The organism is Pseudomonas sp. S2_A02 (genome assembly GCF_054668495.1).
In genome coordinates this window covers 3,394,960-3,451,324 of the sequence record NZ_CP162776.1, presented here as the reverse complement: position 1 = coordinate 3,451,324, position 56,365 = coordinate 3,394,960, and the positions used below count along the sequence as shown (strand labels likewise).

Annotated in this window: 53 protein-coding genes, 1 tRNA gene and 1 pseudogene (2 of these 55 running past the window's edge); 30 read left to right on the top strand and 25 right to left on the bottom strand. The window is 59.4% G+C overall.

The features are described 5' to 3' along the window. Window positions 1–256, bottom strand: partial view of an FAD-dependent oxidoreductase gene (locus AB4O41_RS15800; protein WP_460143835.1) — the 5' portion only. The gene continues 1,274 nt to the left of window position 1, outside the view; the window shows 256 of its 1,530 coding nt (coding positions 1–256); the start codon lies at window positions 254–256; the stop codon falls past the left edge of the window. A 139-nt stretch (window positions 257–395) separates the two neighbouring features. On the opposite strand from AB4O41_RS15800, the gene AB4O41_RS15795 reads away from it, so the two are divergent. The 5 genes from AB4O41_RS15795 to AB4O41_RS15775 all read left to right on the top strand — a co-directional run bounded on the left by AB4O41_RS15795 (window position 396) and on the right by AB4O41_RS15775 (window position 4,314). Further along, window positions 396–956 (top strand): YbhB/YbcL family Raf kinase inhibitor-like protein, encoded by a 561-nt coding sequence (locus AB4O41_RS15795; protein WP_460143834.1) that lies wholly within the window; start codon window positions 396–398, stop codon window positions 954–956. Window positions 957–1,043: 87 nt separating this feature from the next. Beyond that, window positions 1,044–2,792 (top strand): vWA domain-containing protein, encoded by a 1,749-nt coding sequence (locus AB4O41_RS15790; RefSeq protein WP_460143833.1) that lies wholly within the window; start codon window positions 1,044–1,046, stop codon window positions 2,790–2,792. A 17-nt stretch (window positions 2,793–2,809) separates the two neighbouring features. Further along, on the top strand, window positions 2,810–3,391 hold the full coding sequence (locus tag AB4O41_RS15785) for an RNA polymerase sigma factor (RefSeq protein WP_460143831.1): 582 nt from the start codon (window positions 2,810–2,812) through the stop codon (window positions 3,389–3,391). Next, window positions 3,388–4,026, top strand: coding sequence for a hypothetical protein (locus AB4O41_RS15780; RefSeq protein WP_460143830.1), 639 nt, complete (start codon window positions 3,388–3,390; stop codon window positions 4,024–4,026). The genes AB4O41_RS15785 and AB4O41_RS15780 overlap by 4 nt, the downstream gene beginning before the upstream one ends. Before the next feature lie 21 nt (window positions 4,027–4,047). Further along, window positions 4,048–4,314 carry a hypothetical protein gene (locus AB4O41_RS15775; protein ID WP_460143829.1) on the top strand — a complete coding sequence of 89 codons (267 nt, stop codon included), beginning with the start codon at window positions 4,048–4,050 and terminating at the stop codon, window positions 4,312–4,314. 145 nt (window positions 4,315–4,459) lie between these two features. On the opposite strand, the gene AB4O41_RS15770 is transcribed toward AB4O41_RS15775, so the two are convergent. Beyond that, a tRNA-Arg gene (locus AB4O41_RS15770) sits at window positions 4,460–4,536 on the bottom strand. A 349-nt stretch (window positions 4,537–4,885) separates the two neighbouring features. On the opposite strand from AB4O41_RS15770, the gene gabD reads away from it, so the two are divergent. From gabD to AB4O41_RS15755, 3 genes are all read left to right on the top strand, one after another. Then, the gene (gene gabD, locus AB4O41_RS15765; protein WP_223486364.1) at window positions 4,886–6,328 is read left to right on the top strand and encodes an NADP-dependent succinate-semialdehyde dehydrogenase; all 1,443 of its coding nucleotides are present in this window, start codon (window positions 4,886–4,888) and stop codon (window positions 6,326–6,328) included. A gap of 189 nt (window positions 6,329–6,517) precedes the next feature. Then, window positions 6,518–7,795: a 4-aminobutyrate--2-oxoglutarate transaminase gene (gene gabT, locus AB4O41_RS15760; RefSeq protein ID WP_008068635.1), complete on the top strand. Its 1,278-nt coding sequence runs from the start codon at window positions 6,518–6,520 to the stop codon at window positions 7,793–7,795. 134 nt (window positions 7,796–7,929) lie between these two features. After that, window positions 7,930–9,144, top strand: coding sequence for an HDOD domain-containing protein (locus AB4O41_RS15755; protein ID WP_460143828.1), 1,215 nt, complete (start codon window positions 7,930–7,932; stop codon window positions 9,142–9,144). A 132-nt stretch (window positions 9,145–9,276) separates the two neighbouring features. Here the strand turns inward: AB4O41_RS15755 and AB4O41_RS15750 are convergent, their stop codons facing one another. Both AB4O41_RS15750 and desA read right to left on the bottom strand, forming a co-directional pair. After that, the gene (locus AB4O41_RS15750; RefSeq protein WP_460143827.1) at window positions 9,277–10,266 is read right to left on the bottom strand and encodes a GGDEF domain-containing protein; all 990 of its coding nucleotides are present in this window, start codon (window positions 10,264–10,266) and stop codon (window positions 9,277–9,279) included. 303 nt (window positions 10,267–10,569) lie between these two features. After that, window positions 10,570–11,754, bottom strand: coding sequence for a delta-9 fatty acid desaturase DesA (gene desA, locus AB4O41_RS15745; protein WP_007899628.1), 1,185 nt, complete (start codon window positions 11,752–11,754; stop codon window positions 10,570–10,572). A gap of 600 nt (window positions 11,755–12,354) precedes the next feature. Here desA and oscA point away from each other — a divergent pair. The 5 genes from oscA (at window position 12,355) to AB4O41_RS15720 (ending at window position 16,617) form a co-directional block, all read left to right on the top strand. After that, window positions 12,355–12,537: a sulfur starvation response protein OscA gene (gene oscA, locus AB4O41_RS15740; protein WP_007941032.1), complete on the top strand. Its 183-nt coding sequence runs from the start codon at window positions 12,355–12,357 to the stop codon at window positions 12,535–12,537. 133 nt (window positions 12,538–12,670) lie between these two features. Next, on the top strand, window positions 12,671–13,684 hold the full coding sequence (locus AB4O41_RS15735) for a sulfate ABC transporter substrate-binding protein (RefSeq protein WP_460143826.1): 1,014 nt from the start codon (window positions 12,671–12,673) through the stop codon (window positions 13,682–13,684). 238 nt (window positions 13,685–13,922) lie between these two features. Continuing rightward, on the top strand, window positions 13,923–14,741 hold the full coding sequence (cysT, locus tag AB4O41_RS15730; protein ID WP_033058556.1) for a sulfate ABC transporter permease subunit CysT: 819 nt from the start codon (window positions 13,923–13,925) through the stop codon (window positions 14,739–14,741). Window positions 14,742–14,754: 13 nt separating this feature from the next. After that, window positions 14,755–15,624: a sulfate ABC transporter permease subunit CysW gene (cysW, locus tag AB4O41_RS15725; RefSeq protein WP_367373712.1), complete on the top strand. Its 870-nt coding sequence runs from the start codon at window positions 14,755–14,757 to the stop codon at window positions 15,622–15,624. A gap of 3 nt (window positions 15,625–15,627) precedes the next feature. Then, window positions 15,628–16,617 (top strand): sulfate/molybdate ABC transporter ATP-binding protein, encoded by a 990-nt coding sequence (locus AB4O41_RS15720; RefSeq protein WP_007899637.1) that lies wholly within the window; start codon window positions 15,628–15,630, stop codon window positions 16,615–16,617. Window positions 16,618–16,706: 89 nt separating this feature from the next. On the opposite strand, the gene AB4O41_RS15715 is transcribed toward AB4O41_RS15720, so the two are convergent. Further along, entirely contained in the window at window positions 16,707–17,225 is a 519-nt protein-coding gene (locus AB4O41_RS15715) for an Mpo1 family 2-hydroxy fatty acid dioxygenase (protein WP_460143825.1), read from the bottom strand. An 85-nt stretch (window positions 17,226–17,310) separates the two neighbouring features. On the opposite strand from AB4O41_RS15715, the gene AB4O41_RS15710 reads away from it, so the two are divergent. Together AB4O41_RS15710 and AB4O41_RS15705 are read left to right on the top strand one after the other, a co-directional pair. Continuing rightward, on the top strand, window positions 17,311–17,997 hold the full coding sequence (locus AB4O41_RS15710) for a Crp/Fnr family transcriptional regulator (RefSeq protein ID WP_460143824.1): 687 nt from the start codon (window positions 17,311–17,313) through the stop codon (window positions 17,995–17,997). A 119-nt stretch (window positions 17,998–18,116) separates the two neighbouring features. Beyond that, entirely contained in the window at window positions 18,117–18,482 is a 366-nt protein-coding gene (locus tag AB4O41_RS15705; protein ID WP_460143823.1) for a response regulator, read from the top strand. A 153-nt stretch (window positions 18,483–18,635) separates the two neighbouring features. On the opposite strand, the gene AB4O41_RS15700 is transcribed toward AB4O41_RS15705, so the two are convergent. Further along, on the bottom strand, window positions 18,636–19,640 hold the full coding sequence (locus AB4O41_RS15700) for an AraC family transcriptional regulator (protein ID WP_460148352.1): 1,005 nt from the start codon (window positions 19,638–19,640) through the stop codon (window positions 18,636–18,638). A gap of 96 nt (window positions 19,641–19,736) precedes the next feature. On the opposite strand from AB4O41_RS15700, the gene AB4O41_RS15695 reads away from it, so the two are divergent. The 8 genes from AB4O41_RS15695 (at window position 19,737) to AB4O41_RS15660 (ending at window position 27,548) form a co-directional block, all read left to right on the top strand. Next, complete coding sequence (locus tag AB4O41_RS15695; protein ID WP_460143822.1) at window positions 19,737–20,810, top strand: fatty acid desaturase; 1,074 nt, start codon at window positions 19,737–19,739, stop codon at window positions 20,808–20,810. Window positions 20,811–21,285: 475 nt separating this feature from the next. Continuing rightward, window positions 21,286–21,867 (top strand): alpha/beta hydrolase, encoded by a 582-nt coding sequence (locus AB4O41_RS15690; protein ID WP_460143821.1) that lies wholly within the window; start codon window positions 21,286–21,288, stop codon window positions 21,865–21,867. Between the two features lie 56 nt (window positions 21,868–21,923). Continuing rightward, entirely contained in the window at window positions 21,924–22,856 is a 933-nt protein-coding gene (locus AB4O41_RS15685; protein WP_460143820.1) for a sigma 54-interacting transcriptional regulator, read from the top strand. A gap of 262 nt (window positions 22,857–23,118) precedes the next feature. Beyond that, window positions 23,119–23,901, top strand: a complete 783-nt coding sequence (locus AB4O41_RS15680; RefSeq protein ID WP_460143819.1) for a MetQ/NlpA family ABC transporter substrate-binding protein — start codon at window positions 23,119–23,121, stop codon at window positions 23,899–23,901. A gap of 684 nt (window positions 23,902–24,585) precedes the next feature. Then, on the top strand, window positions 24,586–25,251 hold the full coding sequence (locus AB4O41_RS15675; protein WP_460143818.1) for an amino acid ABC transporter permease: 666 nt from the start codon (window positions 24,586–24,588) through the stop codon (window positions 25,249–25,251). Beyond that, on the top strand, window positions 25,232–25,891 hold the full coding sequence (locus tag AB4O41_RS15670; protein ID WP_123719075.1) for an amino acid ABC transporter permease: 660 nt from the start codon (window positions 25,232–25,234) through the stop codon (window positions 25,889–25,891). Before AB4O41_RS15675 ends, AB4O41_RS15670 begins: the two co-directional genes overlap by 20 nt. Then, complete coding sequence (locus tag AB4O41_RS15665; RefSeq protein ID WP_460143817.1) at window positions 25,888–26,670, top strand: amino acid ABC transporter ATP-binding protein; 783 nt, start codon at window positions 25,888–25,890, stop codon at window positions 26,668–26,670. Before AB4O41_RS15670 ends, AB4O41_RS15665 begins: the two co-directional genes overlap by 4 nt. Then, on the top strand, window positions 26,667–27,548 hold the full coding sequence (locus tag AB4O41_RS15660) for a transporter substrate-binding domain-containing protein (RefSeq protein WP_460143816.1): 882 nt from the start codon (window positions 26,667–26,669) through the stop codon (window positions 27,546–27,548). The genes AB4O41_RS15665 and AB4O41_RS15660 overlap by 4 nt, the downstream gene beginning before the upstream one ends. Before the next feature lie 267 nt (window positions 27,549–27,815). On the opposite strand, the gene AB4O41_RS15655 is transcribed toward AB4O41_RS15660, so the two are convergent. After that, complete coding sequence (locus AB4O41_RS15655; RefSeq protein ID WP_460143815.1) at window positions 27,816–28,976, bottom strand: AAA family ATPase; 1,161 nt, start codon at window positions 28,974–28,976, stop codon at window positions 27,816–27,818. Window positions 28,977–29,189: 213 nt separating this feature from the next. Here AB4O41_RS15655 and AB4O41_RS15650 point away from each other — a divergent pair, with 213 nt between their 5' ends. From AB4O41_RS15650 to AB4O41_RS15640, 3 genes are read left to right on the top strand one after another with little or no spacing between them, the layout of a single operon-like run. Beyond that, window positions 29,190–30,293 carry an efflux RND transporter periplasmic adaptor subunit gene (locus AB4O41_RS15650; protein ID WP_460143814.1) on the top strand — a complete coding sequence of 368 codons (1,104 nt, stop codon included), beginning with the start codon at window positions 29,190–29,192 and terminating at the stop codon, window positions 30,291–30,293. Beyond that, window positions 30,290–31,357, top strand: coding sequence for an efflux RND transporter periplasmic adaptor subunit (locus tag AB4O41_RS15645; RefSeq protein ID WP_460143813.1), 1,068 nt, complete (start codon window positions 30,290–30,292; stop codon window positions 31,355–31,357). The genes AB4O41_RS15650 and AB4O41_RS15645 overlap by 4 nt, the downstream gene beginning before the upstream one ends. After that, window positions 31,354–34,404, top strand: a complete 3,051-nt coding sequence (locus AB4O41_RS15640) for an efflux RND transporter permease subunit (protein WP_460143812.1) — start codon at window positions 31,354–31,356, stop codon at window positions 34,402–34,404. The genes AB4O41_RS15645 and AB4O41_RS15640 overlap by 4 nt, the downstream gene beginning before the upstream one ends. Before the next feature lie 112 nt (window positions 34,405–34,516). Here AB4O41_RS15640 and AB4O41_RS15635 read toward each other — a convergent pair whose 3' ends face one another. From AB4O41_RS15635 to AB4O41_RS15575, 13 genes are all read right to left on the bottom strand, one after another. Continuing rightward, window positions 34,517–35,146 carry a class I SAM-dependent methyltransferase gene (locus AB4O41_RS15635; protein WP_460143811.1) on the bottom strand — a complete coding sequence of 210 codons (630 nt, stop codon included), beginning with the start codon at window positions 35,144–35,146 and terminating at the stop codon, window positions 34,517–34,519. Window positions 35,147–35,248: 102 nt separating this feature from the next. After that, the gene (locus AB4O41_RS15630) at window positions 35,249–35,605 is read right to left on the bottom strand and encodes a DUF6124 family protein (protein WP_460143810.1); all 357 of its coding nucleotides are present in this window, start codon (window positions 35,603–35,605) and stop codon (window positions 35,249–35,251) included. Between the two features lie 543 nt (window positions 35,606–36,148). After that, entirely contained in the window at window positions 36,149–36,793 is a 645-nt protein-coding gene (locus AB4O41_RS15625; protein WP_095054448.1) for a methionine ABC transporter permease, read from the bottom strand. Beyond that, window positions 36,783–37,904: a methionine ABC transporter ATP-binding protein gene (locus tag AB4O41_RS15620; protein WP_460143809.1), complete on the bottom strand. Its 1,122-nt coding sequence runs from the start codon at window positions 37,902–37,904 to the stop codon at window positions 36,783–36,785. Before AB4O41_RS15620 ends, AB4O41_RS15625 begins: the two co-directional genes overlap by 11 nt. Window positions 37,905–37,906: 2 nt before the next feature. Continuing rightward, on the bottom strand, window positions 37,907–38,716 hold the full coding sequence (locus AB4O41_RS15615) for a MetQ/NlpA family ABC transporter substrate-binding protein (RefSeq protein WP_258618888.1): 810 nt from the start codon (window positions 38,714–38,716) through the stop codon (window positions 37,907–37,909). Window positions 38,717–38,863: 147 nt separating this feature from the next. Then, window positions 38,864–40,222 (bottom strand): LLM class flavin-dependent oxidoreductase, encoded by a 1,359-nt coding sequence (locus AB4O41_RS15610; protein ID WP_460143808.1) that lies wholly within the window; start codon window positions 40,220–40,222, stop codon window positions 38,864–38,866. Further along, the gene (locus AB4O41_RS15605) at window positions 40,222–41,415 is read right to left on the bottom strand and encodes an SfnB family sulfur acquisition oxidoreductase (protein WP_460143807.1); all 1,194 of its coding nucleotides are present in this window, start codon (window positions 41,413–41,415) and stop codon (window positions 40,222–40,224) included. The genes AB4O41_RS15610 and AB4O41_RS15605 overlap by 1 nt, the downstream gene beginning before the upstream one ends. A 5-nt stretch (window positions 41,416–41,420) precedes the next feature. Next, the gene (locus AB4O41_RS15600) at window positions 41,421–42,662 is read right to left on the bottom strand and encodes an SfnB family sulfur acquisition oxidoreductase (protein WP_460143806.1); all 1,242 of its coding nucleotides are present in this window, start codon (window positions 42,660–42,662) and stop codon (window positions 41,421–41,423) included. A 251-nt stretch (window positions 42,663–42,913) separates the two neighbouring features. After that, complete coding sequence (locus AB4O41_RS15595) at window positions 42,914–43,672, bottom strand: hypothetical protein (protein ID WP_460143805.1); 759 nt, start codon at window positions 43,670–43,672, stop codon at window positions 42,914–42,916. A 507-nt stretch (window positions 43,673–44,179) separates the two neighbouring features. Continuing rightward, window positions 44,180–44,929, bottom strand: coding sequence for an L-cystine ABC transporter ATP-binding protein TcyN (gene tcyN / locus AB4O41_RS15590; RefSeq protein WP_052962897.1), 750 nt, complete (start codon window positions 44,927–44,929; stop codon window positions 44,180–44,182). Window positions 44,930–44,933: 4 nt separating this feature from the next. After that, window positions 44,934–45,599, bottom strand: a complete 666-nt coding sequence (tcyL, locus tag AB4O41_RS15585) for a cystine ABC transporter permease (RefSeq protein ID WP_460143803.1) — start codon at window positions 45,597–45,599, stop codon at window positions 44,934–44,936. Continuing rightward, a complete protein-coding gene (tcyJ, locus tag AB4O41_RS15580; protein ID WP_007903114.1) occupies window positions 45,599–46,393 on the bottom strand; it encodes a cystine ABC transporter substrate-binding protein in 795 nt (264 codons plus the stop codon). The genes tcyL and tcyJ overlap by 1 nt, the downstream gene beginning before the upstream one ends. A 368-nt stretch (window positions 46,394–46,761) precedes the next feature. Beyond that, complete coding sequence (locus AB4O41_RS15575) at window positions 46,762–47,754, bottom strand: D-cysteine desulfhydrase (RefSeq protein ID WP_460143802.1); 993 nt, start codon at window positions 47,752–47,754, stop codon at window positions 46,762–46,764. Window positions 47,755–47,944: 190 nt separating this feature from the next. On the opposite strand from AB4O41_RS15575, the gene epsC reads away from it, so the two are divergent. Both epsC and betT read left to right on the top strand, forming a co-directional pair. Continuing rightward, window positions 47,945–48,871, top strand: coding sequence for a serine O-acetyltransferase EpsC (gene epsC / locus AB4O41_RS15570; protein ID WP_008005160.1), 927 nt, complete (start codon window positions 47,945–47,947; stop codon window positions 48,869–48,871). 428 nt (window positions 48,872–49,299) lie between these two features. Then, on the top strand, window positions 49,300–51,255 hold the full coding sequence (gene betT, locus AB4O41_RS15565) for a choline transporter BetT (protein ID WP_460148351.1): 1,956 nt from the start codon (window positions 49,300–49,302) through the stop codon (window positions 51,253–51,255). 26 nt (window positions 51,256–51,281) lie between these two features. Here betT and AB4O41_RS15560 read toward each other — a convergent pair whose 3' ends face one another. Further along, the gene (locus AB4O41_RS15560; protein WP_460143800.1) at window positions 51,282–51,542 is read right to left on the bottom strand and encodes a hypothetical protein; all 261 of its coding nucleotides are present in this window, start codon (window positions 51,540–51,542) and stop codon (window positions 51,282–51,284) included. A gap of 231 nt (window positions 51,543–51,773) precedes the next feature. On the opposite strand from AB4O41_RS15560, the pseudogene AB4O41_RS15555 reads away from it, so the two are divergent. Continuing rightward, window positions 51,774–51,986: pseudogene (locus AB4O41_RS15555) on the top strand (type II toxin-antitoxin system HicB family antitoxin); the annotation flags it as partial. 165 nt (window positions 51,987–52,151) lie between these two features. Beyond that, window positions 52,152–53,189, top strand: a complete 1,038-nt coding sequence (gene mgrA, locus AB4O41_RS15550) for an L-glyceraldehyde 3-phosphate reductase (RefSeq protein WP_460143799.1) — start codon at window positions 52,152–52,154, stop codon at window positions 53,187–53,189. A gap of 162 nt (window positions 53,190–53,351) precedes the next feature. Here the strand turns inward: mgrA and tauD are convergent, their stop codons facing one another. The 4 genes from tauD to tauA form a co-directional block, all read right to left on the bottom strand. After that, the gene (gene tauD, locus AB4O41_RS15545) at window positions 53,352–54,194 is read right to left on the bottom strand and encodes a taurine dioxygenase (protein WP_460143798.1); all 843 of its coding nucleotides are present in this window, start codon (window positions 54,192–54,194) and stop codon (window positions 53,352–53,354) included. A gap of 142 nt (window positions 54,195–54,336) precedes the next feature. Beyond that, a complete protein-coding gene (tauC, locus tag AB4O41_RS15540) occupies window positions 54,337–55,170 on the bottom strand; it encodes a taurine ABC transporter permease TauC (protein WP_460143796.1) in 834 nt (277 codons plus the stop codon). Beyond that, entirely contained in the window at window positions 55,167–55,961 is a 795-nt protein-coding gene (tauB, locus tag AB4O41_RS15535) for a taurine ABC transporter ATP-binding subunit (protein ID WP_460143795.1), read from the bottom strand. Before tauB ends, tauC begins: the two co-directional genes overlap by 4 nt. A gap of 16 nt (window positions 55,962–55,977) precedes the next feature. Beyond that, window positions 55,978–56,365: the 3' end of a taurine ABC transporter substrate-binding protein gene (gene tauA, locus AB4O41_RS15530; RefSeq protein WP_460143794.1), read on the bottom strand. Its footprint extends 590 nt past the window's final position; 388 of the gene's 978 nt are visible here — the last part of the coding sequence; its start codon lies off the right edge, out of view; its stop codon occupies window positions 55,978–55,980.

Below are 56,365 nucleotides of genomic sequence, written 5' to 3'. Positions count from 1 at the left end.
GCAGACTGTCCAGGGACGGTGGCTCACACAACGCGCCATCTTCGAGCCGGTAAGCCGCTTTGTGCCACGGACAAATCAACCGTCCTTCGCACAGCGCACCTTTGGCCAAGGGTGCCCCGGCGTGAGGACATTTGCCCTGATAGGCGCGCAATTGATCGCCGACCCGCAGCAAGACGATTTTCGTCTTATCGATCCGGACTTCAAGGCCGCGGTCTTGGGGCACATCGGCGAAACGGGCGACGCGATGCAGTGCCATGATCGATCTCCAGACAGGTGTTTCACTTAGGAGTTTGGCGCGTATTGCGAGGTTCAGCCAATTCCTGCTGCCACCGCACGAACGGTCCGGCTATAGTTTGCCAGCCGACCACGGCCCCACCCGCACAAGGTGCTCCGGTATGACCCGATTGACCTCTTTGAACCCTTGGCTGGCGGCCGTTGCAGTCGCCCTTTGCGTGCAGTTTCCGGCACAGGCCCAGGAGCGTTTCACCCTCAGTATTCCCGGTGTTTCGGACAATCGTCTGTTCACGTCGGTGGCGGCCAGCGATGCCAACGGTTGCGGCGGCAAAAACCAGTCTCCAGCCCTGAGCTGGAACGCCGGCCCCCCGGGCACCCTCAGCTACGCCATCGTCATGCACGACCCGGATGGCCAGAAGGGCCTGGGCGTCGATCACTGGATTCATTACGGCATCAAGGCCGCGACCCGTCAGATTCCGGCCGGTGTCGGCGCCAAATCCGCCCTCGAAGGCGTGGGCGGCACCAACATCAAAGGCACTACCGGCTACATCGGCCCTTGCCCGCCCATTGGCGACAGCTCCCATCACTACATCATCCAGCTTTACGCCCTGGACCTGGCGCCAGACGCCTTGCCTGCTGGGCTGACCCGCGCGCAGCTGATGGAACAGATCAAAGGCCATGTGCTGAAAAACAGCAGCGTGGTGCGGCGTTATCACCGCTGAAGATTTTTTCCGGTGCTTTAACCCGAACCTGCCGGGCTGTCCGTCTCAGAGGATGAATGAGTCAATTTCCTCCTGAGGTCAGCCCCCATGTCCCTCCCTCTGCATTTTCTCCGCCCGGCCGCCCAGGGTTTCGCCGCCGGGTTGTTGCTGGCTATCGCCGGTTGCGGCGTTTCATCCACGCCAGATTCTGCGACGGACGCCTCTGAGACAGATAGCCCGGCAGCGGTTGCGCCTCCGGTTCAAGGTGCGCTGAAAACTGAAGCGTTGGTGCGTAGCGAGGTCATGAAGGACACCGCGCAGGCCAAGCGCAGCGCGCGACCGGCACCATTGGTCGCGTTCGCGCCCATGCCGGCCGGTGAGGCTTATCCACAGGGCTATCGGGACGAGCAGCGGGAGCAATATCAGGCGCTGGCCGATAACCCGATTCACAGCGTGGCCGAGGCACCGGTCTCGACCTTCAGTGCCGATGTCGATACTGGCGCTTACGCCAACGTCCGGCGCTTGCTCAATCAGGGGCGCTTGCCTCCCGAAGGGGCGGTGCGGCTGGAAGAAATGGTCAATTACTTCCCCTACGATTACGCCTTGCCCACCGACGGTTCGCCCTTCGGCGTGACCACCGAGCTGGCGCCGTCGCCCTGGAACCCGCATACCCGCTTGCTGCGCATCGGCATCAAGGCATCTGATCGCGCAGTGGCGGAGTTGGCCCCGGCGAACCTGGTGTTTCTGGTGGACGTGTCCGGCTCGATGGACAGGCGCGAAGGTTTGCCCATGGTCAAAAGCACGCTGAAATTGCTGGTCGATCAATTGCGCGAGCAGGACCGGGTTTCGCTGGTGGTGTATGCCGGAGAATCTCGTGTCGTGCTGGAGCCGACTTCCGGACGGGAAAAAGCGAAAATTCGTACCGCCATCGATCAATTGACCGCAGGCGGTTCGACCGCCGGCGCGTCGGGTATCGAACTGGCCTATCAAATGGCCCAACAGGCGTTTATCCCCAAAGGCATCAACCGCATCCTGCTGGCCACCGACGGTGACTTCAACGTCGGCATCAGCGACTTCGACAGCCTCAAGCAAATGGCTGTGGATAAACGCAAAACCGGCGTCTCTCTGACTACCCTGGGTTTTGGTGTGGATAACTACAATGAACACCTGATGGAACAACTGGCCGATGCTGGCGATGGCAACTACGCCTACATCGACAATCTGCGCGAGGCGCGCAAGGTGCTGGTGGATCAGCTCGGCTCGACTCTGGCGGTAGTGGCGAAAAACGTGAAGCTGCAGGTGGAATTCAATCCCGCCCAAGTCAGCGAATATCGGCTGTTGGGTTATGAGAATCGCGCCTTGAAGCGTGAGGATTTCAGCAACGACAAAGTCGACGCCGGAGAAATCGGCGCAGGGCATACGGTGACGGCGTTGTATGAAATTGTGCCCAAGGGCGAGAAGGGCTGGCTGGAACCGCTGCGCTATGGCAATCCTGCGGCCGATGTTTCCGCAAAAACCGGAGAATTGGCGATGCTGCGAGTGCGTTATCAGTTGCCGGAAGGTGGGAATAGTCGCTTGATCGAGCGGCCAATCTTGAGTGATGAGGCCGGCAAGCTTTTGACCGCCAGCGATGATCTAAGATTTGCCGCCGCCGTCGCTGCCTTTTCCCAGCAGCTCAAGGACGGGCGCTATACCGGTGAGTTCAGCCTGAAGGACACCGAAGCCCTGGCCCGTGGCGCACGGGGCGATGATCAATTCGGCCTGCGCAGTGAATTCGTGCAATTGGTGGAGTTGGCACAGAGCCTGCGAACCCCGACCGCCTCGAATCAACAGCCCAACGACAACCGGATAGAGTGAAAGAGGCCAGCGCTGACATGTCCGACTCTGAAATCAGCTCAGCCGCCAGCAGCGACGAATCGCTGCTGGCGCGTTACCGCTCGGGCGACGGGCCGGCGTTCGAAGTTTTGTACGCCCGCCACCGTCAGGGCCTTTATCGATTCCTCCTTGGTCTCAGCGGTAAACCCGAACTGGCCGAAGAGGTGTATCAAGAAACCTGGCTTAGCCTGATCCGCAGCACCAGTCAGCCACAAGGCCGGGCGAACTTTCGTACCTGGCTCTATCAGATTGCCCGCAACCGACTGATTGATCACTGGCGCAAACACGGAATCCACAATCCCTTGCATGACAGCTATGACGAACCAACCCATGCCCCGATCGATAACGCAGCCGACCCCGAGCAACTGCTGAGCCTGAGCCGCGACGGTCAACGCCTCGAAGCCGCCCTGCAAACCCTGCCCGCCGACCAGCGCGAAGTGTTCTTGCTGCGAGCCCACGGCGACCTCGACCTGCCACAAATCGCCAACCTCACCGAAACACCGCTGGAAACCGTTAAAAGCCGCTTGCGCTACGCCCAGCAAAAACTGCGTCGGCTGCTGGCCGAGGAGGTACTGACATGACTGACGCCCGACAAACACCGCCATCGCCTGACGATGAAATGCTCAAGCATTTCCGCGACCATGCAACCGGCGAACCACCGGCGCATCTCGACGCCTTCATCCTGGCCACTGCGCATCGCGAAGCCCCCGCGCCGAAGCTTAGCTTTTGGCAGCGCTGGGTTCAGGCCTGCCAGAAACCCCGTTGGCAGGTCGCGTTCGCCAGTCTCGTCGGCGTGGCCCTGATGCTTGCACTGGTGCAACGCACGCCCGAGCAACTACCAAGTTACGACTTCGCGCCTGCGCCCAAGGCGTCCGCGCCGCTGGCCAAAAAAGAGTTAGCCGAAGCGCCTCCATCGGTTGCCGGCTCACTGGCGGAACCGGCCGGCGTTATGTCCGCTCCCGCACCGGCTGCGCCCATGGCGGAGTTTTCGGCACCGTTGCAGCGCGAGTCGATCAATAGCGAAATGGCGGATGAAGCAAAAATCAGCAAACGCTTAGCCGCGCCGGCCAAGTCACTGGATGATCAATTACGTGAAGTGATACGCCTGCAAGAGACCGGTCAAACCCAAGCCGCCGAGGCGCTGCTGACGACATTGCACAAGCGCTTTCCCAAGGAAAATCTCACGGCCCGACTCAAGGATTTGCAGAAGAAATGAGGTGAACAACGGTCGGCAAATTTGGCATCGACACCCGAAAGCGCGCACTATCGGCCTATAGCCGATGCGTTGGAGGATGCCGTGGCACAAAAAATCGACCGCATCGCCCAAATGCTCAACTGCCCGGTGAAGGGTGAGGAATTACGGCGAGCAGTGACTGAGAGTCGCAAGGAGTTTCTTCTGGCGAAGCAGGCAGAAGAAGCGCTTGAGGAAGATGTTCTTGATGATGAAGTGGTCGAGGACGAAGAGGATGATGAATACGACGAGTTCGACTGGACGACAGAATGAAAAAACCGCTTTGGCGGTTTTTTGATCAATGGCAGTTGTTCGGTTAAACCGAACAACTGCATCTCAGCAGGTCGCCTTGGGGCATGAAGAAAGCCCACAAAAAAGCCCCAGATCCTAAAATCTGAGGCTTTCTCGTTTCTACGTATGGTGCACCAGGCGGGATTCGAACCCACGACCACTGCCTTCGGAGGGCAGTACTCTATCCAGCTGAGCTACTGGTGCAATGCGGGCGCCATGATACTCATATGCACTGCAGGCGTCCATGCTGCTGAATCGCCTGTGCTTTTCGAAAGCGTAACCTACGATTGCTACGCTGATCTGAAAAAATAGGCAAATGCGGCGTTTTCGTTCTTTTTTTCGAACAGCCTATTGTCCTTTACCCCCTTTGATCCTAGGATTCGTTTGAGATTTCAAACGCTCTTGTCTGGGTGCTGAACCGCACGAGTTCGATTTGTGCGCTATTTATGTGCTTCAGCCCAGTGAATGATTTCCCTGACGGCAGCCTATAAGGCGCCTTTCTACAATCATAATTCGCTCCGCGCTTGCCGCGGTGCTGTTAAGGAAAGCCGACATGCAGCTTAAAGACACCCAGTTGTTCCGCCAGCAAGCCTTCATCGATGGCGCTTGGGTCGATGCGGACAACGGTCAGACGATCAAGGTCAACAACCCGGCAACGGGCGAAATTCTGGGCACTGTGCCGAAAATGGGCGCTGCCGAAACCCGCCGTGCCATTGAAGCCGCTAACAAAGCGCTGCCGGCCTGGCGTGCACTGACCGCCAAGGATCGTGCGAACAAGCTGCGTCGCTGGTTCGAGCTGATCATCGAGAACCAGGACGACCTGGCTCGCCTGATGACCCTCGAGCAGGGCAAGCCATTGGCTGAAGCCAAGGGCGAGATCGTTTACGCCGCTTCCTTTATCGAGTGGTTCGCTGAAGAAGCCAAGCGAGTTTACGGTGACGTGATTCCGGGCCACCAGCCAGACAAGCGCCTGATCGTGATCAAGCAGCCGATCGGCGTGACCGCAGCGATTACCCCGTGGAACTTCCCTGCCGCGATGATCACCCGTAAAGCCGGCCCAGCCCTGGCCGCCGGTTGCACCATGGTGCTCAAGCCTGCTTCGCAAACTCCGTTCTCTGCATTCGCCCTGGCTGAACTGGCCCAGCGTGCCGGTATTCCGAACGGTGTGTTCAGTGTTGTGTCCGGCAGCGCCGGCGACATCGGCAGCGAGCTGACCAGCAACCCGATCGTGCGCAAACTGTCCTTCACCGGTTCGACTGAAATCGGTCGTCAGCTGATGGCCGAATGTGCCAAGGACATCAAGAAAGTTTCGCTGGAACTGGGCGGTAACGCGCCGTTCATCGTGTTCGACGACGCGGACCTGGATAAGGCCGTCGAAGGCGCGATCATTTCCAAGTACCGCAACAACGGCCAGACCTGCGTCTGCGCCAACCGTCTGTACATTCAGGATTCGGTCTACGACGCGTTTGCCGAAAAGCTGAAAGTGGCCGTGGCCAAGCTCAAGATCGGTAACGGTCTGGAAGACGGCACCACCACTGGCCCGCTGATCGACGAAAAAGCCGTGGCCAAGGTTCAAGAGCACATCGCTGATGCCGTGAGCAAAGGCGCAACCGTGCTGTCCGGTGGCAAGGTGATGGAAGGCAACTTCTTCGAGCCGACCATCCTGACCAACGTGCCGAATAACGCTGCTGTGGCCAAGGAAGAAACCTTCGGTCCATTGGCGCCACTGTTCCGCTTCAAAGATGAAGCCGATGTGATCGCGATGTCCAACGACACCGAGTTCGGTCTGGCCTCGTACTTCTATGCTCGTGACTTGGGCCGTGTGTTCCGTGTGGCTGAAGCCCTGGAATACGGCATGGTCGGCGTCAACACCGGGTTGATCTCCAACGAAGTCGCGCCGTTCGGCGGCATCAAGGCGTCAGGCCTGGGCCGTGAGGGTTCCAAGTACGGCATCGAAGATTACCTGGAAATCAAATACCTCTGCCTGGGCATCTAAGCTCGGCCCGGCAAGGCATTGCTTCAAGCGCAAAGGGCACGAGAGCGCTGTCCCTTTGCGACGCTTCAAACGGAATTTTCTCTGTGGCCGGGAAAGCTGTGGCAGTCGATCATCGCATGCTGCCGTAGTTGCCTCCCCGCCGCATTTTCCTTGAACCACGCCGCCCGATGAGCGGTGAATGAGGACACTATGAGCAAGACTAACGCATCCCTGATGAAACGCCGCGAAGCCGCTGTACCGCGCGGTGTTGGCCAGATTCACCCGATCTTCGCCGAGTCCGCGAAGAACGCCACCGTGACCGACGTTGAAGGGCGCGAGTTCATCGACTTCGCCGGCGGTATCGCCGTGCTGAACACCGGCCACGTGCACCCGAAAATCATCGCTGCCGTGACCGAACAGCTGAACAAGCTGACCCACACTTGCTTCCAGGTACTGGCTTACGAGCCGTACGTAGAAGTGTGCGAAAAAATCAACGCCAAGGTGCCGGGTGATTTCGCCAAGAAAACCCTGCTGGTGACCACCGGCTCCGAAGCCGTGGAAAACTCCATCAAGATCGCCCGTGCTGCCACTGGCCGCGCTGGCGTGATCGCGTTCACCGGTGCTTACCACGGTCGCACCATGATGACCCTGGGCCTGACCGGTAAAGTTGTGCCTTACTCGGCCGGCATGGGCCTGATGCCAGGCGGCATCTTCCGCGCGCTGTACCCGAACGAACTGCACGGTGTGAGCATCGACGATTCGATCGCCAGCATCGAACGCATCTTCAAGAACGACGCCGAGCCGCGTGACATCGCTGCCATCATCATCGAGCCGGTTCAGGGCGAAGGTGGTTTCTACGTCGCGCCTAAAGAGTTCATGAAGCGTCTGCGCGCCCTGTGCGACCAGCACGGCATTCTGTTGATCGCGGACGAAGTGCAGACTGGCGCTGGCCGTACCGGCACTTTCTTCGCCATGGAACAAATGGGCGTTGCTGCCGACCTGACTACCTTCGCCAAATCCATCGCTGGCGGCTTCCCGCTGGCCGGTGTGTGCGGCAAGGCCGAATACATGGACGCCATCGCTCCGGGCGGTCTGGGCGGCACCTACGCGGGTAGCCCGATCGCTTGCGCCGCGGCCCTGGCAGTGATGGAAGTGTTCGAAGAAGAGCACCTGCTGGATCGCTGCAAAGCGGTCGGCGAGCGTCTGGTGACGGGTCTGAAAGCCATCCAGGCCAAGTACCCGGTCATTGGCGAAGTGCGTGCCTTGGGCGCGATGATCGCGGTCGAGCTGTTCGTCGACGGCGACAGCCACAAACCGAATGCTGCTGCGGTGGCATCGGTGGTGGCCAAGGCACGCGACAAGGGTCTGATCCTGCTGTCGTGCGGCACCTACGGCAACGTTCTGCGCGTACTGGTACCGCTGACCTCGCCGGACGAGCAACTGGATAAAGGCCTGGCGATCATCGAAGAGTGCTTCGCCGAGCTCTGATCGATTTGTGACCTGATCGACAAAAAACCCGCTTCGGCGGGTTTTTTTATGCCGCTTGAAACCATCAGGGACAATTGAGCTGTATCGAATGGCCATCATTGACTAAGGTGCAAGCATTGCCGATGGAGTGTGCGATGACTGCTGTGCTGTTACCCGTTGTACCGCGTGTGCTGATTGCCGAGGCCGACCCCTGGTCCCGCGACCTGCTCAAGCAAGTATTGTTGAATGTGCGCTGCGACGCGCGGCTGGACCTGTGTGCCGATGGCCAGGAGGCGCTGCACCTGTTGGCGGAAAATCCTTACGATCTGCTGATTGTCGATTGGGAGTTGCCTGGCGTCGATGGCCTGAACGTCTTGCGCAATGTTCGTCAACGCAAGCGTAATCCACCGTTGCCCTTCATCCTGATGAGCAGCCGCAACGACAGCGCCAGCGTGCGCGAAGCCTTGCCTCTGGCGCCCACGGCGTACCTGAGCAAACCGTTGAACATCGAAAACCTGACTCAGCGTCTGCAGGATGTGTTGTTGAACCCTGGTGAAGAGGTGTCGTGCGAGGTACCGTCATTGGCGCCTGGCATGACCTTGTCGGTATACCTGGAACGGCGTCGTGAGCTGGCGGACGGTGCGCCGCTGATGACCGACGTGCAGGTGGCGATCAAACGCAGCCTCAATCCCGATGGCCTCGATCTGGCAGTGCTGGAAGACGAAATCCGCACCGACCCGCACATTACCGCTGTCCTGATCGCCGCCGCCAACAGCGCGGCGCAGCATTATGGCGTCGCCGTGCAAACTCTGGCTCAGGCGCTGCACCGCCTGGGTGCCGGGCAAAGCATGAACCTGATTCTGGGCCTAGCCCTCAAGCGCAGTGCCCGGCTCAGCGATCCGCAGCTGGCGGACTATGCCGAACGTTATTGGGAGTTGTCGCTGCACACCGCCGAATATGCGCGGACGCTGGCGCGTTTGCTGGATCTGGATCAGGCGCGCTGTTATTGCGCGGGCATGCTGCATCGTCTCGGCGACCTGGCCTTGCTGCGCTGTTTGCAGGAGTGGAAGCAAGCTGGCGGAGAGCTGGATGAGTGGGAAGAGGTCGGCGATGCCCTGGCTGAATTCGGCGCGGGCTACGGTTCGGCGCTACGGACCCGCTGGCGCCTGCCCCTGGAGCTGCGAGAGCTGATTGCGGCGGTGTATCAGCTCGGTGGCGGAGTTTACTCCCGCGAGGCACTGGTGATGAACATGGCCGCACAACTGGCGCGCCTGACCGAGCATGAAGGGATCGAGGCGTTGTCCAAGAGCCGTACGGCGCGATTGCTCAAGATCGGATTGCCGGAATTGATGCGTTTGCGCAAAAAATAAGCTTTATGCAATACCTGTGGGAGCGGGCTTGCCCGCGATGAGGGACTGACATTCAGCATTGATGTAGGCTGATAGTCCGCTATCGCGGGCAAGCCCGCTCCCACAAGTTTTGCGTTGAGTTTCGATTCGAGTTCAGCCAGAAATGATGCGGTTCTTGCCCTGCCGCTTGGCCCGGTACATCGCCGCATCGGCGCGGGCGAACAGGCTGTCGACACTTTCGTCCTCGGGAGTAAGGCTGGTCAGGCCCTGGCTGACGGTGATGCCGAAGGTCTGGTCGTTACAGCTGAAGCTCAACCGCTGGATTTCCCGTTGCAGGCGCTCGGCCACTTGCATGGCCATGTCCGGTGCACAGCCGGGAAACACCGCTGCGAATTCCTCACCGCCGATCCGTCCGAACAGATCACCACGCCGCAGGGCCGCGCGACCGCTCTCGGCGATGCGTTGCAGCACCTTATCGCCTTCCTGATGACCGTAGGTGTCGTTGACCACTTTGAAGTCATCGATGTCCAGCAGCAGGAATGCCATCGGCGCACCGTTCAATCGCGCCTGCTCGAATTCGTGATGGGCGCATTCGAAGAAGTGTCGGCGATTGCTGCTTTGGGTCAAAACATCGGTGCTGGCCAGGCGTTGCAGCTCGGCTTCCAGCTGCTTTTTTTCGGTGATGTCTTCGGCAATGCCGACGATGATCACCGGTTGGCCCGGCTCGGCCTGACGGTTGATGAAGCACTTGTCGCTGAGCCAGCGCACCTGGCCGTCGGCGGCGATGATGCGGTATTCGCGATCTTCGACGGCGCCTTTGACCAGCACTTGCGCGAGGCTGCGCTCGGCGTAGTCCAGATCGTCGGGATGGACGCTGTCGCGCCAGTGGTTGAAGTCGGACAGCAACAGGCCGGCGGGGCGGCCGAAAATCCGGTCATAGGCAGGGCTGACGTAGAGCACCTGACGGGTTTCCCAGTTGAAGGCCCAAAGCACGGCGTTGACGCTGACCAGCAGCGAGCTGAACAGCTGTTCGCGTTCGCTCAGGCGTGCCACTTCACCCTGGGCATGCATCAGCGCCATCAGGGTTTGCGCGGCCTCGGGCCACTGCGGAAGGGATGTGTCTTGTAGGCTTTTATTGACCATCGGCACAAATCTCAAAGGGCGTGCCGCTAAGTCGACAGCGGCCGAGAACAAAGCCCGCCTGGATGGCGAAGTGTCTTTGAGATAGGGGATTTGGAGCGAAGTTCCCGCCTTGGGGGCAGAGTCCCGCTGGGCGGTATGGCTGCTTGAATTGGCGACGCGTTTTTACGGGTGAAACGCGTCGTCAGAGTTTGCGTCTGCTGCGCAGCCGAGGGGGAGCAAGCTCCCTCGCCACAGGCAAGCCCTTACCCACAAGCTAGCCCTTGTTACAGGCTAGCCGCTCAGCAGGGGCAAGCCTCGCTAGGATCAGGCGTTGGCAGGGCGCAGGGAATAGGTTTTCAACTGGTCGGCGAAATCACGCAGGGATTGAATCCCGCTGGCCTCGGCCTCGTGTACCCAATCCTTGATAGCAGCCAGCATGTCGTGACCATTTGAGCTGGTCTTGACCCAGATCTGTTGCAAGGCCAGGCGTTTTTCGTAAATTACCTTCAGCGCCTGGCTGTGCTCGAGCATGGTCTGGATGCGCATATGGTGCTTGTCGTCCAGCAGGCTGGTTTCCCGCGACAGCAAACGCTTGGCCCGGTGGAACTGGTGACGGACCGAGTGATCGACCTTTTCCAGCTCTTGCTTGACCAGCGGCGCGATCACCAACTTGCGGTACTGGGCCATGATCTGGAAGCGGTTGTTGAGGATCGCCATGGCGGTGTCCATGTCCAGGCTGCCTTTGCCTTCGACGCGGTGGGCGATGGGCGCGACCCGCTGGACCTTGGCCAGACGCAGGAAGCTGAAGACCTGGATCCAGGCCCAGCCGAGGTCGAATTCCCACTTCTTCACCGACAGTTTGGCGGAGTTGGGGTAGGTGTGATGGTTGTTATGCAGTTCTTCGCCGCCGATCAGGATGCCCCAGGGCACCAGATTGGTCGCCGCATCGCGGCATTCGAAGTTGCGGTAGCCGATGGCATGGCCCAACCCATTGACCACGCCGGCGGCCCATACCGGGATCCACATCATCTGGATGGCCCAGATGGTGATGCCGATGGTGCCGAACAGCAGCAGGTCGATGACGCCCATGATCGCGACACCCAGCAGCGGGAAGCGGCTGTAGAGGTTGCGTTCGATCCAGTCTTCGGGGCAGTTTTTGCCGTAGATGCGCAGGGTCTCGGGATTTTCCGCTTCGGCGCGGTACAGCTCGGCGCCTTTGCGCAGAACGGTGGATAACCCCTTGATGACCGGGCTGTGCGGGTCATCGACGGTTTCGCATTTGGCGTGATGCTTGCGGTGGATAGCCGTCCACTCGCGCGTGTTCTGCGCTGTGGTCAGCCACAACCAGAAGCGGAAGAAATGTTTCAGGCCGGCATTGAGCTCAAGCGAGCGATGGGCTGAATAACGATGCAGATAAACCGTGACGCCGACGATCGTCACGTGGGTCATCAGTAAGGTGACTGCCACCAGTGACCAGGGCGATAAGCCAAGAAAACCTTCGTACCACATAGCCTATAGGACCCTCGATAAAGAAAAAAACAGCCGTTGCATTATCACTTAGCCCACAGATAAAACCAGTCGCCCTTTCAGATAAGAGTGGCTGGATGTTTCTTTAAATTATAATTCCAGCCTTTTTGTAGGGATATGGACAGTCGAATGCCGGCCACATATCGCAATGCCTTGCGTGTGGCGCTGCTCTATCCGGTGCTTTCCGTCGCCTGACTCCAGCTTAGTGGTTATTTATTGAACAGGTTCTTCGATAGCTCTACCGACCTGCTGCGTTGGCAACTGATCAACGGTGATGCCTGGGTGGGCGGGTAATCATTGCGCTAGCGCAAAGCATGGGGATGCATGTCGAGGGAGGCGGACAGGTCGAGCGGGCGGCTTTCCTGCTCGAACCCGACTGCGATTTGGGGCAGAGGTACTGCGATCTTTTGATCTTCAAACTAATAACGTCCCGCAATCCCTTACGCCATCAAATAATATCTTCTGGTTATATAAACATTCTTAAATAGTCTTTTTAAGAATATCTGCGCCTATCTACTATTGCTCTCACGCCGTAAGCAGTGCCCGCCACTGCCAGGCATATCTCATTAAAGGAGCAGCACCATGAGCGCATCCCTACGTAGTGTTGACGGGCAGGACGAAGCCACTATTTTGCGTGAGATCCAGAGTGCCTTGCGCGATCTGCGCTTTGGTGCGGTGGAAATCACTGTGCATAACGCCCAGGTGGTTCAGATCGAACGCAAAGAGAAATTCCGTTTGCAGAACCCGGGCAACAAGCCGAGCTGAAGCGAAAGATCAAAAGATCGCAGCCTTCGGCAGCTCCTACGCGCAGCCGCCGCAGGCTGCGATCTTCGAACAGGCAACCCGTTCCAGACCATAAGAAAAAGCCAACACATCAAGAATTCCAGGAGCTTTCACCATGTCGTCGATTCGTCATTTTGCTTTGGCCGCCCTGGCCAGTGCCCTTTTTGCTGGTTCCGCGGTTGCCAAGGATTACGAGCTGCTCAATGTGTCGTATGACCCGACCCGTGAGCTGTACCAGGACTACAACGCTGAATTCATCAAGTCCTGGCAAAAGGACCACGCTGGCGACAGCGTGAAGATCCAGCAGTCTCACGGTGGTTCGGGCAAGCAGGCTCGCGCAGTGATCGACGGTCTGCGGGCCGACGTGGTGACCCTGGCCTTGGCCGGTGACATCGATGAAGTCGCCAAGCTCGGCAAGAGCCTGCCGGTCGACTGGCAGAAGCGTCTTCCTGAGGCGAGCACGCCTTACACCTCGACCATCGTATTCCTGGTGCGCAAGGGCAACCCGAAAGGCATCAAGGACTGGGGCGACCTGACCAAAAACGGCGTGGAAGTCATCACCCCGAACCCGAAAACCTCGGGCGGCGCACGCTGGAACTTTCTCGCGGCCTGGGCCTATGGCCTGAAGGCCAACGGCGGTAACGAAGCCAAGGCCAAAGAATACGTGCAGACGCTGTTCAAACATGTGCCTGTGCTGGACACCGGTGCTCGCGGCTCGACCATCACCTTCGTCAACAACGGTCAGGGCGACGTGTTGCTGGCCTGGGAAAACGAAGCCTTCCTGGCGTTGAAAGAAGACGGCGGCGCCGACAAATTCGACATCGTCGTGCCTTCGCTGTCGATCCTGGCCGAACCACCGGTGGCCGTGGTCGACAAGAATGCCGAGAAAAAGGGCAACACCGACATCGCCGAAGCGTACCTCAAGCACCTGTACAGCCCGGCCGGCCAGGAAATCGCGGCGAAAAACTTCTATCGTCCACGTGACAAGGACGTGGCCGCCAAGTACGCCAAACAGTTCCCGACACTGGAGCTGGTGACCATCGACAAGGACTTCGGTGGCTGGAAAACCGCGCAACCGAAATTCTTCAATGACGGTGGCGTGTTCGACCAGATTTATCAGGCGCAGTAACCTGAAATGGATCAGTCAATGGACCTGATTCCAGTCAGTTAAGGTGCTGAACCTGTGGGAGCGAGCCTGCTCGCAATGACGGCGGTACATTCAGCATAAGTATTGGCTGACCCGCCGCTATCGCAAGCAGGCTCGCTCCCACAGGGGTTGTGGTGTCCAAATCCTTAACTGGCTGGCATTAGCCAACAGGCCCCGATTTCACTGTCGGGGCTTAGCGCGTTTTCAACCAAGGACTTTTATGTCGCGTCGTATCTCCCCCGTCATACCCGGCTTCGGGCTGACGCTGGGCTACACCTTGGTGTACCTCAGCCTGATTGTGCTCATTCCACTGGCGGCGATGTTCGTGCATGCCGCCCAACTGACCTGGGACCAGTTCTGGGCAATCATCTCGGCGCCACGGGTGCTGGCGGCGTTGAAGCTGAGCTTCGGCACCGCGCTCTATGCGGCGATCATCAACGGCATCATCGGCACGCTGCTGGCCTGGGTACTGGTGCGCTACACCTTCCCGGGCCGCAAAGTCATCGACGCGATGATCGACCTGCCCTTTGCTTTGCCCACTGCGGTGGCCGGTATCGCGCTGACCGCGCTGTACACCCCCACTGGCCTGGTGGGTCAGTTCGCGGCGGACCTGGGTTTCAAGATCGCCTATACCCCCCTCGGCATCACGCTTGCGCTGACTTTTGTGACGCTTCCATTCGTGGTACGTACGGTACAGCCTGTACTGGCTGATATTCCCCGTGAAGTGGAGGAAGCAGCGGCGTGCCTCGGCGCCAAACCGTTACAGGTTTTCCGCCATATCCTGGTTCCCGCGCTGCTACCAGCTTGGCTGACCGGTTTCGCTTTGGCCTTTGCCCGCGGGGTCGGCGAGTACGGTTCGGTGATTTTTATCGCCGGCAACATGCCGATGAAAACCGAAATTCTGCCGCTGCTGATCATGGTCAAACTCGACCAGTACGATTACACCGGCGCCACCTCCATTGGTGTACTGATGCTGGTGGTTTCCTTTGTCCTGTTGCTGCTGATCAACTTGCTGCAGCGGCGCATCGAAACCCCATAAGGAGGCGCGAATCATGTCCCAATCGTCTATTGCAGCTGCCTCCTCGAACGCCTCCCGCCGTGGCAGTGCCACGTCGCGGCGAATCCTCATCGGCCTCGGCTGGCTGGTCTTCGCACTGTTTTTGTTACTGCCGTTGTTCATCGTGGTGTCTCAGGGTCTGAAGCTGGGCCTGGGTGCGTTCTTCACCGCGATCTTCGAGCCGGACGCCTTGTCGGCGTTGAAACTCACCGTGATCGCGGTACTGATTTCGGTTCCGCTGAATCTGGTGTTCGGTGTCAGCGCGGCGTGGTGCGTAAGCAAATACTCGTTCCGCGGCAAGAGCATGCTGGTGACCCTGATCGACCTGCCGTTCTCGGTGTCGCCGGTGATCGCGGGTCTGGTCTATGTGTTGATGTTCGGCGCCCAAGGCCTGTTCGGTCCGTGGTTGCAGGATCACGACATCCAGATCGTCTTCGCCTTGCCGGGCATCGTGCTGGCGACGATTTTCGTTACCGTGCCGTTCGTGGCCCGTGAGCTGATCCCGCTGATGCAGGAACAAGGCACCCAGGAAGAAGAGGCCGCGCGCCTGCTCGGCGCCAATGGCTGGCAGATGTTCTGGCACGTCACCGTGCCCAATATCAAATGGGGCCTGATCTATGGCGTGGTGCTCTGCACTGCGCGAGCGATGGGTGAGTTCGGTGCGGTGTCGGTGGTTTCCGGGCACATTCGCGGGGTAACCAACACCCTGCCGCTGCACGTCGAGATCCTCTACAACGAATACAACCACGTGGCCGCGTTCGCCGTGGCGAGCCTGTTGCTGATCCTGGCGCTCTTCATCCTGCTGCTCAAGCAGTGGAGCGAAAACCGTATTAACCGCCTGCGCGCCAGCGCCGCGGAGGAATAAGTCATGTCGATCGAAGTGCGTAACGTCAGCAAGAACTTCCACGCGTTCAAGGCGCTGGACAACATCAGCCTGGACATTCAAAGCGGCGAGCTGGTGGCGCTACTGGGGCCGTCCGGCTGCGGCAAGACCACGTTGCTGCGAATCATCGCCGGCCTGGAAACTCCGGATCAGGGCAACATCGTGTTCCATGGTGAAGACGTTTCCGGCCACGACGTGCGGGATCGCAATGTCGGTTTCGTGTTCCAGCACTACGCTCTGTTCCGGCACATGACGGTGTTCGACAACGTCGCATTCGGACTGCGCATGAAGCCGAAAAACCAGCGTCCGAATGAAAGCCAGATCGCGGTGAAAGTCCACGAACTGCTGAACATGGTGCAGCTGGATTGGTTGGCCGATCGCTACCCGGAACAACTCTCTGGTGGCCAGCGTCAGCGCATCGCATTGGCCCGTGCCTTGGCGGTGGAGCCGAAAGTTTTGCTGCTCGACGAACCCTTCGGCGCCCTCGACGCCAAGGTCCGTAAAGAGCTGCGCCGCTGGCTCGCGCGGCTGCACGAAGACATCAACCTGACCTCGGTATTCGTGACCCACGACCAGGAAGAGGCGATGGAAGTCGCCGACCGGATCGTGGTGATGAACAAGGGTGTGATTGAACAGATCGGCTCACCGGGTGACGTCTACGAAAACCCCGCCAGCGATTTCGTCTATCACTTCCTCGGCGATTCGAACCGTCTGCATTTGGGTGAAGACCGGCACGTGCTGTTCCGTCCACACGAAGTGTCGCTGTCGCGGCATGAACTGGAAGATCACCACGCGGCTGAAGTGCGGGATATTCGTCCGTTGGGCGCGACGACACGGGTGACGTTGAAGGTCGAAGGCCAGAGCGAGCTGATCGAAGCGGAAGTGGTGAAGGATCACGACAGCCTGGTTGGCTTGGCGAAGGGTGAGACGTTGTTCTTCAAACCGAAAGTCTGGCAGAAAGTCGCCAACATCTAAAGCAAAAGCATCGCGGGCAAGCCCGCTCCCACAGGGGATTTGTGAACGACACAGATCACTGTGGGAGCGGGCTTGCCCGCGATGGCGTCCTACACCGCTGCGTTTTTCTGACGCAAACGCACACCGCCCACCCGCGCCTCGATCTGCTCTTTCAGCTCATGCCGCATCCCGAGCAAAAACGCCAACTCAACCACCACAAACAACGGCCCGACAATCAACCCCGTCACATCATCGACAAACGCCGGTTTGCGTCCCTCGTAATAATGACCGACAAACTGAATCGCCCACCCCAGTACAAACATCCCGATGCCGCTGGCCAGCCAGACCAGCGTACTTTGCTGCGCGAGAACCTGACCCGCCCAGATGCACAGACCGAGCAACACGGTCATCAACACCCCCAGCCGCAATTCCAGGCGCAGGTAAAACCACGCCGATGCCATTGCGACCAGCCCTGCCGGCGAGATCCATCCTCCGCCCCATTGCGGCCGTGACAGTAATACCGCGACCGCCACTACAATCAGCGGAATACCGATAAAGTGGCTGGCGATATTGCGCGGGTCACGGTGGTAGGCGGCGTATTGACTGAGATGGTCAACGAGGCTTTTCATTGTTATTCCTCCTGTAGGGTGATGGATGATGCCCCGGAGTGCATCTCTCGCTCTGTCAGCCAGGCGACAATCTCCAGGAGTTTTCATGGACATGCAGGTTTGGCGTTCGCGCCTGGATACGGGGCAGTGGTTCAGTCATTTACCTGTTCCCTTACAGGATAGTCTGCTGGCTGCGGCCCGAATTCGGCGCCTGCCGTCGGGGCAACTGCTATTCAAACGCGGTGATCCGCCGTGCGGGCTGTATGCAGTGCTCGAAGGGTCGGTGCGCATTGGCGCGGTAAGCGAGCAGGGCAAGGAAGCACTGCTGAGCCTGGTGGAAGCGCCGCACTGGTTTGGCGAAATCTGCCTGTTCGATGGCCAGCCGCGAACCCACGATGCCTACGCCGTGGGCCAGTGCATCCTGTTGCACATCCCGCAGGCGACGCTGCTGAAGTTGCTCGACCAACAACCGGTTCACTGGCGGCAACTGGCGTTGCTGATGAGCCACAAACTGCGCCTGACCTTCATCAACCTCGAACAGCTGAGTCTGATGCCAGCTCCGGCGCGCCTGGCCCATCGGTTGCTGATGATCGCCGAGGGTTACGGCGAAATCGATCCTCCGCGCCGTGTTCTGCAACTGCCTCAGGAGCAATTGGCCTCGATGCTGTCGCTGTCGCGCCAGACCACCAACCAGCTCCTCAAGGATTTGCAGGGGCAGGGGATTCTGAATCTCAGGTATGGCGAGATCGAGATTCTGGATGCCGAGCGGTTGCGAGCGTTGGCGGTGATTTGAAAAACATCACAGCCCTCTGTAGGCGCTGGCGAAGCCTGCGATCTTTCAAACCGCCACGGTATTGGTGGGCTTTATCCGCGAACGCGCCTAGCCTGTGACGACGATAATCGAGGTGTGCCATGCGTGTGTTGCTAGTGGAAGACGAACCCGAGACCGCCAGTCTCCTGGCCAAAGGCCTGAGCGAAGCGAGTTACGCGGTGGATGTGGCGCTCAATGGCATGGACGGCCGGCGCTTTATCGAGTCCGGCGAATACGAACTGATCATCCTCGACGTGATGTTGCCGGGGCTCAACGGCTGGCAGTTGCTGCAGCAGATCCGCAAACTCGGCGACACGCCGGTACTGCTCCTCACCACCAAGGACGGCATCGAAGATCGCCTGCGCGGGCTGGAGTTGCATGAGGATGGTTACCTGCTAAAGCCGTTTGCCGTCAGTGAACTGGTGAAGCGGGTGCGCAAGCTGTTGCGGCGGGATCGCGGGCGATAGTGGTTTCAGTGGTGTTTGAGAAATAGCTATCGCGGGCAAGCCCACTCCCACAGTGATTCTGGGTGAATCACAGTGTTGTGAGCAACCGAAAACCCTGTGGGAGCGGGCTTGCTCGCGAAGAGGCCGGAACATACAAAACACCTTCAAGATCTGTCACCGCAACCCATCCCGAAACTGCCCCGGCGTCATCCCGGTCCAGCGTTTGAACGCACGACTGAAGCTACTGGTGTCGGCGAATCCCAGCAGATAACTGATCTCGCCCAACGAGCACAGCGGGTCGCGCAGATGCAGCAGCGCCAGGTTTTCCCGGCTTTCGTTGAGCAGCGTATCGAATCGATAACCTTCGTCCGCCAAGTGCCGTTGCAGGCTGCGCAGACTCAAGTGCAGCGCATGGGCGATGCATTCGGCCGACGGTTCGCCTTCGGGTAATTGCTCTTCAATGGCGTCGCGAACCTTGCGCTCCCAGGTCAGGGGTTTGAGTTGCGCCAGGGTGCGTTCGAGCACGGTTTCATTGTGCTCGGCCAGTTCCGGGTTGGCGTCGTCCAGGTGACTCTCGAAGTCCAGCAGGGCGAACTCCAGCCGGTCTTCATCGGCATTGAAATACACCGGTGCGCGGAACACTTTGTGCCATTGATGCGGGTCGGCAGGTTCCGGACGGCGCAGGTAGACCGCCAGCGGGGCGTAGTCACGGCCAAGACGATTACGGCAGGTGCGCACGTAAATCGCCGCGAAGGCATCGATGGCCTCGAAGGCTGGCGCGGGGTTGCCTTGGGGGATTTTCAGGCGGAAGCGGTAGCGATCCTCGGCGCGGATCAACTCAAGATCCAGTGCGTTGCTGACCACTTGGTGATAACGCACGATGCGCTCGAAGACTTCCCGCAGGCTGCCGCTGGCCACCAACGCATAACCCAGCGCATGAAACGTGGTGGGGCTGACGAAACGCGACACCCGCAAGCCAATCGCCGGATCGCCGCTGACCTGCACCGCGATTTGCCACAGGCGCGTGGTAGCGGACAACGGGTAACGAGCGTTCGGGTCGTCCATCAACTGCGGGTCGAGCCCCGCCTGTTGGCACAGGGCGGTGCTGTCGAGCCCCAGCGCATCGAGCTGCTTGCGCAGGGCGCGGGTCCAGCTGGCGAGTGAGGTCGGTTCGGTCATGTTGGCGCGTCCGGTCAACAGGTTGGCGTTCACGGCTACCGCTCTGTAAAGCATGGCAAGGCAGGATGCGAACATCAATAACCAGAGGATGGAAGCATGGACGGTACTTCTGCAAGTCCCCAGCGACTGAATGCAGCACAGCGATCAGCGCATATTCGCGAGGTGGTATTGGCCAAGGGCGTCGAACTGCGTCGGCGCTACCCGATTCTCAACCATCAGGACGCCTTGGGCGCGGGCATTCTGGCCTTCGCGTTGGCCGGAATGATCGGTTCGGCAGCGCTGTACATCACCGGGTACATGGCCTGGTGGGTATGCCTGTTGCTCAACGCGTTTTTCGCCTCGCTGACCCATGAGCTGGAGCACGACCTGATCCACAGCATGTACTTTCGCAAACAGCGGGTGCCGCACAACCTGATGATGGGCCTGGTGTGGCTGGCGCGGCCGAGCACCATTAATCCATGGATCCGCCGCCATTTGCACCTCAACCATCACAAGGTGTCCGGCACCGAAGCCGACATGGAAGAGCGGGCGATCACCAACGGTGAACCCTGGGGCATCGCGCGGCTGTTGATGGTCGGCGACAACGTGATGTCGGCGTTTATCCGCATGCTGCGGGCCAAGACCCGGGCGCACAAGTTCAGCATCATCAAGCGTTCTCTGAAAGTCTATGCGCCACTGGCACTGGTGCATTGGGGGGCGTGGTACGTGTTTCTCGGTTTTCACGCCGCCAATGGCATTGCGCATCTGTTGGGGGCGCCTATCGAATGGTCGGCGACTTCATTGGCAGTGATGCAAGTGATCGACATTGCTGTCGTGGTGATCATTGGCCCGAACGTGTTACGCACGTTCTGTCTGCACTTTGTCAGCTCGAACATGCACTACTACGGTGACGTGGAGCCGGGCAATGTGATCCAGCAAACGCAGGTGTTGAACCCTTGGTGGATGTGGCCGTTGCAAGCGTTCTGCTTCAACTTTGGCAGCAGCCACGGGGTCCATCACTTTGTGGTGAAAGAGCCGTTTTACGTCCGTCAGATGACCGTCCCGGTGGCGCATAAGGTAATGCGCGAGATGGGGGTGCGGTTCAATGATTTCGGGACGTTCGGGCGGGCTAACCGGTTTGTGCGCAAGGAATCCGTAGGGGCGCAGGAGGTGCGTGCCGCTCAGGTTTGAGAGAGGTGCCCGGAAATTCAGACGCTGGTCATAAATTTGACCCAAAGGAACGTTACGTTGTGACGCAAGCAGCGGTGGCTTGAGTGCATCGCAATGATTGGTATATGTGTTTTTGATCTAATAAAGTAATTAAATATTCCTTTATTAGATAACCGTTTCAGCCAATCATCACATCCCAGCGATGTGGTTCGCGCTAACAGATTTTGAGTTTCCGGGGCCGTCTCCTTGGCAGGGTGCGGCCCCTTTTTTATTCCGGACAAACACCAAACCCTGTGGGAGCGGGCTTGCCCGCGATAGTGTCATTAGCTCCAACATCGTGGTGATTGATCCACCGCTATCGCGGGCAAGCCCGCTCCCACAGGGATTTGTTTTATATTCGATATTGGTATTAATAAATAGCTTCTTATTCCTTAACGAATATAACTCTCCTCCCTATACTCGATCAGGAACAGACACGCAGCAGGAGAGCTCCCCCATGCGCAACGAATCAATTCGCTACCTGATTGTGCCGGGCTGGCAAGGATCGCCAGAAGATCATTGGCAAACCCATTGGCAGAACAGCCTGCCAAACAGTGCGCGGGTGGAGCAGGCCGATTGGCTGACGCCTCGTCGTGAGGACTGGGTCGCGGCACTGGCCGAGGCGATTGCCGCCGACAGTACGCCCGTGATTCTGATCGCCCACAGCCTGGGCTGCATCACCGTCGCCCATTGGGCGGCCACGGCACCGCTGCCATTTTTGCTTCAGGTACGCGGCGCGTTGCTGGTCGCGCCAGCGGACGTCGAGCGCCCGGCTTGCGCGCCGGCCTTGCGCAACTTCGCACCGATCCCGACTCATTTGCTGCCGTTCCCGAGCCAGGTCGTCAGCTCCGACAACGACAGCGCCGTGAGCGCGCCACGAGCCCTTGAATTGGCGCGCCAGTGGGGCGCCGAGGCGGGGATTTTATCGGGTGCCGGGCACATCAACGTGAAGTCCGGTCACCAACGCTGGGAGCAGGGTTTTGCGTACCTCTATCGTCTGCAAAACCGCATGGAACAGCACGCCCTGCGTCGCGCTTGAACCTTTATTTTATTGAACGCCCCCGTCTCCCCGGCGGTTTTGGGCGGGAGTCTGCCATGAGCTTGCATGAAACATTCGGTCAGCCGCTGCTGACCTTTCCCGATGCGGAAAAAAGCCCGCTGAGCATTCGCGCCAAGGCGTTGGTGTTCGTCGACCCGCGTTCCCGGCAGTTGCGCCAGGAGCTGGAACAACTGGCGCCACGTTCGATCTCGGTGTTGATTCGCGGTGAAACCGGCAGCGGTAAAGAACTGCTGGCGCGACATATCCATCGCGCCAGTGACCGCGGAGGATTGTTCGTGTCAGTCAACTGCGGGGCGATCAGCCCGACGTACGCTGATGCTGAACTGTTCGGCTATGCCGCCGGCAGCTACAGCGGTTCGGCTAGCAGCCGGGCCGGTTGGTTTGGTTCGGCCAATGGCGGCACGCTCTATCTGGACGAGATCGGCGACTTGCCGTTGCCAATCCAGATCAAGTTGCTCGCAGCCCTGGAAAACCACGAAGTCACCCGCGTTGGCGCTCAGCAGCCAAGCCCGGTGGATGTACGTCTGGTGGCCGCCACCAGCATCGATCTGGCCCAGGCGGTGGCGGCCGGAAAATTCCATGAGCGGCTCTATCACTACCTAAGCGAAGGCCAGCTCGAACTGCCGGCCTTGCGTGAACGGGTGGGCGATATTCTGTCGCTGGCCGAATACTTCCTCGGCATCTACAGCCAGCGCCTCGACCTGCCGGTGCCATTGATCAGCGAAGCTGCGCAGCACCTGCTGGAGCAGCACAGTTGGCCGGGCAACACCCGGGAACTGGAGAACGTCATTCACTTTGCGCTGCTGGTGAGTACCGGCGACGAGATTTTGCCGGAGCATTTGAATCTGCCCGAGGCGACTGTGTCGCTGGTGACGATCGAGCAGCAACTCAAACAGATTCTCGGCAACGGTTCCGCCGCCGAGAAAGATGCCTTGAAAAAACTGCTCAAAGCCACCGGGCTTTTGTAGGAGCTGGCGCAGCCTGCGATCTTTTGATCTTGATCTTTGGTGGCTTTGAAATCGCCAAAATCAAAAGATCGCAGCCTTCGGCAGCTCCACATCGGGCGTGGCGGTTGCATGAACAAAATAGAATATCAAAGTGAATAAAAGATATTATTCGGGAATAAAAAATCCCGGTATTGTCCGCGTCACGCCAGCGATAGCACATCACTGGCACTCGTACTAATTAGCCGTCGTCGATGATGGCCGCGAATTTCGATAAGGACACTGCATGAAAAAGGTTCTGTTGTTCACCGCTTTGGCGGCTGCCCTGACCACGGGCCTGGCCCAGGCTGGCGAAAAACTGGTGGTTGCGGCGACGCCGGTTCCACATGCCGAGATTCTTGAGCTGATCAAACCGACCCTTGCCAAAGAAGGCGTGGACCTGGAGATCAAAGTCTTCACCGACTACGTTCAGCCTAACGTGCAGGTCGACCAGAAACATCTGGACGCCAACTACTTCCAGACCCTGCCGTACCTGAAAAACTTCAACGAAGGCAAAGGCACTAATCTGGTGACTGTGATCGGTGTACACGTCGAACCATTTGGCGGCTACTCGAAGAAAGTCAAAAGCCTGGCTGAGCTGAAAGACGGCGCAACCATCGCCATCCCGAACGAAGGCAGCAACAGCGGCCGTGCCCTGATCCTGTTGCAGAAGGCCGGCCTGATCGAGTTGAAAGACCCGAAAAACGCCGTGGCCACCCCGAAAGACATTGCCAAGAACCCGCACAATTTCAAGTTCAAGGAACTGGAATCGGCCATGCTGCCGCGTGTTCTGGACCAGGTCGACCTGGACATGATCAACACCAACTACGCGCTGGACGCGGGTCTGAACCCGGCTAAAGACGCGCTGGTGATCGAAGGTGCTGATTCGCCTTACGTGAACTTCCTGGTGGCTCGTCCAGACAACAAGGACAGCGTTGCCATCCAGAAACTGGCCAAGGCTTTGACCAGTCCTGAAGTGAAAGCATTCATCGCCAAGAAGTACAGCGGCGCGGTACTGCCGGCGTTCTGATCGACCGCATCTCAAACCCCTTCAAAGTTTCAACGCCGACGGCTAATACAGCGTCGGCGTTTTTAGTGGGGTGTGTTTCACCTGTGGCGAGGGAGCTTGCTCCCGCTGGGTTGCGAAGCGACCTCAAAAATTGCGCGCACGTTGTGTCAGACAAACCGCGTTGGCTGATTTGCGACTGCTACGCAGCCGAGCGGGAGCAAGCTCCCTCGCCACAAGATCAAAAGATCGCAGCCTTCGGCAGCTCCTACGGGTGTTCACATAACCCCGTAGGAGCTGCCGAAGGCTGCGATCTTTTTGCTTTTACGGTCTAGGCCACTCTGGCCTTCAACGCCTTGCGCAACGCCACCAGCAATTTCACGATGTCCTGCGGATCCAGCCGCTGTGGCACGTTTACGTCAGCCATTTTCTCTTCCTTGTGAGGGTTCGGCCGCAGGAGTCTGGCCAAAAGCTGCACGTCCGTGGAGGGTATTTTGAAAAAAAGAGCCTTCCTACAGCACAAAGAAAAATAGTCGTCCTCCACTGCCGCCGCAAATCCGCAGGATAGTTTTTTGCGTGATATCAATATGCTTTAACGGTATTTAAATTCTTCTTTTTATACCTTTAAAGTCGGTTCCTGCCGGGTGGTTATCCACTGCCCATGGACTGCGCCATCGTCGCTTACCGAGCGGCGTCCAGGGATGTTCAATGACTTTCGATTACGCTTTTATCCTCAGCACCCTGCCGGCGTTTCTCAAAGCCGTGGGCGTGACGCTGCAGGTCGGCTTTATCGCCATCGGCACTTCGTTGCTGGTGGCGGTGATCAACGCGACGGTTCTGGTGTTTCGCACCCCCTACCTGCAACGCCTGGTCGGGTTGTACGTGGAGTTGGCGCGCAACACGCCACTGCTGATTCAGTTGTTCTTCGTCTACTTCGCCATGCCGGCCTTGGGCATCAAAGTATCGGGCTTCGCGGCGGCGATCATCACCATGACTTTCCTTGGCGGCGCCTATCTCACCGAAGTCCTGCGCGCCGGTGTGGATGCGGTGCCCCACGCTCAACTTGAGTCCGGTCGCTCCATCGGCCTGTCCCACGGGCAATTGCTGCGCTACGTGATCCTGCCGCAAGCCGGCATCCTCAGCCTGCCGTCGCTGTTCGCCAATTTCATTTTTCTGCTCAAGGAAACCACCGTGGTCTCGGCGGTGGCGGTGCCGGAGATTCTCTACACCACCAAGAGCTATATCGCGCTCTATTACAAAACCTACGAAATGCTCGCCGTGCTGACGCTGATTTGCGTGCTGCTGTTTTTGCCGTTGTCGCTGCTGCTCAGTCGTCTGGAAAGGAGGCTCCAGCATGGCCAGTTCGGGTCTTGAATTGCTCATGGTGTCGTTGCCGCAACTGGGCAAGGGCGCTGCGCAAACCCTGTCGATCTCTTTTCTGAGCATCGCCATCAGTACTGTCGGCGGCGTGCTCTACGGCGTGTTGCGCACGCTGAATTCGAAATGGCTGAACGCGATTCTGCGGGTCTATCTGGAACTGTTCCGGGCGATCCCGGTGCTGGTCTGGCTGTATTTGCTGTTCTTTGGTCTGCCGATTTTTTTCGGGCTGAGCATTCCAAGCTTCTGGTGCGCGGTGTTGGTGTTGTCGCTGTGGGGCGCCAGCGAAGTCGGTGAAGTGGTGCGCGGTGCCTTGCATTCGTTGCCGCGCGGGCAGCGTGAGGCCGGGCTGTCGATTGGCCTGGATGGCCCGCAACTCTACGGCTACGTGTTGCTGCCTCAAGCGCTGAAGCGCATGACGCCGCCGACCATCAACGTTTACACGCGGATCATCAAGACCAGCTCCCTGGCGGTGCTGATCGGCGTGGTGGACGTGATCAAGGTTGGCCAGCAGATCATCGAACGCACCTACGAATCAGTGCTGATCTACGGCGCGCTTTTCCTGTTTTTCTTTTTCATCTGCTACCCGCTGTCGGCCGCTTCCCGCGTGCTGGAGCGGCGCTGGACGCAAGCATGAGTGCATTGATCGAGTTCAAGGGTTTCAACAAGTTTTTCGGCGAGCAGCAGGTGCTCGACGGCATCGATCTGAAGGTGAAGCAGGGCGAAGTGATCGTCATCCTCGGCCCCAGCGGCTGTGGCAAAAGCACCTTGCTACGCTGCCTCAACGGCCTGGAAGTCGCTCACAGCGGCAGCTTGAATTTTGCCGGGCGCGAGTTACTGGATAAGGGTACCGACTGGCGCGAAGTGCGTCAGCAGATCGGCATGGTGTTCCAGAGCTATCACTTGTTCCCGCACATGAGCGTGCTCGACAATCTGTTGCTCGGCCCACTCAAGGTGCAGAAACGTGAACGCCGTGAAGCCCGCGCTCAAGCTGAAGCGCTACTTGAGCGTGTCGGTCTGCTGGACAAGCGCGACGCCTTCCCGCGCCAGCTCTCCGGTGGCCAGCAGCAACGCATCGCTATCGTTCGTTCGCTGTGCATGAACCCCAAGGTCATGCTCTTCGATGAAGTCACCGCCGCCCTCGATCCGGAGATGGTCAAGGAAGTGCTCGAAGTCATACAGGGTCTGGCCCGCGAGGGCATGACGCTGCTGATTGTCACCCACGAAATGGCGTTTGCCCGCGCCGTGGCTGACCGAATTGTGTTCATGGATGCCGGGCGCATTCTTGAGCAAAACCCACCCGAGATTTTCTTTACGAACCCGCAAACCGCACGAGCGCAGCAGTTCCTGGAGAAGTTCTCCTACGTCGCCGCATTACCCAAAACGACTCAAACAAAGGAATTGGAACTGCCATGAAAACTGCCAAGTCTTCTCTGCTGCTACTCCCGCTGTTCGGCCTGGCGCTGCTCGCCGGCTGCAACAAAACCGAAGAACCGACGAAGCCGAAAGTCGCAAGCGTCAGCACCGCACCGGCCGGTAACCTGGAAAAAATCAAAGCCCGGGACAAGCTGATCGTCGGCGTCTTCACGGATAAACCGCCGTTCGGTTTTGTCGATGAAGCCGGGCGCTACGTGGGGTTTGATACCGACATTGGTCGCCAATTCGCCAAGGATCTGCTGGGCGATGAGAACAAGGTCGAGTTCGTTGCAGTGGAGCCGGCGAGCCGGATTCCGTTTCTGCAAAGCGACAAAGTCGACCTGATCCTGGCCAACATGACCGTCACCCCGGAGCGCAAGGACGCTGTGGACTTCACTAACCCGAATCTCAAGGTTGCGGTGCAGGCACTGGTGCCGCAGGCGAGTTCGGTGAAGAGCCTCGATGACCTGGCGACCCGCACGACTATCGTGACCACGGGCACCACGGCGGATATCTGGCTGACCAAGAATCATCCGGACTGGAAATTGCTGAAGTTCGAGAAAAACTCCGAGTCCCTGCAAGCCCTGGCCAATGGTCGCGGCGATGCTTATGCGCAGGACAATCTGGTGCTGTTCAGCTGGGCCAAGCAGAATACGGGCTACCGCGTGCTCGAGGAAAAACTGGGGGCCGAAGCCCCGATCGCACCGGCGGTGAAGAAGGGCAATATCGAACTGCGTGACTGGGTGAATGTGGAGTTGGCGAAGCTGGGCGAAGAGAAGTTTTTGCTCAAGCTGTACGACCAGTATGTGCGTAAAGAATTGAGCGATGACACCAAGCCTGAGAGCGTGATTGTCGAGGGAGGGAAGTGGCAGGGGTGATTCTCTGACCTGTGCGGCGATCTCGCGGCCGTCATCGCGGGCAAGCCCGCTCCCACAGGGTTTGGTGTGGACGCAGATTTTGTGTCCATTGAAGATCATTGTGGGTGGGAAGTGGCAGGGGTGATTCTCTGACCTGTGCGGCGATCTCGCGGCCGTCATCGCGGGCAAGCCCGCTCCCACAGGGTTTGGTGTGGACACAGATTTTGTGTTCACTGAAGATCATTGTGGGAGCGGGCTTGCCCGCGATGGCGGTTTATCAGGCTCCCTCTAATCCGGCCAATGCCACGCCGGTTCATCCAGCATTCGCTGCCCGACCATCCCGGTCTGGCCGAAATTCTTTTCCAGCACAATGCAATTGCATTCCGGGTCTTGTTGCAACGCCGAGATCAAGCGCCGCGCATGGGACACCACCCACACCTGACACTGCTCGGACGCTCGAATGATCAACCGCGCCAATGCCGGCAGCAGATCCGGATGCAGACTGGTTTCCGGCTCGTTCAACACCATCAGCGTCGGCGGGCGAGGGGTCAGCAAAGCAGCGACCAACAGCAGATAGCGCAACGTCCCGTCCGACAACTCGGCGGCGGACAACGGCCGCAACAACCCTTCCTGATAAAACTGGATGGCAAACCGTCCGCCCTGTAATGGCGCGATGTTCAGTCGCGCGCCGGGAAACGCATCGCTGATAGCCGCCTGCAAGGCTTCGGGATCACCGATTTCGATGATGGTCTGCAAGGCTGCCGCCAGGTCGCGACCATCGTGGTGTAATACCGGTGTGCGGGTGCCCAGTTGCGGTTGGCGAACCGGTGCGTCGGCGTCACTGCGAAAGTGATCGTAGAAGCGCCAGCGACGGATGAACTCACGCAGCTGCATGACTTCCGGCGAGGTGCGAAAGCTGCCGACCTGATCGAACAGGCTGTCGAAATTCGGCGTGTGCTGCGCCAGCACTTCCCAGCCGTGACCTTCGCGAGCGCGAATCATTGGGCCATCGCGATCCACCAGCAGGCTGGCCGGGCGATAGAACGGCCCGGACCAGATGCATTCCTTTTTGATTTCCGGGTCGAGGGAGAACGCCGATTGACTTGGCTCCGGCAGGCCCAGCGCGATCGAGTAGCTGAAATCTTCCCCGGCAAACCCCAAGCGCAGGCGTTTGGGGCCGTGTCGTACGCTCGTCTCGACCGGCACTTCACCATTGCGCATCCGTCGGCTGATATTTTCCGGTCCGGCCCAGAACGTCGAATCCAGCCCACCCTCACGGGCCAACGCATTGACCACCCCGCCCTGAGCGGTTTCCGCCAGCAGGCGCAAGGCGCGGTAGAGGTTGGATTTGCCGCTGCCGTTGGGACCAGTGATCAGGTTCAACCGGCCCAGCGGAATCACCAATTTATTGATCGAGCGGTAATTGGCCACCGCGAGGGTTTTGAGCATGAGTTCCTCATTGATCGTTCCCACGCTCCGCGTGGGAATGCATCCGGTGACGCTCCGCGTCACAGTGGACGCAGAGCGTCCATGGCGGTGTTCCCACGCAGAGCATGGGAACGATCAATGGAGTATAAGGATCGCTCGTGCAGACGTGGAACCCTGATCTAAGCTCTCAGTCGTATCGTCACCGGCACGTTCGTACAACGCAAAGGAGTCTGCATGACGGGTCCCGGATTGAAATTAATGGTTGGCCTGAGCTTCATCGCCATGCTGACCGCCTGTGGCGATAAAAAGCCCGTCGAGAAGGACCGCCCGCGAGTCTTCGTGCAAGAGGTCAAGCCATCGGATTACGCCGCTGCGGTGACACTCACTGGCGACGTCCAGGCGCGAGTTCAAACCGAATTGTCGTTTCGTGTGGGCGGCAAGATCATCCAGCGTATGGTCGATGTCGGTGACCGGGTTTCGGCCAAACAAGTGCTGGCCAAACTTGACCCGAAAGACCTGCAAACCAATGTCGACTCGGCCCAGGCTCAGGTCGTGGCCGAACAGGCCCGGGTCAAACAAACCGCCGCCGCCTTCGTTCGCCAGCAAAAACTCCTGCCCAAGGGCTACACCAGCCAGAGCGAATACGATTCTGCCCAAGCTGCCTTGCGCAGCAGTCAGAGCGCATTGACTGCTGCTCAGGCGCAATTGGCCAACGCCCGTGATCAACTGAGTTACACCGCACTGATTGCCGATGCGCCTGGGGTGATTACCGCGCGCCAAGCCGAAGTTGGCCAAGTGGTGCAAGCCACGGTGCCGATTTTCAGCCTGGCCCGGGACGGCGAGCGCGACGCAGTGTTCAACGTTTATGAATCGCTGCTTGCCGAGCCACCGTCGGACAGATCGATCGTGGTCAGCCTGCTCGACAACCCGAAGATCAAAACCACGGGCACCGTTCGGGAAGTCACACCGGCAGTGTCCGCGCAGACCGGCACGGTACAAGTCAAAGTCACCCTGGCCAGTCTTCCCGAGGGCATGCAACTCGGGTCGGTGGTGAGCGCCACCGCCAAGCCAGTCGGCAAAACTGCAGTGGAGCTGCCCTGGTCGGCCCTGACCAAGAACCTCAGTGACCCGGCCGTGTGGCTGGTGGACACCGAGGGCAAGGCGCAGTTGCACACGGTCACCGTCGGCCGTTACCTGACCGGCAAAGTCATTGTCAGCGCCGGCCTCAACGGTGGCGAAAAAGTTGTCACCGCAGGTGGCCAATTACTGCATCCGGGCGTGCGGGTGGAGATCGTCGAAAACACCTACAAGACACCAATGACAGGAGCCCAGCCATGAAGCGCCTGTTGCTGTTGTCCGCCGCTGCACTGCTGGTCGCCTGCTCCAAAGAGGAAGCGCCGCCAGAACCGGTTCGGCCGGTATTGTCCGTGGAGGTGAAAGCGCTCAATCAAGAAGACCTCGGCCGGTTTGCCGGCAGCATTCAGGCCCGTTACGAAAGCAACATCGGTTTCCGGGTGCCGGGGCGTATCGCCAGCCGTAACGTCGATGTCGGCGCCGAAGTCCAGAAGGGCGCGTTACTCGCCACTCTCGACCCCACCGATCAGCAGAACCAGTTGCGCTCGGCTCAGGGTGATCTGGCGCGCGTTCAGGCGCAGCTCATCAATGCTCAGGCCAACGCCCGGCGTCAGCAGGAACTGTTCAATCGCGGGGTCGGCGCCCAGGCTCAACTGGACATCGCCCAGACCGACCTGAAAACCACCCAGGCCTCTCTCGATCAAGCCAGGGCCGCAGTCGATCAGGCGAAGGACCAACTCAACTACGTCGAGCTGCGCACCGATCACAAAGCCATTGTCACCGCATGGAACGCCGAAGCCGGGCAAGTGGTGACGGCTGGCCAGCAAGTGGTGACCCTGGCGCAGCCGGACATCAAGGAAGCGGTGATCGACCTGCCGGACACCCTGGTTGATCAGTTGCCCGCCGACGTGGTGTTCCAGGTCGCCTCACAACTGGACCCGAGCATCACCAGCACTGCCATCGTGCGCGAAATCGAACCCCAGGCCCAAAGCGCCACCCGTACCCGTCGCGCCCGTCTGAGCCTGACCGATACGCCGCCGGGCTTTCGCCTCGGCACGGCGATTAGCGTGACTCTCAGCTCTGCGATCAAGCCACGTCTCGAACTGCCGGTGAGCGCGCTGCAGGAGGTCGACGGCAAACTGCGGATCTGGGTCGTCGATCCGCAGACGCAAACCGTTTCGCCACGGGACGTCAGCCTGATCAGTCGGACTGATGCCACGGTGGTCCTGGCCAACGGCGTGAAGTCCGGCGAGCGGGTGGTCAGTGCCGGTGTGAACAGCCTCAAGCCGGGGCAAAAAGTGAAAATTGACGAGGACAGCCCACAATGAAAGGGAGTTTCAACTTATCCGAATGGGCCCTCAAGCATCAGTCGTTTGTCTGGTATTTGATGTTCGTCGCGCTGCTGATGGGCGTGTTCTCGTACCTGAACCTGGGCCGCGAAGAAGACCCGTCGTTCACCATCAAAACCATGGTGATCCAGACCCGCTGGCCCGGCGCGACCCAGGAAGAAACCCTCAAACAGGTCACCGACCGGATCGAGAAAAAACTCGAAGAACTCGACTCGCTCGACTACGTGAAAAGCTACACCCGCCCCGGCGAATCGACGGTCTTCGTTAACCTGCTCGACACCACCAGCGCCAAGGACATCCCGCAGATCTGGTACCAGGTGCGCAAGAAGATCAATGACATTCGCGGTGAATTCCCGCAGGGCCTGCAAGGGCCGGGATTCAACGATGAGTTCGGCGACGTGTTCGGTTCGGTGTATGCCTTTACCTCCGACGGCTTGTCGATGCGCCAGTTGCGCGATTACGTGGAACAGGTGCGTGCCGAAATCCGCGAAGTCCCGGGGTTGGGCAAGGTCGAGATGGTCGGCGAGCAGGATGAAGTCCTTTACCTGAACTTCTCCCCCCGCAAACTCGCCGCGCTCGGCATTGATCGGCGCGAGGTGGTGCAGACCCTGCAATCGCAGAATGCCGTGACCCCGGCCGGGGTGATCGAGGCCGGTCCGGAGCGAATTTCGGTGCGGACCTCGGGGCAGTTTGCCTCCGAGAAAGACCTGGCCAACGTCAACCTGAAGCTCAACGACCGCTTCTACCGACTAGCTGACATCGCCGACATCAGCCGTGGCTACGTCGATCCGTCGACCCCGGAGTTTCGTTTCAACGGTCAACCAGCCATCGGCCTGGCGATCGCCATGAAAAAGGGCGGCAACATTCAGGACTTCGGCAAGGCGCTGCACCTGCGCATGGATGAGCTGACGGCCGACCTGCCGGTGGGCGTCGGTGTACACACCGTTTCCGACCAGGCTGTAGTGGTGGAAGAAGCCGTCGGCGGCTTCACCAGTGCGTTGTTCGAAGCGGTGGTGATCGTGCTGATCGTCAGCTTCATCAGTCTGGGTGTTCGCGCTGGGCTGGTGGTGGCGTGTTCGATTCCGTTGGTGCTGGCGATGGTTTTCCTCTTCATGGAATACAGCGGCATCACCATGCAACGGATTTCCCTCGGTGCGCTGATCATCGCCCTCGGTCTGCTGGTGGACGACGCGATGATCACGGTGGAGATGATGGTCACGCGCCTGGAAATGGGTGAAACCAAAGAGCAAGCGGCGACCTTCGCCTACACCTCGACGGCGTTCCCGATGCTCACCGGCACGCTGGTCACCGTGGCCGGTTTCGTGCCGATCGGCTTGAACGCCAGCTCTGCCGGTGAATACACCTTCACCCTGTTCGCGGTGATCGCGGTGGCCATGCTGGTGTCATGGATCGTCGCCGTGCTGTTCGCCCCGGTACTCGGTGTGCATATTCTGAGCGCCAAGGTGAAACCTCATGACGCAGAGCCGGGGCGCATCGGTCGGGCGTTCAATGGCGGTCTGCTCTGGGCCATGCGCAATCGCTGGTGGGCCATCGGCATCACCGTGGCGCTGTTTGTGCTCTCGGTGTTTTCCATGCAGTTCGTGCAGAACCAGTTCTTCCCGTCCTCGGACCGCCCGGAAATCCTTGTCGACCTGAACCTGCCGCAAAACGCCTCGATTGCTGAAACCCGCATGATCGTGGATAAGTTCGAAGCGACGCTCAAGGGCGACCCGGACATCGTGCGCTGGAGCACCTACATCGGCGAGGGTGCGATCCGTTTCTACCTGCCCCTCGACCAGCAATTGCAGAACCCGTACTACGCGCAACTGGTAATCGTCAGCAAAGGCAAGTCACGCACGGCCTTGACTGCTCGCCTACAAAAGCGCCTGCGTGAAGAGTTTGTCGGTGTCGGCAGTTACGTCCAGGCTCTGGAAATGGGCCCGCCGGTGGGACGGCCGATTCAGTATCGGGTCAGCGGTAAAGACATCGATCAGGTGCGTAAACACGCTATCGCCCTGGCCACCGAACTGGATAAGAACTCGCACATTGGCGAAATCATTTACGACTGGAACGAGCCGGGTAAGGTGCTGCGCATCGACATCGCCCAGGACAAGGCGCGGCAATTGGGGTTGTCGTCGGAAGACGTGGCGAGCCTGATGAACAGCATCGTCGTCGGTTCGCCGGTGACGCAGGTCGATGACGATATCTACCTGATCGACGTGGTCGGCCGCGCTGAAGATGCCGAACGCGGCAGTCCGGAAACCTTACAGAACTTGCAGATCGTCACCCCCGGCGGCACCTCGATTCCGCTGCTGGCGTTTGCCACGGTGCGGTATGAACTCGAACAGCCGTTGGTGTGGCGTCGTGATCGCAAACCGACCATCACCATCAAGGCCGCGGTGCGCGACGAGATTCAGCCGACCGACCTGGTAAAACAGCTGCAACCGGACATCGATAAATTCGCCGCCAGTTTGCCGGTGGGGTACAAAATCGCCACCGGCGGTACCGTGGAGGAAAGTGGCAAGGCTCAGGGGCCGATTGCCAAGGTCGTGCCGTTGATGCTGTTTCTGATGGCGACCTTCCTGATGATCCAGTTGCACAGCGTGCAGAAGCTGTTCCTGGTGGCCAGCGTCGCGCCACTCGGGTTGATCGGCGTGGTGCTGGCGCTGATCCCGACGGGTACGCCGATGGGCTTCGTGGCGATCCTCGGGATTCTGGCGCTGATCGGCATCATCATCCGCAACTCGGTGATTCTGGTGACCCAGATCGACTCCTTCGAGAAGAACGGCTACACGCCGTGGGACGCGGTGGTGCAGGCCACGGAACACCGGCGCCGCCCGATTTTGTTGACGGCGGCGGCAGCGAGCCTGGGGATGATCCCGATTGCCCGGGAAGTGTTCTGGGGGCCGATGGCTTACGCGATGATTGGCGGGATCATCATCGCGACCTTGCTGACGCTGCTGTTTTTGCCGGCGCTGTACGTGGCCTGGTACAAGGTTCGCGAGCCGAAGAAAGAAGTGCAGTGAGGCGAGCGCTTCGCGCTCATCGCGGGCAAGCCCGCTCCCACAGTGATCGAGTCGTTCAGGCAAACTCGGTTCCCTGTGGGAGCGGGCTTGCCCGCGATGGCGTCCTGTCAGGCTACACCGGCTTACGCCAAACACTCGCCAACCAAGGCTGTTGCTCCCGCGGCAGCCCCGCCGGCCGGTAGTAATGCTCAAGCTCCACAAATCCCGCCTTAGTCAGCAGTTCCTGCCACGCCTGAAGATCGTAATAAGCCCCATAACGCGGCCCGTTCCAGCCTTCCTGATTCTCCCCACGAGGATTGGAGCTGAACAACACCCCACCCGGTTTCAACGCTTCGCGCAGTTGCTTCAACACCCGAGGTAATTCCTGACTCGGGATGTGGAACAGCACCGCATTGGCAAAAATCCCGTCAAACCGCTCGGCCGGCAGGTCGAGTTTCAGAAAGTCCTGTTGCCAGACTTCACAACCACTGTCCTCCCGCGCCATCTGCGCAAGCTTTTCCGAGCCGTCGAGGCCGATAGCGGTGTGGCCCAGGTGAGTGAAGGTTTGCAGATCGCGACCAGGCCCGCAGCCGAAGTCGAGAAGGGTGAACGGCGCCTCACCCTGAATATGCCGCAGCAGGGCATCGATGTTCTGGCTGACATCGTGATCGCGAGTGCCTTCGCGGAAGTCCTCGGCCACTGCGTTGTAATGGCCCAGGGTGGTGGAGGTGATTTGCTCCAGGTCGTCGGGAGTCTGTTTCATGGTCGGCTGCGCAGGCAATTGGGATTCGCCGAATATACGCCATGACGCCGGAGGCTTGCCCGCGAAGGCGATATCACTGACGACCAATGACTCAGGCCAGACTCAGCTCTGTTTCATCCCCAGACATTCAATGGACCGATCAACCATTGCCTTGGCAATCTCCAGCAAATGCCAGACGGAGAACACCAATGCCCGATCGGCGCCCTTGAGTTGATCGCCACACTGATACGCCGTGACCGAGGCGCAGCGCAGCAGATCAGCGACGTAGAGCTGGGTATCCTCGAAGCTCACGTCCTTGCTGACGTTGTAGAAGCGAAGTTCGTCGGGCGGTGAGGGCTGATCGCCGGTGAGGTAGAAATCAATCGCACGGTAGAGCGCCGATCGATCCCTGAGCGGGTCTTCAGTGGCGGTTTCGTTGGTGGGGGTTTCGGGAGGTGGATCGGGTACGGATTTTTTCATTGGTAAAACTCCTGGAATTAATTGGAGCCAACCGTTATCGCGACTAAACGAATAGGGGTGGCGGCTGCACGCAGGTTAGTCGACCGGTCTCCAGGCAATACCGGCGCACCCGAGGGTGCCCTGCGCACAGCCACCATAACTTTCAGGCAATGAAACACCTGGAATGAGGTAGCGCTGTGCGCCTGGAAAGATCCGGGCGACTAAACCCGATCACTGATGAGCAGTGACGGACCGAGACTAGCCACGGAATTTGGCAGGCGCAAGCGAGCGGAATGATCTAGGAAACGTCCTGCAAAAGAAAGGGATCGGGCCTGCTGGCACTCTGATTTTCTTGTACGAAATGTTCCCCAGGAGCTAGAGACAATACTTCTGGTGAGAGAGCTTTTCTGTGGCGAGGGAGCTTGCTCCCGCTGGGCTGCGCAGCAGACCCGAAACCATTCAATGAGGTGTGTCAGATAAACCTCATTGAATGGTTTTGCGATTGCTGCGCAATCGAGCGGGAGCAAGCTCCCTCGCCACAAAAGCTTCCGACATCCACCACGCTCAGCGCTTGTTCAACCCCCGCGCCAACCGATCCCCACCCAACTGAATCACCGCCACCAACACCACCAGCAACACAATCACCGTCAACATGATCTGACTGTCAAACCGCTGATACCCATACCGATAAGCAATGTCCCCCAACCCACCGGCACCAATCGCCCCGGCCATGGCCGACGAGTTGATCATCGTCACCAACGTAATGGTGAACCCCCCGACAATCCCCGGTAGCGCTTCGGGCAGCAGCACATGCCAGACGATATGCCCGCGTCGGCAGCCCATTGCCTGCGCCGCTTCGATCAACCCATGGTCGACCTCGCGCAAACTGACCTCGGCAATGCGTGCAAAGAACGGCGTGGCCGCAATAGTCAACGGCACCACGGCTGCCCACACGCCATACGTGGTGCCGACGATCAACCGGGTAAACGGAATCAACGCCACCATCAAAATCAAAAACGGAATCGAGCGAAACAGGTTCACGAACGCGCCCAACGCGCGGTTCAGCGCCGGGGCTTCGTAGATCCCGCCCTTGGAACTGGTGACCAGAATCACCGCCAGCGGAATGCCCGCCAGTAGCGCGATCAGTGACGACACTCCAACCATCAAGAACGTGTCGATAAAACCCTGAAGCAACCGATCAAACCACATAACCCAGCACCTCCACCTGTTGCGCCCAGTTGCCGGCGCGCTGACGCAGTTCCTCGGCGCCGAGGGACGAACCGGTCACCGCCAGCAACAATTGCCCGAGGGCATGCCCCTGAATCCGTTCCACGCCCCCTTGCAGCAAGCGCACGCGACCACCGAGGGCGCTGAACAGCGCCGCCAGGTCTGGCTCGTCACTCGCGCTGCCGGTGAATTGCAAACGCAGCACCACGGCGGCGTCCGAAGACTGTGGCTGCTCCCGCAAGCGGCTTTGCAGTTCTTCCGGCAGCCCGTGTTGCAGTGGCGCGAGCAAAGTCTTGCTGACCTCATGTTGCGGGTTGCCAAAAACTTCCCAGACCGGCCCGTGCTCGACGATTCGCCCGTGTTCCAGCACCACGACCCGATCACAGATATCGCGGATCACCGCCATCTCGTGGGTGATCAGCACAATGGTCAAACCCAGGCGCTGATTGATCTCGCGCAACAGGCCGAGGATCGATTGCGTGGTCTCCGGATCCAGCGCCGACGTCGCCTCGTCACACAGCAGAATTTCCGGGTCATGCACCAGCGCCCGGGCGATACCGACGCGCTGTTTCTGCCCGCCGGAAAGTTGCGCCGGGTAGGCTTTGTGTTTCTCTTGCAGGCCGACCAGTTCCAGCAGTTCGCGGACTTTGCGCTCGCGCTGCTCCTTGGGCACACCGGCGACTTTCAGCGGCAATTCGACGTTCTGCCAAACCGTCTTGGCCGACATCAAATTGAAGTGCTGGAAGATCATGCCAATCCGCCGCCGCAGCGTCACCAAACGGTCTTCATCGAACTCGCCGATGTCGACCTGATCGATCAGCACCCGCCCGCTGCTCGGTTGTTCGAGGCGGTTGATGGTGCGGATCAGCGACGACTTGCCGGCACCGCTGCGACCGATGATGCCGAACACTTCGCTGCGCTGGATCGCCAGGTCGATGCCGTGCAAGGCCGCCACCGGACCTTGCTGGCCGTTGTAGGTTTTACCCAGGCCGATGAAGCGCACGTGAGCGCGATTCAGGTCTGGGTGCAGTTCGGTTTGTGTGGCGTTATGTGGCTCCGGAAGTTCCAGTCGCCGTTGGATCGCGGCCGTCATGCTCAGCTTTCCCAGCCGGCTTGGTAGAGCTTGCCGTGGGCTTTATCCAGCGCCGCACGAACGGCTGGCGAATGCTGGTAGATGTCGACGAATTTGATCAGGCGCGGGTCGGTTTTGCTTTTCGGCTGGATCACGAACTGGATTACGTATTCCTTGTGATCGAGGCCGTCGAACAGCAGAGCGGAACTGGCATCGAAAGTTTTCGACAGACGGATGTAGGCCGGGTAGCCCTGAACCAGATCGGCATCGTCGTAGGCACGCACCAGTTGCACGGCTTCGACCTGAAGGATTTTGATTTTCTTCGGGTTGGCGATGATGTCTTCTTCAGTGGCTTTGTAGCCGACGCCAGGTTTGAGGGTGATCAGCCCGGCCTTGGCCAGCAGTTGCAGGCCGCGACCGCTGTTGATCGGGTCGTTGGCGATGGCCACGCTGGCGCCTTCGGGCAATGCGTCGAAGCTTTTGTACTTCTTCGAGTAGAGGCCGACGTTGTTGATGATCCCCGGGGCGAACGGCACCAGGTCAAAACCGGCGGCGGCCTTGGCGTTTTCCAGGAACGGGATGTGCTGGAAATAGTTCACGTCGATGTCGCCCGAGGCGAGGCTGACGTTGGGGGCGATCCAGTCGCTGAACTCCACCAGTTCGACTTTCAAGCCTTGTTTGTTGGCTTCTTCTACTGCGGCTTCCAGGGGAATGGCGAAGGCGGCGGTAGTGCCGACTTTCAGTGGTGCGTCGGCAGCGAAGGTGATGGAGCTGAAGAGGCCGAGGGCCAGGGCCAGTGCTTTGACTGGGTGAGAGAGGTAGGTCTTTTTCATGATGGGGTTTCCAGTCAAGTTTAGGCCGATCGTTCCCACGCTCCGCGTGGGAATGCCTCCCGGGACGCTCCGCGTCCCTGCGGCGATGACGCAGAGCGTCACTGGCTGCATTCCCACGCAGAGCGTGGGAACGATCAGGGGCGGGGGTTAGTGTCGGTAGTGGGATCCGGTGTGTTGCTCAGGCAAATGCGCCTCGCCCTGAAACAGTTTTTCCCGCAGGCTGCCGTCGTCGTACGCGGTCTTGTATGACCCTCTGCGCTGCAATTCCGGAATCACCAGCTCAATGAAATCCAGATAGCTTTCTGGCGTGACAATCCGTGTCAGGTTGAAGCCATCCAGCCCGGTTTCCGCAATCCACGATTCCAGCTCATCAGCCACCTGCTGTGGCGAGCCGACCACGGTGATGTAACGGCCACCAAGTGCGTGTTGTTCCAGCAGTTTGCGGCGGGTCCAGTCGTTGTTTTGCAGGTTCTTGGTGGCGGACTGGATGGCGTTGCTCTTCACGTACTGGATCGGTTCGTCGAGCTCGTACTCGGAAAAATCGATCCCGGTGGACGCCGAAAAATGCGCCACGCCGGCCTCGGCACTGGCGTAGCTCAGGTACTCGGCGTGTTTGGCCCAGGCTAGTTCTTCTGTCGCACCGACGATCACGTTCAAGCCCATGAACACCTTGATGTCCCAAGGGTTGCGCCCGGCTTCGACGGCGCTGGCGCGAACCTTGTCTACCTGAACCCGGGTCGCCGGTTTGTTCTGACCGCTGATGAACACGCACTCGGCATGCCGACCTGCGAACAGTAAACCGCGATCGGAACTGCCGGCCTGGAACAATACCGGCGTGCGTTGCGGCGATGGCTCGCAGAGGTGATAACCCTCGACCTGATAGAACTCGCCCTTGTGCTCGACCTTGTGCACTTTGTCTGGCTGGGCGTAGATCCGCTGTTCGCGGTCATTGAGCACCGCGCCGTTTTCCCAGCTGCCTTCCCAGAGTTTGTAGAGCACTTGCAGGTATTCATCGGCCTGGTCGTAGCGGCGGTCGTGTTCCACCTGTTCACTCAGGCCCATGGCCTTGGCGGCGCTGTCGAGGTAGCCGGTGACGATGTTCCAGCCAACCCGCCCACGGCTCAGGTGATCGAGCGTCGACATGCGTCGAGCGAACAGATACGGCGGTTCGTAGGTCAGGTTGGCGGTCAGTCCGAAGCCGAGGTTTTTGGTGACTGCAGCCATGGCTGAGACCAGCAGCAGCGGGTCGTTGACCGGCAACTGGATCGACTCTTTGAGCGGCACGTCCACCGAGTTTTGATAGACGTCGTACACGCCGACGATGTCGGCAATGAACAGACCGTCGAACAGTCCGCGCTCCAGCAACTGAGCCAGTTCGGTCCAGTATTCGATGGTTTTGTATTGGGTGGAATTGTCCCGTGGATGCGTCCACAGGCCATGGTTGATGTGCCCGATGCAGTTCATGTTGAACGCGTTGAGCAGGATTTTCTTTTTGGCATCAGCCATCAGATGGTCCCTCGCAATGGAGGGTTTTCATCGTTGAGGTAGTAATTGCCCACCGCGTGATACTTCCAGCGCACCGGGTCGTGCAGGGTATGCACCCGAGCGTTGCGCCAGTGGCGATCCAAACCGTGTTCGATCAGGGTCGCCTGACTACCGGCCAGTTCAAACAGTGTGCTGCCGGCGGCGAGGGAGATTTCGGTGCTGATGGCCCGGGCTTCGGCGACGGCAATCGACGCGGCGGCGACAGTCTCGGCATTGGTGTCGGCCTGAGCCTGATCGAGGAATTCGCCGGAGCGTTCCAGCAAGGCTTCGGTGGCATGCAGACGAATAGCCAGGTGGCCGAAACTCTTGATCGTCAGCGGGTCTTCGGTGGCTTTTTCATGAGTGGCGTCGATCCACGGCCGAGTCTTGGTGCGCACAAAATGCAGGGCATCTTCATACGCGGCGCGGGCGATGCCGGTGTCGATAGCGGCGTGGAGAATCTGCGCCAACGGGCCGACAGTGGTCGGGCGCTCGAAAGCGCTCTGAAACGGGATCACGTCCTCGGCGGCGACGTAGACGTCCTCGAACACCACCGAACCGCTGCCGGTGGTGCGCTGGCCGAAGCCGCTCCAGTCGTCGATCACCGTCAGGCCTTTGCTGTTGTGCGGGACGAACGCCAGTTGCTGCACGCCGTTTTCGTCCACCACTGACGTCGGGATGCGCTGGGCGTAAATGGCGCCGGTGGCGTAGAACTTGCGACCGTTGATGCGGTAGCCGTTGCCATCGCGAGTCAGGCTGGTGACGCGATCATGGGCGGTTTTGGTGCCCAGTTCCGCGAGTGCATTGCCGAAGCGCTGGCCGGCCAAAACTTCTGCGTACAGGCGTTTTTTCTGCTCATCGGTGCCGTTCACGCGCAGCACTTCAAGGGCATAGAAATGGTTCTGGGGAATTTGTCCGAGGGAGCCATCGGCCTGGGCGATCAACGTGATCACCTTGGCCAGGGTGACGTTGGAAACCCCAGCGCCACCGTATTCTTTTGGCACGCTGATGCCCCAAAGACCCGAGCGGGAAAACACTTCCAGTTCCGGGTATGGCAAACGACGTTCGCGGTCGCGCAGGGTGCTGTCGCGTTTGAAATCGTCGGCCAGGTCACTGGCGACGATCAGGGCTTGCTCATCGCTGGTGATGACCGCGACGTGGTGAGAAAGAGTCATGGTCATTAAATCCAGGAGTGACGGGCCGGCAGAGTGCCGTTGAGGTGGTAAGCGCCGACCGCGTGATACTTCCAGCGCACCGGGTCGTGCAGGGTGTGCACCCGGGCGTTGCGCCAGTGGCGGTCGAGGTTGAATTCGGCGAGGGTCGCGCGGCTGCCGGCCAGTTCGAAGAGTTTTTCGCTGGCCAGCAGCGAGATCTCGGTGGTCAGCACTTTGGCTTCAGCCACGGCAATCGAAGCGCGCGCAGCGGATTCGGCGGTGAGCGGCGCGGCGTTGACCTGATCGAGTACTTGCCCGGCCTTGCGCAGCAGCGCTTCGGCGGCGTGCAGTTCGATTTTCAGCTTGCCGATATCGGCGATCACGTAGAGGTCGTCGCTGGCCCGGTCGACCTTGGCGTCGATCCACGGCCGTGCGCGTTTTTGCACGAACTCGATGGCGTCATCGATGGCGCCTCGGGCAATGCCCGCGTCGATGGCGGCTTGAATCAATTGCGACACGGCGCCTTGGGTATTCGGGCTGTCGTTGATCTTCCAGTTATCCACCACCAGCTCGGCGTCGACCCGCACGTTGTTGAGCAAAATGGTGCCGCTGGCGGTGGTGCGCTGGCCGAAACCCGACCAGTCATCAACGATGCGCAGGCCCGGTGTGCCACGACGGACGAAGGCCAGCACTTGCTTGCCATCGTCGTTCAACGCCTTCACGGCCACCCAGTGGGCGAACAGGGCGCCGGTGGAGTAGAACTTCTGCCCGTTGATGACGAAGCCATCGCCGTCGGCGGTGATCCGCGCCTTGAGCTCCAGGGTATTTTTAGTCCCGCGCTCTGGTCCCGCGTTACCGATTCGCCAGCCTTCGAGCACGCTTTTGAACAGCTGTTTTTTCTGCGGCTCAGTGGCGCTGCCGAGTATCAGATTGAGAATCCCGAACTGATTCTGCGGGATCTGCCCCAAGGCCGGGTCGGCCGCGGAAATGATCGCGAATACCGAGGCTAAGGTGACGAATGAAACCTGCGGGCCACCGTACTCGCGCGGGATGGCAATGCTGCCCAGGCCGCTGCGGGTGAACTGTTCGATTTCCGACCACGGCAGCTTGCGCTGCTGGTCACGTTTGGCTGCTTGCAGGCGGGCGACTTGCGCCAGCTCATGGGCCGCCTTGATGGCTTGTGCGTCGTTGCGCAAGACCTGCGCGGGCAACAACAATGGGGCGATGTCCAGATCACTCTGGACGATTGCATCTGCCAGACTGGACATCAGTGCCGCTCCTTGGCTGCACGCAATGCCCTGGCGATTTGCACTGGGGTGATTGTGTTCCGGACCATACCTACCTCACATCTCATGAAAGCGCCGCAAGTTACGGCGAACGAAAAACACGAATGTCCGGTGGTCCGGTGCATATACCCTAAACGTGTATAAATAATTTATGAACTAACTTTTAGGAATATGTATAGAAGGTCTGCTCTGAACCCTGTGGCGAGGGAGGTCGGTGTCTACAGCAAGGGGCTTCACTTCTTTCGGGATTCAGCGGCCATGAGCGCTTCTTTCGCCGGCACTTTCAGATAGGGATTGGCACAGCCAATCTTCAGTGTGCGGGCCGGTGCCCATCGCGAGTTATTACCCACGCGGTCGAGGATGCAGTAGGTCACTTCCAGTCGAAGGTCTTCGCCGGCTTCGAGAATGATCGCCGGTGGCACCCAGACCTGAATCGGCTGACCCACATCGCAAGCCTTGAGCTTGGGCAGGTCCATGCGCACATCGCCCCAGCGCAGGGTGATTTCGTCGTCGACGGCCATGTTCAGGTACGGGTCGATGGTCAGCGGCACACCGCGTTTGACCTGGTTCGAATTGACCCCCTGACGGCGAATGGTCTCTGGGATGAATACGGGCGCCAGGCTCTGGTTTTCCTCATCGCAAAGAAGCAGGCCACCCGGGCAATCGAGTTTGATCTGGACGCGCGCCGCCGGTGATACCGCGGGCCCTTGCCCGATCTGCATGACCTTGTAATGGACGCGGGCAGAACCATTGGCAATGAAGCTTTCCGGCACCCGCAGGCTCACGGCTTTGCTGTCGTGGTCGGGCCCCAACACGCTGGAGGCGACGTAGCAGTTGTTCCAGAACAGCTCGATCAGATCGCCTTCGTCCATGCCGGGGTAGGGCGGCACGTCGATCATCAGGTGAGCGGCCGAGGTGATGTTGATACCGGCCTTGTGGCTTTGCGCCAGGGTCGGGGCTGCGAGTTCGGGTTTGTTCGAAGTGCTTGTCATGGGGTTTCTCTCCTTGAAGCCTTGCCGCGAAGTCCATTTCTGAAAGATCGAAAGGCGTGAATTACCAAGCAACAAAACGATTCACTATTTGCGCGCTTAAACAATAATTGAGTGGGGGTGGTTGTTGCCTGTTGGGGACTAGATAAGAGTGCAGTTGAATAGGTGTCAATAGCGTTGGTTGGTTAAAGGTTAGTTCTTGCGTGATTCAGAAAGCTCCTACGCGGCGTGGTTAATAAACCGCATCGCTCTGTCGAATATAGTTCGGTATTTGGTGGGTTTTATGCCTCCGAGGCAGCAACCCTTTGAGCGTGGACAGCAAGGTGTTTTAGAAAATTTAGGCGATATGAATCTGTTGCAGGACATATATATGTACCGCATAGGACGGCGGGAAGTTGTTTATGATGGGGCGAATCATGCAATTTGTTGAAGGCCGCTATACGTTTTTATAAAGCGGAGTTAATGCCACTTCCATCCATGGAAGTTGACAGCTTTTCGAGTGGGGCAGCACTAAGCGTTATTAAGAAACTTGCTGAGAAACTGCTGGGTCCGTTCCTCTTTAGGATTGGCAAACAGTGCCTTGGCTTCGCCTTGTTCGACGATCACACCCTTGTCGAAAAACACCACGCGGTTGGCCACGTCCCGGGCGAAGCCCATTTCGTGGGTAACGATCACCATGGTGCGTTTCTCCTCGGCCAGGCCGCGGATGGTCGCCAACACTTCGCCCACCAGCTCCGGGTCCAGCGCCGAGGTTGGTTCATCGAACAGGATCACTTCCGGTTCCATCGCCAACGCTCGGGCAATCGCCACACGCTGTTGCTGACCGCCGGAGAGGCGTCGCGGGTAAGCGTCTTCCTTGCCCGCCAGGCCGACCTTGGCCAACAGCTTTTTACCCAGGGCAACGGCTTCGGCACGCGGGATCTTTTTCACCACCAACGGGCCTTCGATGACGTTTTCCAAGGCTGTGCGATGGGGGAACAAGTTGAAGTTCTGGAACACAAAACCCACGTGCTGGCGCAAGCGCCGTACCAGACTCTGCTGCTGGTTCAGGGGACGGCTGCCATCGATCTCGATGTCGCCGACCTTGATCCGGCCGCTGCTGGGCTCCTCGAGAAAATTCAGGCAACGCAGGAAGGTGGTCTTGCCCGAGCCGCTGGGGCCGATGATCGCCACCACCTCGCCTTCCTTCACCTGCAGATCGATGCCGTTGAGCACCACCTGACCCTTGAACTGCTTTGTCAGTTTTTCCACGACAATCATTGGGTCAGGACTCCTGGTCGTGCCGATTGACCCGCACTTCCAACTGGTTCTGCAGGTGCGACAGTACAGTCGCCAGAACCCAGTAGATCAGCGCAGCGGCAAGATACATGGTGAAAATTTCGAAGGTGCGAGCGGTAATCAGCTGTGCCTGACGGAACAGCTCCGGCACCTGAATGGTGGCCGCCAGCGCGGTGTCCTTGACCAGCGAAATAAAGCTGTTGCCCAAAGGTGGCAGAGCTGTGCGCGCCGCTTGCGGCAGGATGGCCCGACGCAGGGTTTGCGCGCGGGTCATGCCGATACTGGCGGCAGCTTCCCACTGGCCGCGCTCGATGGAGCTGATCGCGGCACGCAGGATTTCGCAGGCGTAGGCAGCCATGTTCAGCGAGAAGCCGATCAGGGCCGCCGGCAGCGGATCAAGTTCGATACCCAATTGCGGCAAGCCGTAATAGATCACGAACAGTTGCACCAGCAACGGCGTCCCGCGAAAAAACGACACGTAGACGCGGGCGATCCAGCTCACCAGTTTGAAGCGCGACAGGCGCATCAACGCCAGGCCGAAGCCCATCAGCAGGCCGAAGAACATTCCGCCCAGGCTCAGGATGACTGTGTAGTACGCGCCCTTGAGCAGAAAGGGCGCGGAGTCCAGCGCAAGTTGGAAAGCTTCTCCCATTATTGAGTGACGTCAGCGCTGAAGTATTTTTCCGAAAGCTTTTTCAGCGTACCGTCGGCACGCAGCTTGTCGATGGCTTTGTTCACCGCGGCCAGCAGCTCAGGCTCGCCTTTGCGCAGGGCAATACCGGCTTCCTGGCGGGAGAACGCTTCGCCGGCGGCGGCAGTGTCCTTGGCCTTCCTGGCATATTCCAGCGCGGCCAGGCGGTCGATCAGAATGGCGTCGATGCGGCCGACGCGCAGATCCTGGAACTTGGTCGGATCATCTTCGTAGGTGCGGATGTCAGCCTTAGGCACATTCTCTTTCACCCACTGCTCGTAGTTGGTGCCCAGACCTACGCCGACTTTCTTGCCGGCCAGATCGGCGGCGGTCTTGATGGTGTCTTTGTTTTTGGTCAGGGTCAGCGCCTGAATCCCGGAAACGGTGTAAGGCGTGGAGAAGTCATACTTCTTCTTGCGCTCTTCGGTGATGGTCACTTGGTTGATCACCGCGTCCAGCCGCTTGGATTCCAGGGCTGCGAGGATGCCTTCCCATTTGGTCGGCTGCAGTTTGACCTTCACGCCCAGCTCTTTGGCCAAGGCTTCGGAGAACTCGACTTCGAAGCCGCTCAGTTTGCCGGCCTCGTCGACGAAACTGAACGGTGGATAAGTGCCTTCCAGACCGACGTTGATCACGCCTGCGTCCTTGATTTTTTGCAGCTGCTCACCGGCCACTGCCTGCCCGAGCAGGCCGGCGCTCAGCGCCAGGCCCAGCGAACCCACGAGCAGATTTCGACGTAATGCGGAAAAATTCATGACAAGCCCCTGTGTTTTCTTATGGAAGACGCTTAAGGAAAGTTGGCAAATTCGGGATTTGAACGACTGCGATATCCTGCCCTAAAGCAGCTTATGCGTCTTGCTGCAAATTCGCCTGCGGCGTGACTATATGATGTTGTCTTTAGATAGGAAAATACTAAATATTGATTTTATTATTCTGTATTTGTATATGAATTTGAAATCGCTTTCGCGGGCAAGCCTCGCTCCTACAGGAGAACGCGGTTTCATGATCGTTCCGACGCTCTGCGTGGGAATGCCTCTAGGGACGCTCTGCGTCCAGTGACGCGGAGCGTCACGGGCTGCATTCCCACGCGGAGCGTGGGAACGATCGTTCAGCGTACGATCAGTTATAGAAAGTCTTTATAGGCAAACAACGCCGGCGCCCCACCGGTGTGCAGGAAGATGATCGGGCCGTCATTGAAGCGCTGGCGCCCGATGCCGTCGAGCAAACCGGCCATGGCCTTGCCGGTGTACACCGGATCCAGCAGCAACCCTTCCTGACTCGCCAGCAGTTTCAACGCCGACAATGTCCCGGCATTTGGCTCGCCATAACGCGGGCCGAAATATTCGTCCCACAGTTCGATTTTGAAATTCGCCGGCAGGCTCACGCCCAACAGCTCGGCCGTGCGCTCGGCGAGGCCCTGAACTTTCGGTCGTTGTGCTTCATCGCTACGGGAAACGGTGACGCCGATCACTGGCAAATCCGGCAGTGCTTCGCTCAATGCCAGCGCCAGGCCGCTGTGGGTGCCGGCACTGCCGGACGCCAGCACCACGGCGGCGAAATTCAGCCCGGTGTCCTTGATCTGTTCAGCCAGTTCCAGGCCTGCACGGACATAACCCAAAGCGCCCAATGCATTCGAGCCACCAATCGGCACCAGATACGGCTTTTTACCGTTGCTGCGCAGACGCCCGGCCAGCGCTTCCAATTGCTCGTCGGCATTGTCGAGGTTTTCCACCAACTCGACCTTGGCATCGAACAGGTCCAGCAACAGCCGATTGCCATTGCCGACATAGTTGCTGTTGTCGGTGCCGAGCGGATTTTCCAGCAGGGCCACGCAGCCCAAACCAAGCTTGGCCGCAATGGCGGCGGTCTGGCGCACGTGGTTGGACTGTATCGCGCCAGCAGTGATCAGAGTGTCAGCGCCCTGGGCCAAGGCATCGGCGGCCAGGTATTCGAGTTTGCGCAGCTTGTTGCCGCCCAGTGCCAATGGCGTCAGGTCATCGCGTTTGACGTACACATCGCGGCCCAGCCAAGTCGACAGGCGTTCGAGTTTTTCCAGAGGAGTAGGGTGACCGAGCAGGTCGAGGCGGTTAAAGCGGGCAAGCTGTTGTTTGATCATGGGTCCGTACTGGCGGAGGAAGATGTCAGGACTATAGGCACGGGTATTTAGTGGGGCAACTGCCAATCGCTTATAGCCAAAAGTATTGAGCACAGCACTATTGGTTCTTAATTCGGCTGCAAGCCGTTGCCGTAAAGTAATCGCGGTTAACGCGGCCAGACAGTCCGGCCGCCCGTGAGGAGTTTTTACCGTGAGCGAGCGTTCCAGCCATTGGCAACTGCAGACCATCGTCAGCCAACTGCGTACGGCGCGCGACCAGTGGCGCGCACAAAACGGCCGTGCCAGCGGCGAGCAGGGCGGTCGCGAGTTGCCGTCCCGAGCGGCCATGGCAGACATTCTCGAAGCCTTGTGCGGTGCGCTGTTCCCGATGCGTCTGGGCCCGGTGGATTTGCGCGAGGAAAGTGAAGATTTCTACGTCGGCCACACACTCGACGTCGCACTGAACGCGTTGCTCGCTCAGGCGCGGCTCGAGTTGCGTTATGCCGCGCGCCACAGTGCCCAGGCCGACACTGAAGTCGAGGCCAAAACCATCCAGATCATTCAGGACTTCGCCCTCGCTTTGCCGGGGCTGCGCACTCTGCTGGACACCGACGTACTGGCGGCCTATCACGGCGACCCGGCGGCTCGCAGTGTCGATGAAGTGTTGCTCTGCTATCCGGGGATTCTGGCGGTGATTCACCATCGCCTGGCCCATCATTTGTATCGCGCCGGCTTGCCGCTGCTGGCGCGGATCAGCGCGGAAATCGCCCACTCGGCCACCGGCATCGACATCCATCCGGGGGCGCAGATCGGTCGCAGTTTTTTCATTGATCACGGGACGGGTGTGGTGATCGGCGAGACCGCGATCATTGGCGAGCGCGTGCGGATTTATCAGGCAGTGACGTTGGGTGCCAAGCGCTTCCCGGCGGACGAAGACGGCCAGTTGCAGAAGGGCCATCCGCGGCATCCGATCGTCGAGGACGATGTGGTGATCTATGCCGGCGCGACGATTCTGGGGCGGATCACCATCGGCAAGGGCTCGACCATCGGCGGTAACGTCTGGCTGACCCGTAGCGTGCCGGCGGGGTGCAATCTGACCCAGGCGAATCTGCAGCATGATGATGGGACGCAGAAGTAGATTCCTGAATCTCTGCTGACTGATCTGGCCTCATCGCGAGCAGGCTCGCTCCCACAGTTGATATCTGATGAGCACAATAGCTGTGAACGACAGAAATCAACTGTGGGAGCGAGCCTGCTCGCGATTGGTTTCAAGGCAGGCCGAAATAATGGCATTTAGCTAATTTCCCGCCGAACAAATCCCGCAAACCCCGCGTCATTCCCTTCCTTGAGCTAGCGCAGGAAAGTGACCGCCGAGCCCTGCGATTAGTCCTTAGCCCCCTATCTATGTTTAACTTGAACGCTCATTCAAGTTAAACCGCCGGTTTGCTGCCCGCTCACAACAGGAGGCTTGCCTTTGCCGAGTCCGTTATTGATTGCCCTGTTTCACCCCCTTGAGGTGCACCTTTCATGAGTGCATCGTCCACCCCCGCAAGCGGCCAGGTCCGCATGAATCCACCGGTGTTTTATTTCGCGGCGACCTTTATTCTGCTGTTCGCCGTTGTGGTCATGGCGATACCTGAACAGGCCGGTGCCTGGCTGTTGCAAGCGCAAAACTGGGCGGCCAATACGGTCGGCTGGTACTACATGCTCGCGATGACGCTGTATCTGGTCTTCGTGGTGGTCACCGCCTTGTCTGGCTACGGCAAGATCAAGCTCGGTGCCGACCACGACGAGCCCGAATTCAGCTACCTGTCCTGGGCCGGCATGCTGTTCGCCGCCGGGATCAGCATCACGCTGTTTTTCTTTTGCGTGTCCGAGCCGCTGACTCACCTGGCGCAACCGCCGCAAGGTGAGGCTGGCACGGCGGATGCGGCGCGTCAGGCGATGCAGATTCTGTTTCTGCACTGGGGCCTGCATGGCTGGGGCGTGTTCGCTTTCGTCGGTATGGCGCTGGCCTATTTCGCCTATCGACATAACCTGCCGCTGGCCCTGCGTTCGGCGCTGTACCCGCTGATCGGCAAGCGCATCAACGGCCCCATCGGTTACGCAGTGGACGGTTTCGGCATTATCGCTACGGTGTTCGGCCTCGGTGCCGATATGGGTTTTGGCGTGTTGCACCTTAATTCGGGCCTGGACTACCTGTTTGGCGTCGCCCACACCCAGTGGATTCAGGTCGGCCTGATCACGCTGATGATGGGTGCGGCGATCATCGTCGCGGTGTCCGGCGTCGATAAAGGCGTGCGGGTGATGTCCGACATCAACATGCTGCTGGCCTGTGCGCTGCTGCTGTTCGTGTTGTTCGCCGGCCCCACCCAGCACTTGCTCAATACACTGATCCAGAACATCGGCGACTACCTCGGCGCCTTGCCGATGAAGAGTTTCGACCTCTACGCCTACGATAAACCCAGCGACTGGCTGGGTGGCTGGACGGTGTTCTATTGGGCCTGGTGGATTGCATGGTCGCCGTTCGTGGGGCTGTTCATCGCGCGGATTTCCCGTGGCCGGACCATCCGCGAATTCGTCTTCGGCGTGCTGCTGATTCCGCTCGGTTTCACCCTGGCGTGGATGTCGATCTTCGGCAACAGCGCCATCGATCAAGTGCTCAACCACGGCATGAGCGCGCTAGGCATGTCGGCTGTCGACAACCCGTCGATGACCCTGTACCTGCTGCTGGAAACCTATCCGTGGAGCAAAACCGTGATTGCGGTCACGGTGTTCATCAGTTTCGTATTCTTCGTGACCTCCGCCGACTCCGGCACTGTGGTGTTGTCGACGTTGTCCGCCAAGGGCGGTAACCCGGATGAAGACGGGCCGAAATGGCTGCGAGTGTTCTGGGGCGCGATGACCGCGTTGGTGACCAGCGCGCTGCTGTTCTCCGGCAGCATCGATGCGTTGAAGTCAGCGGTGGTACTGACCTCGTTGCCGTTCTCGATGATTTTGCTGCTGATGATGTGGGGGCTGCACAAGGCGTTTTATCTGGAATCGCAGAAGCAGATCGCGCAACTGCATTCCCTTGCGCCGGTGTCCGGCTCGCGGCGCGGTGGATGGCGTCAGCGCTTGAGTCAGGCGGTGCATTTCCCGTCTCGGGATGAGGTCTATCGCTTCCTCGATACGACGGTGCGCCCGGCGATTGAGGACGTGACTGCCGTGTTCGTCGAGAAGGGGCTGCACGTGGTCGCTCAGCCTGATCCGGCCAATGACAACGTCAGCCTGGAGATCGGTCACGGCGAACTGCATCCATTCATCTATCAGGTGCAGATGCGCGGTTACTTCACGCCATCCTTCGCCCGTGGCGGCATGGGTTCCAAGCAACTCAACAACCGCCGATATCACCGGGCCGAAGTGCATTTGAGAGAGGGCAGTCAGGATTACGATCTGGTCGGCTACACCAAGGAGCAGGTCATCAACGACATCCTCGACCAGTACGAACGGCACATGCAGTTTTTGCACCTGGTGCGTTGATCTACGCGGGTGGCGCTGACGTCTTGTCAGGCGTCAGTGCTCATCGTCATGAACAACACCAGCGCGGACACCGGGACGCCGAACACCACACTGCCGACCACCAGTTCCGTGCTCAACGGCTGGCCGGCGTTGACCATGCCGACTGCGCCGTTGATCAAGGTCAATGCCAGCCACAACACGACAAAGCTATAGGCCAGGATTTGGCGGGGGAAACCGATTTTCTCGCCGATGAACAACATCAGCGCCAACAGGACCAGGCCGAAGAAGATGATGATGGTGGTGTGCATGATGCGTTCCTCCCCTTCAGATTTGTGGTGTCTTTGAGGCCGTCTTCGCGGGCAAGCCTCGCTCCTACAGGATTTCCGTCAATCGTGTGTCCGACACAAAACCCGTAGGAGCGAGGCTTGCCCGCGAAGGCGTCTCCACTGCTCACCCCAATAGACCGAGCATAGTTAAACCAACCCACCATTCACCCGCAGGATTTGCCCATTACTGATGGTCCGCGGTCAATCTGGCTTGACGCTGATCTTGATAACCCTGATTACGCTGGTGGTGTATGGGGTGTGGTCGACTTCGATATCACGCCTTACTTCGGCAAATCGGTGCGCTTCAATGCCACGCTCCCTGAGCAATTGCTTGAGCGCATCGACCAGACGGTCAGACGAGATCAGCGATACAGTTCACGATCTGGTTTTTTGGCGGCTGCCGCGTTGCGTGAGTTGTCGGCGTAAACGTTGGGAGTGGATATCGGCGCTATGCGGTGGGTCAGATTTAATAATCTGTGAAACGTTTCAGCCTTTTCTCGAGTCCGAGGTTTATCGGCGTTTGTCCGGGCGTATGCTGGGCAACTTGCAAAGCAGTCGATACCACATTCAAGACAGACAAGAGAGGATTCGATGACCTACACCGCTGCCGAAAACCGCTACGATTCCATCCCTTACCGCCGCGTGGGTCGCAGCGGGTTGGTGCTGCCGGCACTGTCCCTGGGCTTGTGGCACAACTTCGGCGACAGCACGCCAATCGATACCCAGCGCTCGTTGCTGCGCACGGCGTTCGATCTGGGCATCAACCACTTCGACCTGGCCAACAACTACGGCCCGCCGTACGGCAGCGCCGAGATCAACTTCGGTCGTTTGCTGCGTGAAGACTTCAAGCAGTACCGCGACGAGTTGATCATCTCCAGCAAGGCCGGTTGGGACATGTGGGCCGGCCCTTACGGTCAGGGCGGTGGTTCGCGCAAATACGTGCTGGCCAGCCTCGACCAGAGCCTGCAACGCCTGGGCTTGGACTACGTGGACATCTTCTATTCCCATCGCTTCGACCCGGACACGCCGCTTGAAGAAACCGCCAGTGCACTGGCTACCGCGGTGCAGCAGGGCAAGGCGCTGTACATCGGCATCTCGTCCTATTCCGGGGTGAAAACCCGTGAAATCGCCGGATTGCTGAAAGAGTGGAAAGTGCCGTTGCTGATTCATCAACCAGCTTACAACCTGCTGAATCGCTGGGTGGAAAAGGACCTGCTGGACACCACCGATGAACTCGGTACCGGCGTGATCGCCTTCACGCCATTGGCTCAGGGGCTGTTGACCGACAAGTACCTCGATGGCGTGCCAGCGGATGCGCGGGTCAATCGTCCGGGTGGTGGTTCGTTGCAGGCGTCGCACCTGTCCGAAGCTAACATCGCCCATGTGCGGGCGCTTAATGAAATCGCCAAACGTCGCGGTCAGAGTCTGGCGCAGTTGGCGCTGGCCTGGACCCTACGCGATCCACGGGTGACCTCGGCCCTGATCGGCGCGAGCCGGCCGGAGCAGATTATCGAGAACGTCGGGGCGTTGAAGAACCTGAGTTTTAGCGTGGAAGAGTTGGCGGAGATTGACCGGTTTGCCCAGGAGGGTGGGGTCAATCTTTGGGAGAAGCCTTCGACGGCTGAATAAGTGTTCGGCGCCGTACTCTCTGGTGTTCGTTCCGGCCCCATCGCGGGCAAGCCCGCTCCCACAAGGTTATCGGTTGACCGCAAAATATTGGTCAATACAAATCCTTGTGGGAGCGGGCTTGCCCGCGATGGGGCCATCTATGTCAGTACAAAAACTGGCGAATCACCGGAAGAAAGGCACATCCCCCAACACCGTCGCCCGCTGCATCACCCGCCGCGCCGGGCGGTAATCATCCACCGCGTGATGCTGGGTCACGCGATTGTCCCAGAACGCGATGTCGTCTTTCTGCCAGCGCCAACGGATGGTGAATTCCGGCCGTGTGGTGTGGGCGAACAAGAATTTCAGAATCACCTCGCTTTCCGTTTCCGACAGCTCATTGATCTTCGACGTGAACCCTTCATTGACGAACAATGACCGGCGCCCGCTTACCGGGTGCGTGCGAATCACTGGGTGCGATAGCGGCGGGTTCTTGCGCCGGGCTTCTTCCCACTGGGCCAAAGCTTGCGGTGTATTGCCATAGCGTTCCAGTGGGAACGAGCGGGTGAAATCGTGAGTAGCGGTCAGCCCTTCGAGCAGTGTTTTCATCGGTGCGGACAGTGCTTCATACGCCGCAATACCACTGGCCCATAGCGTGTCGCCGCCAAATTCCGGCAGCAGTTTGGCGCTGAGCACCGCGCCCATCGCCGGGGTCGGCAGGAAGGTCACGTCGGTGTGCCAGATCGCGTTGTCCCGCACGTCGGTAACCGCGGTGTCGAGGACCAGCACTTCTGGCTGCTCCGGCACGTTTGGGTAGATCGGGTGGATGTGCAGGTCGCCGAAATAGGCGGCAAATCGCGCTTGCTGCTGCGGCTCGATCGGCTGGTCGCGGAAGAACAGCACTTGATGCTTGAGCAGCGCCTGTTCGATGGCGTCGCGTTGTTCCAGACTCAGCGGCTGGCTGATGTCGATGCCGCTGATTTGCGCGCCGAGGGCGGAGCTTAAAGGGACGATGGTCAGGCTGCTCATGGTATTTCTCTTCGAATTCGAGGTGTCGAACTTTTGTGGGAGCGAGCCTGCTCGCGATAGCGGAGTGTCAGGCGACATGGCTGCTGATACACCGCCATCGCGAGCAGGCTCGCTCCCACAGGGTTTTTCGCATGATGATTTTTCAGTGAGCCTGGCCGTGCCATGGCACCAGTTTGCGTTGTAGCGCACGCAGGCCCATTTCCATGGCGAAGGCGATCAATGCGATCACCAGAATCCCCAGCACCACCACATCGGTGACCAGGAATTGCGCGGCCGACTGCACCATGAAGCCCAAACCGCTGGTGGCGGCGATCAACTCGGCGGCCACCAGCGTCGACCAACCCACGCCCAGGCCAATCCGCACGCCGGTCAAAATGTCCGGCAAGGCACTGGGCAGAATCACATGCCGAATCAACTGCGCCCGAGTCGCGCCCAACGACTGCGCGGCGCGTAATTTCGCCGGGTCGACGGTGCGCACGCCAGTGGCAGTGGCAATCGCGATCGGGGCGAAGATCGCCAGGTAGATCAACAAGACTTTCGACAACTCCCCGATGCCGCACCAGATTACGATCAGCGGCAAATAAGCCAGTGGCGGAATCGGGCGATAGAACTCGATCAGCGGATCGAGAATGCCGCGAGCGATGCGGTTGTGGCCGATGGCGATGCCGACCGGCACGGCGGTCAGCACGGCGAAGCCCAGGCCCAGGCCAATACGGCTGAGGCTCGCGCCCAAGTGCTGCCACAAGGTCGAATCCATGTAGCCGGTGGTCACCAGCAGCCAACCTTTTTGCAGCACGGCGGACGGTGGTGGCAGGAACAGCGGTTCGATCAAACCGGTGGCCGTGACGGCCCACCAGATCGCCAACAATGCGATCAGGGTCAGCACGCTGATCCAGCGCGTGTTCAAACTGCGACGCAGCGGAATGACCGTCGAGCTCGATTTCCCCGTCGCGGCGGGAATTTCATAGGTGCTCATGCGCGCTCCTGCCGCTGGACGGCACTGCGTTGGGAGAACACTTTGGCGAGCACGTGTTCGCGGGTTTCGATAAAGCGTGGGTCGGATTTGATCGCCCGCGCCGATTCGCCAGCGGCATAACGCTGACCGAAGTCCAGGCTCAGACGCTCGACGATTTGCCCGGGGTTGGGCGCCAGCAGAATCAGATCTGTGGCGAGGAACACCGCTTCTTCAATGTCGTGGGTAATCAGGAACACCGGTTTGGCGGTGCGTTGCCAGACTTGCAGCAACAGCTCCTGCATCTGTTCGCGGGTGAAGGCGTCGAGGGCACCGAAGGGTTCATCCATCAGCAAAACCCGAGGGTCTGCGGCAAGTGCACGAGCGAGGCCGACACGTTGCTTCTGCCCGCCCGAGAGCTGCCAGATTCGGCGATTTTCGAAACCGGTAAGGTCCACCAGCGCGAGCATTTCCCGGGCGCGCTGCTCACGTTTTTCCCGCGCAATGCCAGCCAGTTCCAGACCGAAGCCGACGTTGGCCAGCACGTCCTGCCAAGGCAGCAGGGCATCGTCCTGGAATACCACGCCGCGCTCGGCACTCGGGCCTTTGACCGGCACGCCGTCAAGGGTGATGCGCCCGGCACTGGGCTCGACGAAACCGGCAATCAGGTTCAACAGCGAGGTCTTGCCACTGCCGGACGGGCCGAGGGCGACCAGTAACTGCCGGGGTCCCAGGCTCAAGGAAATATCCGTCAGCACAGGTTCCGCTGCGCCGGGATACTGTGCGCTGATGCGCTCCAGCTGTAGCAAAGCCATCGCGGTTAACTCCCGATCAATTGGTGATGTATTTGGCGCTGACGTACGGCGCATAGTCCGGCAGCACGGCCTCGACCTTGCCCTGTTCCTTGAGGAACACCGCAGTGTCGGTGATGGCCTTGGTGGTCGGCGCGCCGAGGGTGATCACCTGATCAGCCGCGAGCGGGAAGACGTTGCCTTGCAGCAGCAATGGAATGTCGCTGGCCTTGGCACCGGAGAGCTTCACCAGTTTGTCGACATTGCTTTGGTTGGCGAGCCAGGCTTTCGGGTCTTTGCGGTAGTCGGCATAGGCATCGAGGGTCACTTTGGCGAACGCGGTGACGATTTCCGGGTGTTTCTCGGCGAAATCCTTACGCACGATCCAGGCATCGAAAGTCGGCGCGCCGAACTTGGCCAGTTCGCCC

Bases quoted from the DNA above. Each gene is read 5' to 3' on its own strand.
- AB4O41_RS15795 (WP_460143834.1), top strand. From the start codon at position 396: ATGACCCGATTGACCTCTTTGAACCCTTGGCTGGCGGCCGTTGCAGTC.
- AB4O41_RS15790 (WP_460143833.1), top strand. From the start codon at position 1,044: ATGTCCCTCCCTCTGCATTTTCTCCGCCCGGCCGCCCAGGGTTTCGCC.
- AB4O41_RS15785 (WP_460143831.1), top strand. From the start codon at position 2,810: ATGTCCGACTCTGAAATCAGCTCAGCCGCCAGCAGCGACGAATCGCTG.
- AB4O41_RS15780 (WP_460143830.1), top strand. From the start codon at position 3,388: ATGACTGACGCCCGACAAACACCGCCATCGCCTGACGATGAAATGCTC.
- gabD (WP_223486364.1), top strand. From the start codon at position 4,886: ATGCAGCTTAAAGACACCCAGTTGTTCCGCCAGCAAGCCTTCATCGAT.
- gabT (WP_008068635.1), top strand. From the start codon at position 6,518: ATGAGCAAGACTAACGCATCCCTGATGAAACGCCGCGAAGCCGCTGTA.
- AB4O41_RS15755 (WP_460143828.1), top strand. From the start codon at position 7,930: ATGACTGCTGTGCTGTTACCCGTTGTACCGCGTGTGCTGATTGCCGAG.
- AB4O41_RS15750 (WP_460143827.1), bottom strand. From the start codon at position 10,266: ATGGTCAATAAAAGCCTACAAGACACATCCCTTCCGCAGTGGCCCGAG.
- desA (WP_007899628.1), bottom strand. From the start codon at position 11,754: ATGTGGTACGAAGGTTTTCTTGGCTTATCGCCCTGGTCACTGGTGGCA.
- oscA (WP_007941032.1), top strand. From the start codon at position 12,355: ATGAGCGCATCCCTACGTAGTGTTGACGGGCAGGACGAAGCCACTATT.
- AB4O41_RS15735 (WP_460143826.1), top strand. From the start codon at position 12,671: ATGTCGTCGATTCGTCATTTTGCTTTGGCCGCCCTGGCCAGTGCCCTT.
- cysT (WP_033058556.1), top strand. From the start codon at position 13,923: ATGTCGCGTCGTATCTCCCCCGTCATACCCGGCTTCGGGCTGACGCTG.
- cysW (WP_367373712.1), top strand. From the start codon at position 14,755: ATGTCCCAATCGTCTATTGCAGCTGCCTCCTCGAACGCCTCCCGCCGT.
- AB4O41_RS15720 (WP_007899637.1), top strand. From the start codon at position 15,628: ATGTCGATCGAAGTGCGTAACGTCAGCAAGAACTTCCACGCGTTCAAG.
- AB4O41_RS15715 (WP_460143825.1), bottom strand. From the start codon at position 17,225: ATGAAAAGCCTCGTTGACCATCTCAGTCAATACGCCGCCTACCACCGT.
- AB4O41_RS15710 (WP_460143824.1), top strand. From the start codon at position 17,311: ATGGACATGCAGGTTTGGCGTTCGCGCCTGGATACGGGGCAGTGGTTC.
- AB4O41_RS15705 (WP_460143823.1), top strand. From the start codon at position 18,117: ATGCGTGTGTTGCTAGTGGAAGACGAACCCGAGACCGCCAGTCTCCTG.
- AB4O41_RS15700 (WP_460148352.1), bottom strand. From the start codon at position 19,640: ATGACCGAACCGACCTCACTCGCCAGCTGGACCCGCGCCCTGCGCAAG.
- AB4O41_RS15695 (WP_460143822.1), top strand. From the start codon at position 19,737: ATGGACGGTACTTCTGCAAGTCCCCAGCGACTGAATGCAGCACAGCGA.
- AB4O41_RS15690 (WP_460143821.1), top strand. From the start codon at position 21,286: ATGCGCAACGAATCAATTCGCTACCTGATTGTGCCGGGCTGGCAAGGA.
- AB4O41_RS15685 (WP_460143820.1), top strand. From the start codon at position 21,924: ATGAGCTTGCATGAAACATTCGGTCAGCCGCTGCTGACCTTTCCCGAT.
- AB4O41_RS15680 (WP_460143819.1), top strand. From the start codon at position 23,119: ATGAAAAAGGTTCTGTTGTTCACCGCTTTGGCGGCTGCCCTGACCACG.
- AB4O41_RS15675 (WP_460143818.1), top strand. From the start codon at position 24,586: ATGACTTTCGATTACGCTTTTATCCTCAGCACCCTGCCGGCGTTTCTC.
- AB4O41_RS15670 (WP_123719075.1), top strand. From the start codon at position 25,232: ATGGCCAGTTCGGGTCTTGAATTGCTCATGGTGTCGTTGCCGCAACTG.
- AB4O41_RS15665 (WP_460143817.1), top strand. From the start codon at position 25,888: ATGAGTGCATTGATCGAGTTCAAGGGTTTCAACAAGTTTTTCGGCGAG.
- AB4O41_RS15660 (WP_460143816.1), top strand. From the start codon at position 26,667: ATGAAAACTGCCAAGTCTTCTCTGCTGCTACTCCCGCTGTTCGGCCTG.
- AB4O41_RS15655 (WP_460143815.1), bottom strand. From the start codon at position 28,976: ATGCTCAAAACCCTCGCGGTGGCCAATTACCGCTCGATCAATAAATTG.
- AB4O41_RS15650 (WP_460143814.1), top strand. From the start codon at position 29,190: ATGACGGGTCCCGGATTGAAATTAATGGTTGGCCTGAGCTTCATCGCC.
- AB4O41_RS15645 (WP_460143813.1), top strand. From the start codon at position 30,290: ATGAAGCGCCTGTTGCTGTTGTCCGCCGCTGCACTGCTGGTCGCCTGC.
- AB4O41_RS15640 (WP_460143812.1), top strand. From the start codon at position 31,354: ATGAAAGGGAGTTTCAACTTATCCGAATGGGCCCTCAAGCATCAGTCG.
- AB4O41_RS15635 (WP_460143811.1), bottom strand. From the start codon at position 35,146: ATGAAACAGACTCCCGACGACCTGGAGCAAATCACCTCCACCACCCTG.
- AB4O41_RS15630 (WP_460143810.1), bottom strand. From the start codon at position 35,605: ATGAAAAAATCCGTACCCGATCCACCTCCCGAAACCCCCACCAACGAA.
- AB4O41_RS15625 (WP_095054448.1), bottom strand. From the start codon at position 36,793: ATGTGGTTTGATCGGTTGCTTCAGGGTTTTATCGACACGTTCTTGATG.
- AB4O41_RS15620 (WP_460143809.1), bottom strand. From the start codon at position 37,904: ATGACGGCCGCGATCCAACGGCGACTGGAACTTCCGGAGCCACATAAC.
- AB4O41_RS15615 (WP_258618888.1), bottom strand. From the start codon at position 38,716: ATGAAAAAGACCTACCTCTCTCACCCAGTCAAAGCACTGGCCCTGGCC.
- AB4O41_RS15610 (WP_460143808.1), bottom strand. From the start codon at position 40,222: ATGGCTGATGCCAAAAAGAAAATCCTGCTCAACGCGTTCAACATGAAC.
- AB4O41_RS15605 (WP_460143807.1), bottom strand. From the start codon at position 41,415: ATGACTCTTTCTCACCACGTCGCGGTCATCACCAGCGATGAGCAAGCC.
- AB4O41_RS15600 (WP_460143806.1), bottom strand. From the start codon at position 42,662: ATGTCCAGTCTGGCAGATGCAATCGTCCAGAGTGATCTGGACATCGCC.
- AB4O41_RS15595 (WP_460143805.1), bottom strand. From the start codon at position 43,672: ATGACAAGCACTTCGAACAAACCCGAACTCGCAGCCCCGACCCTGGCG.
- tcyN (WP_052962897.1), bottom strand. From the start codon at position 44,929: ATGATTGTCGTGGAAAAACTGACAAAGCAGTTCAAGGGTCAGGTGGTG.
- tcyL (WP_460143803.1), bottom strand. From the start codon at position 45,599: ATGGGAGAAGCTTTCCAACTTGCGCTGGACTCCGCGCCCTTTCTGCTC.
- tcyJ (WP_007903114.1), bottom strand. From the start codon at position 46,393: ATGAATTTTTCCGCATTACGTCGAAATCTGCTCGTGGGTTCGCTGGGC.
- AB4O41_RS15575 (WP_460143802.1), bottom strand. From the start codon at position 47,754: ATGATCAAACAACAGCTTGCCCGCTTTAACCGCCTCGACCTGCTCGGT.
- betT (WP_460148351.1), top strand. From the start codon at position 49,300: ATGAATCCACCGGTGTTTTATTTCGCGGCGACCTTTATTCTGCTGTTC.
- AB4O41_RS15560 (WP_460143800.1), bottom strand. From the start codon at position 51,542: ATGCACACCACCATCATCATCTTCTTCGGCCTGGTCCTGTTGGCGCTG.
- mgrA (WP_460143799.1), top strand. From the start codon at position 52,152: ATGACCTACACCGCTGCCGAAAACCGCTACGATTCCATCCCTTACCGC.
- tauD (WP_460143798.1), bottom strand. From the start codon at position 54,194: ATGAGCAGCCTGACCATCGTCCCTTTAAGCTCCGCCCTCGGCGCGCAA.
- tauC (WP_460143796.1), bottom strand. From the start codon at position 55,170: ATGAGCACCTATGAAATTCCCGCCGCGACGGGGAAATCGAGCTCGACG.
- tauB (WP_460143795.1), bottom strand. From the start codon at position 55,961: ATGGCTTTGCTACAGCTGGAGCGCATCAGCGCACAGTATCCCGGCGCA.